The sequence below is a fragment of the Chelativorans sp. genome (genome assembly GCF_031180965.1).
GTDB lineage: Bacteria > Pseudomonadota > Alphaproteobacteria > Rhizobiales > Rhizobiaceae > Chelativorans.
In genome coordinates this window covers 1-56,434 of record NZ_JAPSLH010000016.1, presented here as the reverse complement: position 1 = coordinate 56,434, position 56,434 = coordinate 1, and the positions used below count along the sequence as shown (strand labels likewise).

49 protein-coding genes, 1 pseudogene and 1 riboswitch (1 of these 51 cut by a window edge) are annotated in these 56,434 nt (G+C 66.2%); of the genes and pseudogenes, 22 read left to right on the top strand and 28 right to left on the bottom strand.

The features are described 5' to 3' along the window. Both RIN79_RS13445 and RIN79_RS13440 read right to left on the bottom strand, forming a co-directional pair. Nucleotides 1–290, bottom strand: the 5' portion of a protein-coding gene (locus RIN79_RS13445; protein ID WP_309085177.1) for a DUF4892 domain-containing protein. 652 nt of this gene lie to the left of the window's left edge; the window shows 290 of its 942 coding nt (coding positions 1–290); it begins with the start codon at nt 288–290; the stop codon falls past the left edge of the window. Nucleotides 291–398: 108 nt separating this feature from the next. Beyond that, nucleotides 399–1,553: a fumarylacetoacetate hydrolase family protein gene (locus RIN79_RS13440; RefSeq protein WP_309085176.1), complete on the bottom strand. Its 1,155-nt coding sequence runs from the start codon at nt 1,551–1,553 to the stop codon at nt 399–401. 174 nt (nt 1,554–1,727) lie between these two features. On the opposite strand from RIN79_RS13440, the gene RIN79_RS13435 reads away from it, so the two are divergent. After that, nucleotides 1,728–2,849, top strand: a complete 1,122-nt coding sequence (locus RIN79_RS13435; RefSeq protein WP_309085175.1) for a 5-methyltetrahydropteroyltriglutamate--homocysteine S-methyltransferase — start codon at nt 1,728–1,730, stop codon at nt 2,847–2,849. Between the two features lie 130 nt (nt 2,850–2,979). On the opposite strand, the gene RIN79_RS13430 is transcribed toward RIN79_RS13435, so the two are convergent. Then, nucleotides 2,980–3,411 (bottom strand): 4-oxalocrotonate tautomerase family protein, encoded by a 432-nt coding sequence (locus RIN79_RS13430; protein WP_309085174.1) that lies wholly within the window; start codon nt 3,409–3,411, stop codon nt 2,980–2,982. Nucleotides 3,412–3,518: 107 nt separating this feature from the next. Here RIN79_RS13430 and RIN79_RS13425 point away from each other — a divergent pair, with 107 nt between their 5' ends. After that, nucleotides 3,519–4,370, top strand: coding sequence for a LysR substrate-binding domain-containing protein (locus RIN79_RS13425; protein ID WP_309085173.1), 852 nt, complete (start codon nt 3,519–3,521; stop codon nt 4,368–4,370). Between the two features lie 26 nt (nt 4,371–4,396). Here the strand turns inward: RIN79_RS13425 and RIN79_RS13420 are convergent, their stop codons facing one another. The 8 genes from RIN79_RS13420 to RIN79_RS13385 all read right to left on the bottom strand — a co-directional run bounded on the left by RIN79_RS13420 (nt 4,397) and on the right by RIN79_RS13385 (nt 12,689). After that, on the bottom strand, nt 4,397–5,611 hold the full coding sequence (locus RIN79_RS13420) for a mandelate racemase/muconate lactonizing enzyme family protein (protein WP_309085172.1): 1,215 nt from the start codon (nt 5,609–5,611) through the stop codon (nt 4,397–4,399). Between the two features lie 45 nt (nt 5,612–5,656). Then, a complete protein-coding gene (locus tag RIN79_RS13415) occupies nt 5,657–6,385 on the bottom strand; it encodes an ABC transporter ATP-binding protein (RefSeq protein ID WP_309085171.1) in 729 nt (242 codons plus the stop codon). Beyond that, nucleotides 6,382–7,128: an ABC transporter ATP-binding protein gene (locus tag RIN79_RS13410; RefSeq protein WP_309085170.1), complete on the bottom strand. Its 747-nt coding sequence runs from the start codon at nt 7,126–7,128 to the stop codon at nt 6,382–6,384. The genes RIN79_RS13415 and RIN79_RS13410 overlap by 4 nt, the downstream gene beginning before the upstream one ends. After that, nucleotides 7,125–8,195, bottom strand: a complete 1,071-nt coding sequence (locus tag RIN79_RS13405) for a branched-chain amino acid ABC transporter permease (RefSeq protein WP_309085169.1) — start codon at nt 8,193–8,195, stop codon at nt 7,125–7,127. Before RIN79_RS13405 ends, RIN79_RS13410 begins: the two co-directional genes overlap by 4 nt. Continuing rightward, nucleotides 8,192–9,052 (bottom strand): branched-chain amino acid ABC transporter permease, encoded by an 861-nt coding sequence (locus RIN79_RS13400; RefSeq protein WP_309085168.1) that lies wholly within the window; start codon nt 9,050–9,052, stop codon nt 8,192–8,194. The genes RIN79_RS13405 and RIN79_RS13400 overlap by 4 nt, the downstream gene beginning before the upstream one ends. Before the next feature lie 71 nt (nt 9,053–9,123). Continuing rightward, nucleotides 9,124–10,311, bottom strand: a complete 1,188-nt coding sequence (locus tag RIN79_RS13395) for an ABC transporter substrate-binding protein (RefSeq protein ID WP_309085167.1) — start codon at nt 10,309–10,311, stop codon at nt 9,124–9,126. A gap of 81 nt (nt 10,312–10,392) precedes the next feature. Next, complete coding sequence (locus RIN79_RS13390; protein WP_309085166.1) at nt 10,393–11,136, bottom strand: GntR family transcriptional regulator; 744 nt, start codon at nt 11,134–11,136, stop codon at nt 10,393–10,395. A gap of 149 nt (nt 11,137–11,285) precedes the next feature. After that, entirely contained in the window at nt 11,286–12,689 is a 1,404-nt protein-coding gene (locus RIN79_RS13385) for an aminomethyl transferase family protein (protein WP_309085210.1), read from the bottom strand. Nucleotides 12,690–13,415: 726 nt separating this feature from the next. Between RIN79_RS13385 and RIN79_RS13380 the strand changes: the two genes are divergently transcribed. Continuing rightward, nucleotides 13,416–14,165, top strand: coding sequence for a sulfite exporter TauE/SafE family protein (locus RIN79_RS13380; RefSeq protein WP_309085165.1), 750 nt, complete (start codon nt 13,416–13,418; stop codon nt 14,163–14,165). 8 nt (nt 14,166–14,173) lie between these two features. Here the strand turns inward: RIN79_RS13380 and RIN79_RS13375 are convergent, their stop codons facing one another. The 3 genes from RIN79_RS13375 to RIN79_RS13365 form a co-directional block, all read right to left on the bottom strand. Next, nucleotides 14,174–15,250, bottom strand: a complete 1,077-nt coding sequence (locus tag RIN79_RS13375; protein ID WP_309085164.1) for an ATP-dependent DNA ligase — start codon at nt 15,248–15,250, stop codon at nt 14,174–14,176. A 66-nt stretch (nt 15,251–15,316) separates the two neighbouring features. Further along, the gene (locus RIN79_RS13370; RefSeq protein ID WP_309085163.1) at nt 15,317–16,438 is read right to left on the bottom strand and encodes a ribonucleotide-diphosphate reductase subunit beta; all 1,122 of its coding nucleotides are present in this window, start codon (nt 16,436–16,438) and stop codon (nt 15,317–15,319) included. A gap of 206 nt (nt 16,439–16,644) precedes the next feature. After that, on the bottom strand, nt 16,645–19,506 hold the full coding sequence (locus RIN79_RS13365; protein WP_309085162.1) for a ribonucleoside-diphosphate reductase subunit alpha: 2,862 nt from the start codon (nt 19,504–19,506) through the stop codon (nt 16,645–16,647). Between the two features lie 102 nt (nt 19,507–19,608). After that, a riboswitch (cobalamin riboswitch) is annotated at nt 19,609–19,810 on the bottom strand. Nucleotides 19,811–19,962: 152 nt separating this feature from the next. Between RIN79_RS13365 and RIN79_RS13360 the strand changes: the two genes are divergently transcribed. Continuing rightward, nucleotides 19,963–21,246 carry an FAD-binding oxidoreductase gene (locus RIN79_RS13360; RefSeq protein WP_309085161.1) on the top strand — a complete coding sequence of 428 codons (1,284 nt, stop codon included), beginning with the start codon at nt 19,963–19,965 and terminating at the stop codon, nt 21,244–21,246. On the opposite strand, the gene RIN79_RS13355 is transcribed toward RIN79_RS13360, so the two are convergent. Further along, on the bottom strand, nt 21,243–22,100 hold the full coding sequence (locus RIN79_RS13355) for a BadF/BadG/BcrA/BcrD ATPase family protein (RefSeq protein WP_375165932.1): 858 nt from the start codon (nt 22,098–22,100) through the stop codon (nt 21,243–21,245). The two genes, RIN79_RS13360 and RIN79_RS13355, sit on opposite strands and share 4 nt — an antisense overlap. A 261-nt stretch (nt 22,101–22,361) precedes the next feature. Here RIN79_RS13355 and RIN79_RS13350 point away from each other — a divergent pair, with 261 nt between their 5' ends. The 6 genes from RIN79_RS13350 (at nt 22,362) to RIN79_RS13325 (ending at nt 27,971) form a co-directional block, all read left to right on the top strand. Beyond that, nucleotides 22,362–23,630 carry an ABC transporter substrate-binding protein gene (locus RIN79_RS13350; RefSeq protein WP_309085160.1) on the top strand — a complete coding sequence of 423 codons (1,269 nt, stop codon included), beginning with the start codon at nt 22,362–22,364 and terminating at the stop codon, nt 23,628–23,630. A gap of 61 nt (nt 23,631–23,691) precedes the next feature. Then, complete coding sequence (locus RIN79_RS13345) at nt 23,692–24,612, top strand: sugar ABC transporter permease (RefSeq protein ID WP_309085159.1); 921 nt, start codon at nt 23,692–23,694, stop codon at nt 24,610–24,612. Nucleotides 24,613–24,619: 7 nt separating this feature from the next. Beyond that, nucleotides 24,620–25,459: a carbohydrate ABC transporter permease gene (locus RIN79_RS13340; RefSeq protein ID WP_309085158.1), complete on the top strand. Its 840-nt coding sequence runs from the start codon at nt 24,620–24,622 to the stop codon at nt 25,457–25,459. Next, nucleotides 25,456–26,514, top strand: a complete 1,059-nt coding sequence (locus RIN79_RS13335; protein ID WP_309085157.1) for a Gfo/Idh/MocA family oxidoreductase — start codon at nt 25,456–25,458, stop codon at nt 26,512–26,514. The genes RIN79_RS13340 and RIN79_RS13335 overlap by 4 nt, the downstream gene beginning before the upstream one ends. Before the next feature lie 7 nt (nt 26,515–26,521). Continuing rightward, the gene (locus RIN79_RS13330) at nt 26,522–27,523 is read left to right on the top strand and encodes an ABC transporter ATP-binding protein (protein WP_309085156.1); all 1,002 of its coding nucleotides are present in this window, start codon (nt 26,522–26,524) and stop codon (nt 27,521–27,523) included. Nucleotides 27,524–27,689: 166 nt separating this feature from the next. Continuing rightward, nucleotides 27,690–27,971, top strand: coding sequence for an SCP2 sterol-binding domain-containing protein (locus RIN79_RS13325; RefSeq protein ID WP_309085155.1), 282 nt, complete (start codon nt 27,690–27,692; stop codon nt 27,969–27,971). A gap of 18 nt (nt 27,972–27,989) precedes the next feature. Here RIN79_RS13325 and RIN79_RS13320 read toward each other — a convergent pair whose 3' ends face one another. The 4 genes from RIN79_RS13320 to RIN79_RS13305 form a co-directional block, all read right to left on the bottom strand. Then, nucleotides 27,990–29,129 carry a nickel/cobalt transporter gene (locus RIN79_RS13320; RefSeq protein WP_309085154.1) on the bottom strand — a complete coding sequence of 380 codons (1,140 nt, stop codon included), beginning with the start codon at nt 29,127–29,129 and terminating at the stop codon, nt 27,990–27,992. A gap of 17 nt (nt 29,130–29,146) precedes the next feature. Continuing rightward, nucleotides 29,147–29,812, bottom strand: a complete 666-nt coding sequence (locus RIN79_RS13315) for a DUF1007 family protein (RefSeq protein ID WP_309085153.1) — start codon at nt 29,810–29,812, stop codon at nt 29,147–29,149. Between the two features lie 167 nt (nt 29,813–29,979). After that, nucleotides 29,980–30,894 carry a LysR family transcriptional regulator gene (locus tag RIN79_RS13310; RefSeq protein WP_309085152.1) on the bottom strand — a complete coding sequence of 305 codons (915 nt, stop codon included), beginning with the start codon at nt 30,892–30,894 and terminating at the stop codon, nt 29,980–29,982. 6 nt (nt 30,895–30,900) lie between these two features. After that, nucleotides 30,901–32,088 carry an amidase gene (locus RIN79_RS13305; RefSeq protein ID WP_309085151.1) on the bottom strand — a complete coding sequence of 396 codons (1,188 nt, stop codon included), beginning with the start codon at nt 32,086–32,088 and terminating at the stop codon, nt 30,901–30,903. 539 nt (nt 32,089–32,627) lie between these two features. Here RIN79_RS13305 and RIN79_RS13300 point away from each other — a divergent pair. Then, nucleotides 32,628–33,761 (top strand): type III PLP-dependent enzyme, encoded by a 1,134-nt coding sequence (locus RIN79_RS13300; protein WP_309085150.1) that lies wholly within the window; start codon nt 32,628–32,630, stop codon nt 33,759–33,761. Nucleotides 33,762–33,852: 91 nt separating this feature from the next. Then, nucleotides 33,853–34,434, top strand: a complete 582-nt coding sequence (locus tag RIN79_RS13295) for an N-acetyltransferase (RefSeq protein ID WP_309085149.1) — start codon at nt 33,853–33,855, stop codon at nt 34,432–34,434. 1 nt (nt 34,435) lies between these two features. Here RIN79_RS13295 and RIN79_RS13290 read toward each other — a convergent pair whose 3' ends face one another. Both RIN79_RS13290 and RIN79_RS13285 read right to left on the bottom strand, forming a co-directional pair. Beyond that, nucleotides 34,436–34,639, bottom strand: coding sequence for a hypothetical protein (locus RIN79_RS13290; protein ID WP_309085148.1), 204 nt, complete (start codon nt 34,637–34,639; stop codon nt 34,436–34,438). Nucleotides 34,640–34,696: 57 nt separating this feature from the next. Beyond that, nucleotides 34,697–35,389 carry a GNAT family protein gene (locus RIN79_RS13285; protein ID WP_309085147.1) on the bottom strand — a complete coding sequence of 231 codons (693 nt, stop codon included), beginning with the start codon at nt 35,387–35,389 and terminating at the stop codon, nt 34,697–34,699. Nucleotides 35,390–35,468: 79 nt separating this feature from the next. Here RIN79_RS13285 and RIN79_RS13280 point away from each other — a divergent pair, with 79 nt between their 5' ends. Then, nucleotides 35,469–36,647 carry a pyridoxal phosphate-dependent aminotransferase gene (locus RIN79_RS13280; protein WP_309085146.1) on the top strand — a complete coding sequence of 393 codons (1,179 nt, stop codon included), beginning with the start codon at nt 35,469–35,471 and terminating at the stop codon, nt 36,645–36,647. Between the two features lie 181 nt (nt 36,648–36,828). On the opposite strand, the gene modC is transcribed toward RIN79_RS13280, so the two are convergent. The 4 genes from modC to RIN79_RS13260 all read right to left on the bottom strand — a co-directional run bounded on the left by modC (nt 36,829) and on the right by RIN79_RS13260 (nt 40,358). Further along, complete coding sequence (gene modC / locus RIN79_RS13275) at nt 36,829–37,920, bottom strand: molybdenum ABC transporter ATP-binding protein (protein ID WP_309085145.1); 1,092 nt, start codon at nt 37,918–37,920, stop codon at nt 36,829–36,831. Beyond that, on the bottom strand, nt 37,907–38,599 hold the full coding sequence (modB, locus tag RIN79_RS13270) for a molybdate ABC transporter permease subunit (RefSeq protein WP_309085144.1): 693 nt from the start codon (nt 38,597–38,599) through the stop codon (nt 37,907–37,909). The genes modC and modB overlap by 14 nt, the downstream gene beginning before the upstream one ends. A gap of 132 nt (nt 38,600–38,731) precedes the next feature. Next, nucleotides 38,732–39,469 (bottom strand): molybdate ABC transporter substrate-binding protein, encoded by a 738-nt coding sequence (modA, locus tag RIN79_RS13265; RefSeq protein WP_309085143.1) that lies wholly within the window; start codon nt 39,467–39,469, stop codon nt 38,732–38,734. A gap of 190 nt (nt 39,470–39,659) precedes the next feature. Then, nucleotides 39,660–40,358 carry a tellurite resistance TerB family protein gene (locus tag RIN79_RS13260; RefSeq protein ID WP_309085142.1) on the bottom strand — a complete coding sequence of 233 codons (699 nt, stop codon included), beginning with the start codon at nt 40,356–40,358 and terminating at the stop codon, nt 39,660–39,662. A 256-nt stretch (nt 40,359–40,614) separates the two neighbouring features. On the opposite strand from RIN79_RS13260, the gene RIN79_RS13255 reads away from it, so the two are divergent. Next, entirely contained in the window at nt 40,615–41,505 is an 891-nt protein-coding gene (locus RIN79_RS13255; protein WP_309085141.1) for an N-acetylmuramidase domain-containing protein, read from the top strand. Nucleotides 41,506–41,511: 6 nt separating this feature from the next. On the opposite strand, the gene RIN79_RS13250 is transcribed toward RIN79_RS13255, so the two are convergent. Continuing rightward, on the bottom strand, nt 41,512–42,402 hold the full coding sequence (locus RIN79_RS13250; protein WP_309085140.1) for a DMT family transporter: 891 nt from the start codon (nt 42,400–42,402) through the stop codon (nt 41,512–41,514). A 161-nt stretch (nt 42,403–42,563) separates the two neighbouring features. Between RIN79_RS13250 and RIN79_RS13245 the strand changes: the two genes are divergently transcribed. Further along, nucleotides 42,564–43,208 carry a 2-dehydro-3-deoxy-phosphogluconate aldolase gene (locus RIN79_RS13245; protein ID WP_309085139.1) on the top strand — a complete coding sequence of 215 codons (645 nt, stop codon included), beginning with the start codon at nt 42,564–42,566 and terminating at the stop codon, nt 43,206–43,208. A 19-nt stretch (nt 43,209–43,227) separates the two neighbouring features. On the opposite strand, the gene RIN79_RS13240 is transcribed toward RIN79_RS13245, so the two are convergent. Continuing rightward, nucleotides 43,228–45,069 (bottom strand): DUF882 domain-containing protein, encoded by a 1,842-nt coding sequence (locus RIN79_RS13240; protein WP_309085138.1) that lies wholly within the window; start codon nt 45,067–45,069, stop codon nt 43,228–43,230. Between the two features lie 241 nt (nt 45,070–45,310). Further along, nucleotides 45,311–46,831, bottom strand: coding sequence for a sigma-54 dependent transcriptional regulator (locus tag RIN79_RS13235; protein WP_309085137.1), 1,521 nt, complete (start codon nt 46,829–46,831; stop codon nt 45,311–45,313). Nucleotides 46,832–47,003: 172 nt separating this feature from the next. Between RIN79_RS13235 and RIN79_RS13230 the strand changes: the two genes are divergently transcribed. The 7 genes and pseudogenes from RIN79_RS13230 to hemH all read left to right on the top strand — a co-directional run bounded on the left by RIN79_RS13230 (nt 47,004) and on the right by hemH (nt 56,261). Further along, nucleotides 47,004–48,836: a M3 family oligoendopeptidase gene (locus tag RIN79_RS13230; RefSeq protein ID WP_309085136.1), complete on the top strand. Its 1,833-nt coding sequence runs from the start codon at nt 47,004–47,006 to the stop codon at nt 48,834–48,836. A 162-nt stretch (nt 48,837–48,998) separates the two neighbouring features. Beyond that, entirely contained in the window at nt 48,999–50,228 is a 1,230-nt protein-coding gene (locus RIN79_RS13225; RefSeq protein WP_309085135.1) for an aminodeoxychorismate synthase component I, read from the top strand. A 189-nt stretch (nt 50,229–50,417) separates the two neighbouring features. After that, on the top strand, nt 50,418–51,863 hold the full coding sequence (locus RIN79_RS13220) for a homospermidine synthase (RefSeq protein ID WP_309085134.1): 1,446 nt from the start codon (nt 50,418–50,420) through the stop codon (nt 51,861–51,863). Between the two features lie 77 nt (nt 51,864–51,940). Further along, complete coding sequence (locus tag RIN79_RS13215) at nt 51,941–52,300, top strand: hypothetical protein (RefSeq protein WP_309085133.1); 360 nt, start codon at nt 51,941–51,943, stop codon at nt 52,298–52,300. A 274-nt stretch (nt 52,301–52,574) separates the two neighbouring features. Next, nucleotides 52,575–54,404 (top strand): annotated as a pseudogene (locus RIN79_RS13210) (bifunctional metallophosphatase/5'-nucleotidase); the annotation flags it as partial. A 135-nt stretch (nt 54,405–54,539) separates the two neighbouring features. Continuing rightward, entirely contained in the window at nt 54,540–55,079 is a 540-nt protein-coding gene (locus RIN79_RS21580; RefSeq protein ID WP_375165934.1) for a LysM peptidoglycan-binding domain-containing protein, read from the top strand. Nucleotides 55,080–55,199: 120 nt separating this feature from the next. Next, nucleotides 55,200–56,261, top strand: coding sequence for a ferrochelatase (hemH, locus tag RIN79_RS13205; protein WP_309085131.1), 1,062 nt, complete (start codon nt 55,200–55,202; stop codon nt 56,259–56,261). Nucleotides 56,262–56,434 lie beyond the last annotated feature (173 nt).

The window sequence follows — 56,434 nt, the reverse complement described above, 5'->3', positions numbered from 1 at the left end:
TTCTCATAGTTGCGGAAAACCTCCAGCACGGAGCGATCGGCCGGCCCGCGATAGGTGATCCGCGCCAGCTTGCCCTCGAGAATCGTGGTACCGGTGCTCGCCTCCTTGCCGGTGCGGAACTCGTAATCGGTGAAGGCTTCCGCTTCGTAGCCGACGATTTCCGAGCCCTCATAGCGGGGGATGAGCGGGTGGTCGGCACTGCCCTCAAGGTCTTGCGCCCAAGCCGGGCAACATAGGCCCGCCGCCAAGCCCGCCACCAGCGTGGCCACCGTGAAAACCCGCGAAAGCATCAAAGCCCCTCCCGCTCCAACACCGGCGCGACGCGTTGCATGGACGCGCCTGTCACCCTGAACCATGCCGCATCCCCGCCGCCTTGCCAAGCTGCCCGGCAGACAGGCCTAGAGGAGGCCTCGCGCGGCGAGGTTGCGCATCAGGGCGGCGGTGCCGAACGACCATTCGGGGCACTCGGTGGAAAGGCGCACGGTGTTCTTCAGCACGCCCAGCCTGTCGTTGGAGATGCTGACGATGTCGCCCGTCTTGTGCGTAAAGCCCTGCCCGGGTGCGTCCCGATCCTCAATGGGGGCGAAGAGCGTGCCGAGGAAAAGGACGAAGCCGTCCGGATACTGGTGGTGCCGGCCGAGGGTCTGCGCCACGAGGTCGAGCGGATCGCGGCTGATCTCCCGCATCGAGCTGCTCCCCCTGAGCACGAACGCGTCCTCCCCTTCCACCAGCAGCTGGAGCTCGGCATTGCGGACATCGTCCATGCCATAGCTGTCGTCGAACAGGCGGATGAAGGGGCCGATGGCGCAGGAGGCGTTGTTGTCCTTGGCCTTGCCGAGGAGCAGCGCCGATCGGCCCTCCACGTCCCGAAGATTGACGTCGTTTCCGAGGGTGGCGCCCTTGACGCGCCCGCGGCTGTCGACGGCGAGCACCACCTCCGGCTCCGGATTGTTCCACTGCGAGACTGGGTGGAGGCCCACAGCAGCGCCCCAGCCCACCGCCGACATGGGCTGGCTCTTGGTGAACACTTCCGCATCCGGGCCGATGCCGACCTCGAGATATTGCGACCAGACGCCCTCCTCGATCAGCGCCTGCTTGACATTGGCCGCCTCCGGCGAGCCCGGCACCAGGTTGCGCAGGCTCTCGCCGATGATGGCGCCCACGCGCTCGCGAACCGCCGCCGCTTTGGCTGCGTCGCCCGCCGCCTTCTCCTCGATGACCCGCTCGATCATGGAACGCGCGAAGGTGACCCCGCAGGCCTTCACCGCCTGCAGGTCGCATGGGGCGAGAAGATGCACGCGATCACCCGCGGCCCCTTCCGTGGAATTGGCCGCGATCTCCTCCAGTGATCCGAGATCCTCGCCGGCGGCACTGTCGGCCACGGAAACGGGATCGTCCTGCTCCAGAAGATCGCGCATGGTGGGCGTCTGGCGCGACGTGATGTCGAAGAGGCGGCCGTCGCGCATCGCGACCAGGGCTGGCCCCCGCACGTCCGGGCGCCAGACCCGGCCGACGAAATGCCCGCGCTTGGCCTCAACGGAATCAAGAATCATCGCCGCCTCCCGAACCAATCCCGAAAGCTGACGAGTAGCGCCCTTGGGACGCGAGGGAAAGACCCGCCGCCTGCGCAAATCGCCCGCCGGAATCCTTGCACCAGCCGCCAAACGGTTTAAACAGGAAAGCATTCCTGCGGACTCGTCCGCCCCTCAGCCTAGATCGAGGACACCATGACGACACCCACCCCGCCTTTCCGCGCCGACCATGTCGGCTCCCTGCTGCGGCCCGTTCCGGTCAAGGAGGCGCGCAAGAAGTTCTACGAGGACAAGTCGATCTCGGCGGAAGAGCTCAAAGAGGTCGAGGATGCCGCCGTCACGGACATCGTGAAGATGCAGCAGAATATCGGGTTCAACGTCGTCACCGACGGCGAGCTGCGCCGTTCCTTCTGGCACTATGACTTCATGGGCGCGCTGGACGGCTTCGAGCTCGTCGAGCGCGAGCCCGAGAAGGGCGTCCAGTTCAAGGGCGTCACCCTGCGCCCGGTCGTCCCGACGATCACCGGCCGCCTGGATTTTCCGGATGATCACCCGATGCTGGACCATTTCCGGTACCTCGCATCGGTGACGAGGGTCATGCCGAAGATCTCCATTCCGGGCCCGAGCTGCTGCCATTTCCGCACCGCGGCCGCCGACATCCACCCGAAGGAATACCAGGACCTGGAAGTGCTCTTCGCCGACCTTGCCCGCACTTATGCCAAGGCCGTGCGCAAGTTCTACGAGGCGGGCTGCCGCTACCTGCAGATGGACGACATCTTCTTCGCCTATCTCTGCGATCCGAAGATCCGCGAGCACAAGCGCGCCGAGGGCCTCGATCCGGACTGGCTGATCGAGAAATACGCATGGATGATGCAGGAATCCATCAAGGACCGGCCCGACGACCTGGTGATCGGCATGCATATGTGTCGCGGCAACTTCAAGTCCGCCTGGGTGGCGGAGGGCGCCTACGACCCCGCGGCCGATGCGATCTTCAACAAGATCGACGTCGACATCTACTTCATGGAGTATGACACGGAGCGGGCCGGCGGGCTCGAGCCGCTGCGCCTGTTGCCCAAGGGCAAGAAGCGCGTTCTGCCGGGCTTCATCACCACCAAGGTGCCGGACCTGGAATCGCTCGACGACCTCAAGCGGAAATTCGAGGCCGCGGGCAAATATGCCGATCTCGACCAGCTGGGCATCGCCCCGCAATGCGGCTTCGCCTCCACCGAGGAGGGCAACAAGATCACCGAGGATGACCAGAAGCGGAAGCTGGAACTGGTGATCAAGACCGCCGAGGCGATCTGGGGCGAGGTGTGACGCGGCGCTGAAGCAAAGCGCGTTAGGTGGCGCTCTGTCGTGCCCCCCGCTTCGCCTGCGGGCACCGGCAGGCGAAGAACCGCGAGAGGGTTGCGCGCTCTCCATGCTGCCCTTTTAGGCAAAGCGCTCCCTACCCCTCGAGCGCCGCCTTCCCCAACGCCTTCAGCCTGCCCGCTATGTAGCGCTCGTTCTGGGTGACGCCGCCATAGCCGTAGGCGTCGCCGCGCACCTCGTTCACATGGACATAGCTTTCGCCGTGAAGCGGACCGAGCAGCTCTTGCATCCTGGCGAAGGCGGCCGCCACGAACGCCGCCTTCTCCTCGCGTGTGTTGGTCCCCTCGACTATGCGGATGTCGATCCAGAAGCTCGCCAGACCGTGCTGCGCCAGCGTCCGGTCGGCGACGAACCAGTGGCTAGGTTTAACCTCCTCCGTAATGATCGCGGTCACGTTCGGGTCCTTGCGCAGGACCTCCGCGGAAAGCTGGTTGACTGCCTTGGCGATGGCTTCGGCCTTCGCCCGAGCGGGCTGCGGGGTGGCGTATTGAACGGTGATCAAGGGCATTGTGTGCTCCATCGGGTGAATGATGAGCCGGAGGCTACCCCCGATCAGCAATCTAGAAAACTTGTGGTTCTTGATTTCAGCCATAAAGAAATGTCATAGTCGGAGCTATGCAGACGCTCGACCTTGATGCCGTTCAGACATTCGCCCTCCTGGCGTCGCTGTTGAACTTCACGCGGGTGGCGGAGGCGACGGGCACGACACAGTCGGCGGTGAGCCTGAAGCTGAAAAGGCTGGAGGCCTCGCTCGGCCGGCGGCTGGTCGAGCGCACGCCCCGGTCGGTCCGCCTCACGGCGGAGGGCGAGGCATTCCTCGAACATGCGAGGGCGTTACTCGAGGCGAACGAGCGGGCGCTGTCGGGCGCACCGGGATCGGCAGCGCGGCTTCGCATTGGCATCAGCGACCACGTGCTCGGGAGCGAGTTGCCCATGCTGCTGGCGCGGCTCAGCCAGGCCGACCCGTCGCTCGCGCTGGACCTCAGCATCGGCTTTTCGCAGCAGCTCATCGAAGCCCACGATCAGGGAAGGTTCGACGGCGTGATCGTCCGCCAGGAGCGGAGCAGTCGCGACGGGGAAACTTTGGCGGAGGACGAACTGTCCTGGTTCGCCGCCGCCTCTTTTCACAAGCGCGCGGGCGAGCCCTTGCCTCTCGCCAATCTCGCATCGCCCTGCGGCATTAGGGCCATTGCGGTGCGCGCCCTGGAGGCTGCCGGCCAGCCGTGGCGCGAGGCTTTTGTCGGTGGCGGTGTGAGCGCGGTATCGGCCGCCGTTTCGGCGGGCCTTGCCGTGGGGGCCTTCGCCCGGCGCGTCGCCCCGCCCGGCTGTATCGACGTCGCGGCTAAGCTCAGCCTCCCGCCCCTGCCGCGCACCAAGGTGGTGCTCTATTCGCGCGTCAGCGAACCGCGCGCGGTCGAGGCTTTCCGGGTGCTTGCCGCCGGCTTCCGCAGTGCGGCGGGCCGGTAAGGCCGCAGCGCTCAGCGAGCGCTGGCCTAGAGCAGCGGGTCGGGCGCCATCTCCAGATGCAGCTTGTCTCCTTCCCAAGGATGGGCTTCCGCCACCGCTTCGTCGAGTTCGACCCCGAGCCCCGGCTCCTTGGACGGGATCACATAGCCGTCCTGCCACTCGATCTTCTTCTTCAAAAGCTTGGCGTGAAAGCCGTCCCAGGTCTTGATCGATTCCAGGATCAGGAAATTGGGCAGGGTGACGGCGAGCTGGATATTGGCCGCCGCGACGATCGGCCCGCAATAACAGTGCGGCGCGATCTGGACGTGATGCGCCTCGGCCATGGCGGCGATCTTCTTGGTCTCGAGAATGCCGCCGGAACGGCCGAGATTGGGCTGTAGGACCGCCGCCGCGCGATGATCGATGACGCGGGCGAACTCCCACTTCGTGGCGAGCCGCTCTCCGGTGGCGATGGGGATCGACGTGCCCCGCGCGACCTCGGCCATGACTTCGGGCATGTCGGGCGGCACCGGCTCCTCGAACCAGAGCGGATCATAGGGCTCGATTGCCTTTGCCATGCGCAGCGCGCCCGCCGCCGTGAACTGCCCGTGCGTTCCGAAAAGGATGTCCGCGGAGGTGCCGACCGCCTCGCGCACGGCCTTCACCATCCGGACCGAAAGGTCGATATCCTGGAGGCGCGGCTGATGCCCATCGAAGGCCGTATAAGGGCCGGCGGGATCGAACTTCACAGCCGTGAAGCCCTGGCGGACGCAGGCCGTGGCGGCAGCCGCCGCCAGATCGGGATCGTTATAGACGTTCCGCTCGGCGTTCTCCGCCTCGCCCGGATAGACGCTTCCGCTGTCCGGGTAAAGATAGGTGTAGGAGCGCAGCGCCTCGTGCACCTGCCCGCCCAGCAGCTTGTAGACCGGTTTTCCCGCTTCCTTGCCGATGATGTCCCAGCAGGCCGTTTCGAGCGCCGAGACACAGCCCATCATGGCAATGTCCGGACGCTGCGTGAAGCCGGAAGAGTATGCGCGGCGGAAGAAGCTCTCGATGTCGTGCGGATCGCGGCCGATCAGGTAGCGCTCGGCCACATCCTCGATCATGGCTGCAGTGACCTTCGGCCCGAAGCTCGCACTATAGGCCTCGCCATAGCCGACCACGCCGCCATTCGTCGTGAGCTTCACGAATATGAAGTAGCGCCCGCCGGCCTGCGGCGGCGGGTTTCCCACCACGAAGGTTCTTATGTCGGTGATCTTCATGCGGGCAGCTCCAATCTGGCAGGACGGCGCGACGGTGCGCGATCCTCAGCCGACGCGAAGGGCTTTTCCGCCGGCCACGCCAATATGCCGTTCGAGCAGGCCCGCGTCACTCAGCAGCGTGGCGCTCTCGCCCTCCCACACGATGGCGCCGCGATCCAGGATGACGGCGCGGTCGGTGAGCGGAAGCACCTTGCGCGCCTTCTGCTCGATGATGATAGCCGACATGCCCTCGTCCGACACGAGCCGGCGCAGAACGCCGAGGAGTTCGTCCACGATCACCGGCGCAAGACCCTCCAGAGGCTCGTCGAGCAGGAGGAGTTTCGGGTTGAGCATCAGCGCGCGGGCGATCGCCAGCATCTGCTGCTCGCCGCCGGAAAGCTGGCTGCCGAGATTTCCCCGCCTTTCCTTCAGCCGCGGGAACATTCCGTAGGCGCGCTCGATGTTCCACGGGCCCGGCCGGCTGATGGCGGTCAGGTTCTCCTCGACCGTCAGCGAACGAAAGATGTTGCGCTCCTGCGGCACCCAGCCGATGCCGGCCGCCGCGCGGCGTTCCGGACGCATGCGCGTGATATCAGTGCCGGCGAAGCGGATGGTGCCCGAGTGGAGCGTGGTCACGCCGGCGATGGTGTCGACCAGTGTGGTCTTGCCGGTGCCGTTGCGGCCGAGAAGGGCGAGCCACTGCCCCTCCCCCAGGGTGAAGTCGATTTCGGACAGCACCCGTGCCTCACCATAGCCCGCGACGAGTTTTTCGATGCGCAGGAGCTCCGCCGTCATGCGTCCTCCCCGAGATAGATGGCCTTCACGCGCGGGTCGGCGGCGATCTCGGCCACCGTGCCTTCCGTGAAGAGCGCGCCGGCGACGAGCACCGAGATGCGGTCGGCGAAGGAGAAGACCAAGTCCATATCGTGCTCGATGAGGATCACCGTCACCTCCGCCGGCAGGGCGCGGACGATGGCGAGCACCTCGTGGCGCTCTTCCTCCGGCACGCCGGCCGCCGGCTCGTCGAGGAGGAGGACGCGAGGCTTGGCCGCAAAGGCGAGCGCGATCTCGAGCAGCCGCTGCTTGCCATAGGGCAGGTGCGAGGTGCGCTCGCCCATGACGTCCGTCAGGCCGAATCTTTCAAGAAGCCCGGCTGCCTCGTCCACGGCCTCGGCGTGGGCGGCAAGCGGGGCCCAGGCGGAAGCGCCGAGCCTCTCACGCTCGTTGATGGCCAGCACCACCGATTCCAGCGGAGTGAAGTCGGGGAAGAGCTGGTTCACCTGGAAGGTGCGCGCAAGGCCGCGGCTCACGCGCCGATGGACGGGCAGGCCCGTAATGTCCTCCCCTTCCAGGACCACGCGGCCCGATGTCGGCTTGAGCGAGCCGGTGAGGAGATTGATCAGCGTTGTCTTGCCCGCGCCGTTCGGCCCGATCAGCGCGTGCCGCGCTCCGCGCTGCACGGTGAGCGAGACATTATCCGTCGCCACGAAGCCGCCGAAGCGCTTGACCAGGTTGCGTGTCTCAAGAACGGTGCTCATCCGCCGCCCCCGAGCTTCACGCCGGGCCGCCAGCTCGCGGCGCGCTTGAAAACGCGCTGCACCGGCGCGGGCAGGAACGTGTGCCAGCGGGCAAGGTTCTCGCGCCCGATGAGGACGATGACCACCAGCACGAGGCCGATCCAGAACATCCAGTATTGCGGCGTGATGACCGACAGCCAGTCGCGCAGCAGCGTGAAGACGATCGCGCCGATGATGCCGCCATAGAGGTAGCCGACGCCGCCGATCACGAGCACCAGGAGCACGTCGGCGGAGCGGTGGAAGGCAAGGACGTCCGGCGAGACAAAACTGGTCGTCTGGGTCAAGAGCGCGCCCGCAAAGCCGGCATAGACGGCGGCGATCGTGTAGATGACGACGATGCGGCTATTCGCCGGCACGCCCACCATGGCGGCGCGCACGCGATTGGCCTTGATGGCCTTGAGCGAGAGGCCGAAAGGCGCGTGGACCAGCCGCCGCGCGATCAGCATCGCCAGGAAGAGGACGGCAAGCGAATAGATATAGCCGGTCCGGCCCCACAGATCGAACTCGAACAGACCGAGGATCGGCCCGATGGTGAAGCCGCCGAGCCCGTCGGCGCCGCCGGTGAGCCAGGCCATCTGGTTGGCGAGCTCCGCCAGCATCAGGGCGATGCCGAGCGTCGTCATCAGGCGCGTGAGATCGGAGCCGCGCAGGACGAGGAAGCTCGCCGCAAAGCCGAAGATGCCGCTCGCAAGACCCGCCACGAGAAGCCCGGTGACGGGTTCGGTGAAGTAGTGCCGGGCAAAGAGGCCGGCCACATAGGCGCCAAGGCCGAAAAAGGCCCCGTGCCCGAGCGAGACGATGCCGGCATAGCCAAGGATGAGATCGAGTGAGACGGCAAAGAGCGCGACGATGGCGATCTCCGTCAGGAGCAGCGCCTTGGACGGCAGGAGGAAGATCAGCGCCACGGCGACGAGCCACAGCACCAGCTCATAGGCTCGCCATGCACTGCGCCGGCGAAGCTGTGCCGCGGCCAGATGCTCCGGAGCGGCCGCGGAGACCGCCTCCTGGCTTTCGCTGACCGCCGTCATCGCGCGCCCTCGCGCGAAAACAGCCCATGCGGGCGCAGGACCAGCATGATCACCATTACCCCATAGATGACGAAGGCGCCGATCTGCGGGAAATAGTATTTTCCGGCGACGTCAGCGATGCCGAGGAGAAGGGCGGCGAGGAAGGGGCCGGTCATTGACGAGGTGCCGCCCACCGTCACCACGATCAGGAAATAGACCATGAATTTGAGCGGGAAGTTGGGATCGAGGCCGAGGATCTCGGCGCCCATGGCGCCGCCCAGCCCGGCAAGGCCGGAGCCGAAGGCGAAAGTGAGCGCGAACACGGCGGAGACATTGATGCCGAGCCCGCGCGCGACCCGCCCGTCATCGACGGCGGCGCGCAGCTGGCTGCCGAAGCGGGTCTTCGCCAGCACGAGCTGGAGCGCGACCACGAGGACGGCGCAGACGGCGGTGATGAACAGCCGGTAGCGCCCGACGCCGATGCCGAAGATCTCCGTCCGGCCGTTTAGCTCCGGCGGCAGGTGGATGAGCTGCTGCTGGCCCCCCATCAGATAGTGCACCGCAGCGACCGACATGAAGACGAGCCCAACCGAGAAGAGCACCTGGTCGAGATGGGGAGCGGAATAGAGCCGGCGATAGAGCGTGCCCTCCAGAAGCGCGCCCAGCGCGGCGACGACCAGGAAGGCGATCGGCAGGCAAAGATAGAAGGAGACGCCGTAGCGGTTCATCAGCACGACGGTGATGTAGCCGCCGGCCATGGCGAAGGCGCCATGGGCGAGGTTGATGAAGTTCATCAGGCCGAGGGTGATGGCAAGGCCCACGGCGATGATGAACAGCAGCATTCCATAGGCGACGCCGTCGAACAGGATGGTCAGCATGAGACCGCTGGGTCCTTGCAATGGAAAGCGGCGGGAAGTTCCCTCCCCGCCGCCATTGATGGCACGGTTTGCTACTGGCCGGAAGCCTCGGCCTTCGCCGGATCCTTCACGGCCTCGTAGGTCGCGAACTCGACATTGTAGAGTTCGCCGTCGGCTTCCTTCACCTCGCGCATATAGATGTTCTGGACGATGTCGCGCGTCTGCGGATCAATGGTGATCGGGCCGCGCGGGCTGGTCCAGGACAGGCCCTTCATGGCTTCGATCAGAGCCTCGCCGGTGGCATCGCCCCCGGTCTTTTCTAGCGCGGCATAGATCAGATGCATGCCGTCATAGCCGCCGACCGACATGAAGTTGGGGCGCATGCCGTTATGGGCCGACTTGAAGGCCTCCACATAGGCCTTGTTCTCCGGACTGTCATGGGCGGCCGAATAGTGATGGCCGGTGATTGCGCCGAGCGCCGGCTGGCCCATATCGTTGAGAAGGTCGTCATCCGTGACGTCGCCGGTGGCGATCAGCTTGATGCCCGCCTCGGCGAGTCCCCGGTCGGCGAACTGTTTCATGAAGAGCGAGCCGACGCCCGACGGCAGGAAGACGAAGATGGCGTCCGGGTCGGCATCGCGAACGCGCTGCAGATAGGGCGCGAAATCCGGGTTCTGCAGCGGCACGCGCACCGCTTCCACGATCTCGCCGCCCTTGGCGGTGAATTCCTTCGTAAACCAGGTCTCGGCATCGATGCCGGGACCGTAGTCGCTCACCAGGGTGACGACGCGCTTGAGGCCGTTCTCCGCAGCCCAGGTCCCGACCGGGACGGAGGCCTGCGGCAGCGTGAAGCTCGAGCGGACATAATAGTCGGACTGCTCGGTGATCGACGAAGTGGCCGCGGCCATGACCACCGCTGGGATCTTCGCCTGGTTGATTACCGGCGCCACCGCGAGCGCAAGCGGCGTGAGGCCGAAGCCGCCCAGCACATTCACGCCCTCATTCACGACAAGCTCCTGCGCGATGCGGCGCGTCTGGTCGGCGGTGCTGGCATCATCGCGGACGACGAGCTCGATCTTCTTGCCCGCCACCGTGTCGCCATGCATGGCCATGTAGGTGCGGACGCCTGCTTCCACCTGCCGGCCGGTCGAGGCGAAGGGACCCGTCATGGGCAGGATGAGCCCGACCTTGACCGTCTCCTGCGCATGGCCCGGTATTGCGGCCAGTGCCGACATGGCAAGGCCGGCCGATGCGGCGACGAAGCTTCTTCTGGTGATCACGACTTCCTCCACTCAGGTTGCGGCGGCTCGCGCCGCCTCTTTTGCTTTGCTCCGGCTTTTGCTCCGGAGATGACAGATTATCTAGGCCGAGACCAGCGCTAGCCCCGGCACGCGGTGGATCAGGCTGCGGTCTTCATCCATGACGAACTCGATATTGTGGCGCGCCAGGCGGGCGTGCTCGCGCGCCAGCGATTCCGCCCTCGCCCCCTCGCGCATTTCGATGGCTGCGACGATTTCCCTGTGCTGGCGCTGAGCATGCACCAGCGACATGCGGAAAGCCAGCACGTCCTCCTGCTTTTCCAGGAACGCGCTGGGCGAGGCGAAGGGCAGCTTGGTGGCGCGCTCCACTTCGCGCCGCATCATCTCGCTGCCGGAAAGGCCGGCCAGCGCCGTATGGAATTCGGCATTGAGCTCGACATACTGGTCGAACAGCATGTCCTCCGGACGCTCGCGGAAGCATTTGTCGAGTTCGGCGATGAGCTGCTTGATGGATTTGAGCTTGGCCGGGGCCACGCCGCGCTCGGCGGCGAGCCTTGCTGCCGTTCCCTCCATGACGCCGCGTAGTTCGATCGCGTCGAACACATCGGCGACGGTGAAGCTGCGCACCGCATAGCCGCCGGAGGGGATCTGCTCCAGCAGCCCTTCCTGCTCCAGCCGCGCAAGGGCCGCCCGCAGCGGCGTGCGGGAAATGCCGAGCCGCTCGGCAAGGCTTGCCTCGGACAGCCTTTCGCCCGGCGAGACGCCGCCGCCGAGCACCAGGTCGCGCACGCCAAGGAGCGCCTTGAAGGTCTGGCTGTCCCGTTTCCTGTCCGCCACCCGTTTCATCGGCTCAAAGCCTTATCCCGGTTGCGAAAACTACCCCCGGCAGGCGTAGATGAGAATGCTGCCCGCATGCAACTGCCTTTTGCAAGGCGCCCCGGCGCCTCGCAGGAGAACGGGCCCGGGCTATGCCGCCCGGACCCTGTTCCCTGACCTTAGACGGTCTGCTTCGTGCGCCAGCTGTCCGCATAATTCTCGCGTGCATCGCGGGAATACGGCACGGGCGAGACCTTGACACGGATCTCCAGCTGCTTGTGCGATTCGACGGTGGTCTTCTTGGTGCCGCCATTCTCCTCGCCCCAGAGGAGGGTGAGGACGTCGCCGACCTGGATGTCCGGGTCGACCGTGCCGAGCGACAGCATCGAGCGCTCGTTGAAGCTGTAGCCGGAGAACATGGAGAAACCGACCACCTTGCCGTTCTTCATGACTGCGTCGTAGTTGGCCGAGGCGTAGTTGGAGAGCGGCAGGTCGATATATTTGTAGTTCTCGATGCCCGGCTCCATCATGGAGCGGAACACCTGCGCCACGTCGTCGGCGTTCCAGGCGAAGGTCACCTTCTTGCGGTGCGGCTTTCCAGCGATCTTCTCCAGCGCCTCGCGGCCGATGAAGTCGTGGTCGAACTTCACGAACGGCCCGTAGCCGATCTCGTAGGGCGTGACGTAATAGTCCTCGATCCTGTCGGAGACGAAGCTGCCGCCGATCGATCCCGTGGCCTCGTAGCTGTCGGGCCCGAGCCACTCGCGATAGGCCTTCATCTCCGGATCGGAGTAGACGGCCGGCAGGGGGGACGGGATCCAGCCCGATTCCAGCGTGTTGGTGGCGTAGGCGCGCGAGCCGACCGGCACGATGCCGAACTCGGCCCCGGCCTCCAGGATGGTCGAGCGGACCTCTTCGCCTTCTTCATACGGCCCCCAGAGCTCCAGGCCCGGCGCGCCGGACATGCCGTGGCGCAGGCAACGCACGCGGCGCTTGCCGATATTGATCTCGCTCATATTGAAGAACTTGACCTCGGGGATCGGCCCGCCATTGAGCTTCTCGAGGATCTGCCAGGCATTCGGCCCCTGCACCTGGTAGCGGTAGCGGCGGCGCACCACGGCCTTGCCCATCGTGCGTGCGGGCGAACGGTCGTCGCGGTCGAGCTTGACGTCATAGCCGCCCGTTTCGCCGTGGAACTGAACCCAGTTGATGGTCGGCGCGCGCCCCACGAGCAGGAACTGCTGCTCGGCGAGATGGAACAGGATGACGTCGCCGATGACATGGCCGCTATAGCTGACCGGCACGAACTGCTTGGCGCGGTTCACCGGGAAGTTGGCCACGCTGTTGATGCCGAGGCGGCTGATGAGCTTCAGCGCATCGGGCCCTTCCACCATCAGTTCGGCCATGTGATGCGACTGGTCGAAGAGCACCGCGGTCTTGCGCCAGGCGGCCTGCTCGTCGCGCCAGTTGGTGAACTCCGCCGGCACCACCGGGTAGACATAGGCGCCGATCTGCGAGTTGCGCAGCATCTGCACCACATTCCCCGCGCTTTGCATTTTCTCTTCGAGGTTCCTGGCAGTCATCATTTCCTCCCTTCCTGGGACGTTGGTCCTGCGATCAAGTTGATCTTCCCGGCAGCGCCGTGGCACCGGCTGGCGCCGGCGGTTTGGCCGTATGCGCCTGCGCACCGGCTGACGTGCTGCATTCAATCGGTATACAACTGCCACGCCCGACCGCCGGCTGTCAATCGTGTCGGGGCGGCTTTTGGGGTACCTACCTGGTGTGATCTGGAAACATCCCCTGCCAGATATAAGGGGAATTCGGCCTCTTTTTTTTACCAGAAGCAAGGGGAGCCCTCTGAAGAAGCGGCGGGAAAGCACAACCGTTCCCTCAGAGCGGAAAGTGTGCAACAGGGCCGATCGCGCAGATACGGTATACAGAAAATTCCCGTTCGGGTGCAGCATTGCGCTTCCCGTGACCATATTGAAGCCGGTTTCTCATTAAGTGATATTATCGCCTCGCGGGCGTTTCGCCAAAGGAGGAGACAACGGGCGCCCGCTCCCCGCGGCTACACTTGCCTCCCGCCAATACGTGCCTCGCACATGTGGGCTCCTACTGCTTTCCCCGCGCCGAAAGTAAGGTAAAAATCCCTTGCAATGAGATTGTTGATGCAGCATGGATTCGCACGGGATTTACAATGCACTTCCATCGCGCCATCCCACTGCGTGCGGGCGGCCGCGCCCGGCAGCGCGGAACGCCGTTTGCGCCGCCGATTCGCCTGAACCATTCGAACTGGAAACCGCCTCTCGATGTCCTTGGACCCGATCCAGCTCGCCATCATCTTCGCCTGCCTCGCGGGGGGCGGAATCCTGAAGGGCGCGACCGGTGCGGGCGCGCCGGTGCTCGCCGTGCCGGCGATCGCGATGATCGTCGACGTCAAATTCGCCGTGATCGTGATGCTGATGCCGAACCTGCTCACCAATCTCTGGCAGGGCTGGAATCTGCGCCGCCATCTTCTGCCCGCCCCCTTTGTGATAAGGCTCGCGGGAGCCGGCGCGGCCGGCGTCTTCGTCGGCACCCTGATGCTTGCCTTCCTATCGCCGGACCTGCTGTCGCTCATGGTGGCCGGCGCAGTCATCATCTATATCCTGCTGCGCCGCGCGCGCCCGAGCTGGCAGATCGCCTACCCTCTCGCCAGCCGCTTGAGCGTGCCCGCGGGCCTTGCCGCCGGCGTTCTACAGGGCGCCGCCGGCCTTTCCGCCCCCGTCTCCATCTCCTTCCTGAGCGCCATGCGACTGGAGCGGCATATCTTCATGGCGACGATCTCGATGCTCTTCGTCGCGATGACCGCGCTGCAGATCGTCACCCTCGTCTATCTCGGCATTTTTTCCGTAGAGGGCGCCCTGATCAGCCTCATGGCCATGGTGCCGATCCTGGCCTTTATGCCGGTCGGCGCGGCGCTCGGCCGGCGCCTGTCGCGCGAAGCCTTCGATCGGGCGATCCTGGTGCTCCTCGGCGTGCTGGCGGCGAAGATCGTCTACGACGCGCTGGCGGGCTGAGCAGCGCTTCAGCGCCGGATCACCTCTTCGATCAGCTTGCCGGGCCGTGCTTCCCGCTCGAGCTGGTCGAACGTGCATTGATGCGGCGCCTTGTCGGGGCGCCAGCGCAGGAGCCGCGTCCCATGGCGGAAGCGGTCGCCGGTCACCTGATCGTAGGACACTTCCACAACAAGCTCGTGCCGGAGCGGCTCCCACTGCCCGCTCCGTTCCGTCGACCAGCGGCTGGGCCCGCCAGGCGCGCGGCCGGTAAAGCCGGGCGGGCCTTTCAGCGCCTCCAGCTTTCGGGTCAGGGCCGGCCGCTCCTCATTGCTGATCATGGAGGTGAAGCCGACATGATCGAGCTTCCCTTCGCCGTTGAAAAGCCCCAGCAGCAGCGAGCCGACAAGCTTGCTGTCCTTGCCGTAACGGAAGCCGCCGACCACGCAGTCGGCCGAGCGGATGCGCTTCACCTTGAGCATGGCGCGCTCGCCGCTCTCGTAAGGGCCGTCGAGCCGCTTGGCGATCACGCCGTCGAGCGCACCGCCGGCCCGCGCCAGCCACGCCTCCGCTTCGCTGCGTTTGCGCGTATAGGGCGAAAGGCCCACGCCCGGGACGGTGGCGCCGGCAAGAAAGCTTTCCAACGCGGCGCGCCGCTCGGTCAGCGGCGCCTCCATCAGGTTCTCCCCGCCGGGCCTGACCGGCATATCGAAGAGGATGAGGACCGCAGGCGTTTCCCGCGCCAGCTTCCGGATGCGGCTCTCCGCCGGGTGCAGCCGCAGCTGCAGCGCGTCGAAGGACAGCGTCTCCCCTACGGGGATGACAAGTTCGCCGTCGACCACGAAACCCTCGCCGGGAAGCGAGCGCACGATCTCCACGACTTCCGGGAAGAAGCGGCCGAGCGGCTTGCCGGATTTCGCGAAAAGCTCGACGTCGTCACCAAAACGCGAGGCGATGCAGCGGAAGCCATCCCATTTCGGCTCGAACTCCCAGCCGGGTTCCTCAGGCAGGGCATCGACCGATTTCGCCTCCATGGGCGGAATCGGCAGCACGATATCTGCGGGCTTTTCACCTTTGCCTCGCGATGTCCTGGATGGGGCGGCGGCCATGATGCGTCCTGCTTTGCCGGGCAGAACGCACCTGCCGGTCGGGCGTTCCCGCGATCCTCCGCGAGGCTAGTCCCAGCTCAGCGCCCCACCGTTCTGGTATTCGATCACGCGGGTCTCGAAAAAGTTCTTCTCCTTCTTCAGATCCATCGCCTCGGACATCCAGGGGAATGGATTTTCGGTCTCGGCGAAGACCGGCGGAAGGCCGAGCTGTGCGCAGCGGCGGTTGGCGATGAAGTGCATGTATTTTTCGCACAGCGCGGCGTTGAGGCCGAGAAAGCCGCGCGGCATCGTATCCCGCCCATAGGCCGCCTCGATCTCCGCCCCTTCCTTCAGCATGTGCCGCACTTCGTCCTGGAAAGCGGGCGTCCACAGATGCGGATTCTCGTGCTTGATCTGGTTGATCACGTCGATGCCGAAATTCAAATGGATCGACTCGTCGCGCAGGATGTACTGGTACTGCTCGGCGATGCCCACCATCTTGTTGCGCCGGCCGAGCGACAGGATCTGCGCGAAGCCGGTATAGAACCACATCCCCTCGAAGACGACGTAGAAGGCGACGAGATCGCGCAGGAAAGCCTGATCGGCTTGCGGCGTGCCGGTGCGGAAATCCGGGTCGTCCAGGTGGCGCGTGTAGTCGAGCGCCCAGGCCGCCTTGTCGGTGATCGACGGCACTTCCCGGTACATGTTGAAGAGTTCTCCCTCGTCGAGCCCGAGGCTTTCCACGATGTATTGGAAGGTGTGCGTGTGCACCGCCTCCTCGAATGCCTGGCGCAGGAGGTACTGCCGGCATTCTGGATTGGTGAGGTGGCGGTAGATTGCGAGGACGATGTTGTTGGCCACCAGCGATTCGGAGGCGGCGAAGAAGCCGAGATTGCGCTTCACCATGCGCCGCTCGTCCTCCGTCAGGCCGTCCGTGGACTTCCACAGGGCGATGTCAGCCTGCATCGACACTTCGGTCGGCATCCAATGATTGTTGCAGGCCGACAGGTATTTCTCCCACGCCCAGCGGTATTTGAGCGGCAGGAGCTGATTCACGTCGGCGCGCGCATTGATCATGCGCTTGTCGTCGACGGAGACGCGCCCCGCCCCGCGCTCGATCGCGCCGAGGCCCGTGGCGTCGGCATTGCCGTTCACGGTCGGCGGGTTTGATGAAGAGAGTTCGGGATTGGACTCGTTCCAGTTCAGCATTTTTGGTCTCCTGATTTCGCGGATGGTCCCCCACTCCGTCCCGCTTCGCGGGCCAGCTCTCCCCGCAAGCGGGCGAGAGGAAGAGCGCCCGGCGTTGCGGCTGGGGTTTTCCTCTCCCTCACGGAGTGGGGGAGGTGGCGAGCGCAGCGAGCCGGAGGGGGGTTACGGTACTGTTCGCGGTCCCACGCCTGGTGAGGGCACGTGAACTATTGGCACGCCTCGCAATCGGGATCGTCGATCGCGCAGGCTTTCGCCTCCTCCAGCTCGAAGGGGGTCGGCTGCGGCGTGACGGCCACAGCATTCAGCTTGCCGTCCGAGCGTTTGAGCGTGGACTTCTCCACATGGGTCGCCGAGCGCGAGCGCAGATAGTAGGTCGTCTTCAGCCCCTTCCGCCAGGCGAGCCGGTAGAGCTCGTCGAGCTTCTTGCCCGAAGGATTGGCGATGTAGAGGTTGAGCGACTGTGCCTGATCAATCCACTTCTGCCTGCGCGAGGCGGCCTCGATCAGCCAGGCCGGATCGATCTCGAAGGCGGTCGCGTAGAGCGCCTTGAGGTCGTCGGGCACGCGGTCGATCTCACCCAGCGAGCCGTCGTAATATTTGAGGTCGGAGACCATCACCTCGTCCCACAGCCCGCGCGCCTTCAAATCGTGCACCAGCGCCGCGTTCACCACCGTGAAGTCGCCGGACATGTTCGATTTCACGAACAGGTTCTGGTAGTTGGGTTCGATCGACTGGGATACCCCGCAGATGTTGGAGATCGTCGCCGTCGGCGCGATCGCCATGCAGTTCGAGTTGCGCATCCCGTGCTCCACCACGCGCTTGCGCAGGCTCTCCCAATCGAGCGTAGCGCTGCGATCCATGCTTTCAAAGCCGCGGGATTCGGCGACATAGCCGACAGAGTCGATCGGCAGCACGCCCTTCGACCAGAGCGAGCCGGGAAAGCTCGCATAGGCGCCGCGCTCTTCGGCCAGCTCCGCGGAAGCGGCGATGGCGTGATAGGCGATCGCCTCCATGCTGCGGTCGGCAAATTCCACCGCCCCTTCCGAGGCGTAAGGCAGCCGCAGAGTCTGCAGCGCATCCTGGAAGCCCATCATGCCGAGGCCGACCGGCCGGTGCCGGAGGTTGGACCGGCGCGCCTCGGGGATGGTGTAGAAATTGATGTCGATGACATTGTCCAGCATGCGCATGGCGGTCGAGACAGTGCGAGCGAGCTTCTCCAGGTCGAGCCCCTTCTCGCTCACATGGGCAGCAAGATTGATGGAGCCGAGATTGCACACGGCCACCTCGTCCCGGGACGTGTTGAGCGTGATCTCGGTGCAGAGGTTGGAGGAGTGCACCACGCCGACATGGCGCTGCGGCGAACGCAGGTTGCAGGGGTCCTTGAAGGTGATCCAGGGATGGCCGGTCTCGAACAGCATGGTCAGCATGCGCCGCCAGAGCTCGACCGCACGCAGCTTCTTGATCACGCGGATCTCCCCGCGTGCCGCCTTCGCCTCATAGGCCTCATAAGCGGCCTTGAAGGCCGGGCCGTAGAGGTCGTGCAGGTCCGGCGCCTCGTCGGGCGAGAACAGCGTCCACTCCCCGTCCGTTTCCACGCGCTCCATGAAGAGATCCGGCACCCAGTTGGCCGTGTTCATGTCATGCGTCCGGCGGCGGTCGTCACCCGTGTTCTTCCGAAGATCAAGGAACTCTTCGATATCGATGTGCCAGGTCTCGAGATAGGCGCATACGGCGCCCTTGCGCTTGCCGCCCTGGTTGACGGCGATCGCCGTGTCGTTGGCCACCTTGAGGAAGGGCACGATTCCCTGGCTCTTGCCATTGGTGCCCTTGATGCGGGCGCCGAGCCCCCGCACCGGCGTCCAGTCATTGCCGAGCCCGCCGGAATATTTCGCCAGAAGCGCATTGTCCCGGACGGCCTTGAAGATGCCGTCGAGATCGTCTGAGACTGTGGTGAGAAAACAGGAGGAAAGCTGCGGGCGCAGCGTGCCGGCGTTGAACAGCGTCGGTGTGGAGCACATGAAATCGAAGGAGGAGAGGAGTTCGTAGAACGCGATCGCGCGCGTCTCACGGTCGATCTCGCGCACCGCAAGCCCCATGGCCACACGCATGAAGAAGGCCTGCGGCAGTTCGAAGCGCACCTCCTCCTTGTGCAGGAAATAGCGGTCGTAGAGCGTCTGCAGGCCGAGATACTGGAATTTGAGGTCGCGCTCGGCTTTCAGCGCCGCGCCCAGCTTTTTCAGGTCGAAGCGGGCAAGCTCGGGGTCGATCATCTCGGCGTTGATTCCCGCCTTGATGAACCGTTCGAAATAGACGGGGTACCGCTCGGCCATCTCGGCCTGGGTGGCCTGTTCGGGCCTGCCCTCCACGAAGGTGAGCGCCTCGCGGCGCAGCCTGTCGAGGAGCAGCCGCGCGCTGACCTCGGAATAGTTCGGCTCGGTCTCCACCAGTGTGCGCGCGGCCAGGATCGGCGCCAGCGAGAGCTCGTCGAGCGAAATCCCGTCATAGAGGTTGCGCCGCGCCTCCGTGAGAACGGCCTCGGCCGAAACCGCCTCCAGCCCGTCGCAGGCTTCCGCGACGATCGCAGCCAGCCGTGCCTCGTCCAGCGGCGCCTTGCTGCCATCCGCGAGCGTCACCTGCAGGGCCGGCTGCGCAGCCTCGACGGGCCGCGCCGCCTGCCGCTCGCGCGCCCGCGCCTCGCGGTAGAGCACATAGGCTCGGGCTATCCTGTGGTGCCCGCCGCGCATCAAGGCGAGTTCCACCTGGTCCTGTATCTCCTCGATATGGAAGGTGCGGCCCGCCTCTCCCCGGCGGGTCAGGGCGGCGACCACCTGCCCGGTCAGCTCTTCCACCACCTCGTGCACGCGGCGCGAGCCGGCAGCGACCGAGCCTTCCACCGCCAGAAATGCCTTGGTGAGCGCGATGGCGATCTTGCCCGGATCGAAGGGCGTGACCGAGCCGTTGCGGCGGATGACGCGCCAGCCGGGCTCGGCCGCGTGATCACGCCGCTCTGGCGCGGGAATGGGGACGCTGGCCGTCCCGTTCGGATAGTGAGAAGCAGTTGCCGACATGGAAAACCCCGTGTGTGAAGCGACGGGAATTCGGGATGCATGCCGGACGGCGGCGGAGAACCGCCGCAACCAAGCGCACCGCCGGGACACCCCGCCCGTGGACGTTCAAAAGCGCATCACGGCAGGTCTCCTGGCTCGCAGGTCATCGCCGCTGTCTGACCTTCCCAGCGCTCTTGCGCCAGTGGCGTTACGCGACAGCAACTCGCTGCTTACAGTTGCGGGGGCAGCGCCGGCCTTGCACCGGCTTCCCTCTTAGCTCTCGACCCGAACTCGACTCGACAGCACCGTGAATACCCAACATCTAGTATCCGGGCTGTCGCCCCTGTCAATAGGTGGAGATCACTTTTTTGCAGGTCCGGGCACCGCGCCGCGGGAAAACACCGGCGGGGACCGGCATTGGCATTTCCGCCCGGCCATGCCAAACAGCGGCGAATCTGAACCAGGCTCCTACGAACCATGCAAGACAGCACAGACGGGCAAGGTCTCTGGGCCGAAACCGCGTCGCCCGCGCCCTCGACGGCCGGGCTCGCCGGCCTCAGGACCGTCGACGTGGCCGTTGTCGGCGGCGGTTTCACCGGCCTTTCGGCCGCCCTGCACCTGGCGCAGGCGGGCGTGGAGACCGTCGTGCTGGACGGCGCGGAGATCGGCCATGGCGGTTCGGGCCGCAATGTGGGGCTTGTCAATGCCGGCATGTGGGTGCTGCCGGACGAACTGCCGCGCGCGCTGGGCGCAATCCATGGCGAAAGGCTCCTCCGGCTGCTGGGCGATGCGCCCCGCGCGGTCTTCGAGCTGATCGAACGGCATGGCATCGATTGTGAGGCCGAGCGCGCCGGCACACTGCATTGTGCCGTCGGCAAGGCCGGGCTTAGGGAACTGGAAATACGCGCCGAGCAATGGGCGAAAAGAGGCGCGCCCGTCCATCTGCTGTCCGCCGACGAGGCCACGCGAAAGACGGGCACCAGCGCCTATACGGGCGCCCTCCTCGACCTCAGGGCTGGAACGATCCAGCCGCTCGCCTATGCGCGCGGCCTGGCAGGGGCGGCGATCTCCGCCGGAGCACAGATCTTCACCCACACTCCGGCACTGTCCCTGGAGCGCGATGGGCCGCGTTGGCGGATCGCCACCCCCTCCGGAACCGTCATCGCCAACTGGGTGATCGCCGCCACCAACGCCTACACGGCCAATCTCTGGCCGGAGATCCGCAGCGAGTTCGTGCTCCTGCCCTATTTCAACTTCGCCACCGATCCGCTGGACGAGGCCACCCGCGAAAAGATCCTCCCCGAACGGCAGGGCGCCTGGGACACGGAGAAAGTGCTGACCTCCTTCCGGCTGGATCGGCAGGGCCGCCTCATCTTCGGCAGCGTCGGCGCGCTGCGCGGGACGGGCCGCGCCGTGCACGAAGCCTGGGCGCGGCGCACCGTGAAAAAACTTTTCCCCATGCTCGGCGAGGTTGCCTTCCGGCATTCCTGGTACGGCATGATCGGCATGACGGACAACAGCCTGCCGAAATTCCACCGCCTGGCGGAAAATGTCGTCGGCTTCAGCGGCTATAACGGCCGCGGCATTGCCCCCGGCACGGTCTTCGGCCGCCTGCTGGCGCAGCATGTCCTCGGCGAAATCTCGGAGGAGGACCTGCCCCTGCCGGTGACGCCGCCGAAGCCGGTTGCCCTGCGCGGCCTGCGCCAGGCCGGCATCGAATGGGGCGCGCAGGCGGTCCACCTCCTGCGCATCTTCATCTAGCCGAATTTTTCCACCGCGAGCGCCAGCGCGCCGTCCAATGCGGTGCCGCGAGCGGGCTGCAGGAGCGACCGGAAACGCTCGCCGAGATAAGGCGTATAGGGGGCTCCGAGCCCACCCAGTAGGCAGACGCGGTCACATCCCGGCGGCATCACGGCATCAAGCGAGGCCTCGATCCAACCGATCGCATCATCGATGATTTTTTTTCCCACCGCGTCGCCCCGCCCGGCATGGTCGAAGATCTCCGGCGCGAAGGCGGCGAACTCGGCCGGCCGGGAGCGCTGTCCGAAGACGACGATCTCGCGCGGATCATTGCCGAACCTGGCAAGCACGGCCTCCGTCAGAGCCGAGCCGGGAGTGATGTGGTCGAAGGCGAGCAGCGCCTCTTCCAGCAGCGCGCGCCCGAGCCTTGCACCGCTCGCCTGGTCGCCTAGCAGAAAGCCCCAGCCGCCGATGATGCGGATGGCCCCGCCGACCTGGGCGCCGAAGACCGATCCGGTGCCGATGATGCCGGCGGCCCCGTCATGGCCGCCCAGCGCGCCGCGCACGGCGGCCGTGGCGTCCGATTCGACGATGCTGTCGGCGAAGGGCAGCCGCCGCTGCAGCTCCTCCCCGTACCGGCCTACATTGGCGCCCGCCAGCGCCAGCACCGCCTTGCAGCCGGACAGCGCCGCGGGAGCGAGCCCCGCTGCTTGGGCGGCGCGCTCCACCGCCCCGATGATGTTGACGAGAGCGCCCTCGAGATCCGTCATCACATTGGCCGGCCCGCCCTCGGCGCGCCCGAGCATATGGCCTCCCGCATCGGCGACAATCGCCCGGCATCCCGTTCCGCCCCCGTCGACCGCCACGAGCCTCATCAGCCGATCGCCTTCCCTTCGCCGACTCCCCGCCGCAGGCGCCATGTTGCCCGCCCGCGCTGACGATTCAACCGTTTAATTTTCCTGCTGGAAAAGCGCCGCGGAATGTTCTTACATGGCCGCATCCGCGGGGGCACGATCGTGGGGTGATCAAGCACAGCGTTCATTGACATGCGCAGGCCGAGCACCGGAAGCCGGCTGCCCCACCTCTAAAACCTCCATCAATCAAGGGAACACGGCGTCAGCCGAAGGGAGAGAAAGATGACAAGCAGAAGCCTACTCGCATTCCTCAGCGCCACCAGCATGCTTGCGGGCAGCGCCGGGCTGGCGACGGCGCAGGATGTGACGCTGACGATCGAAAGCTGGCGCAACGACGATCTCGCCATCTGGCAGGAACAGCTCATTCCCGCCTTCGAGGCGGCCAATCCCGGCATCAAGGTGGTCTTCTCCCCCTCGGCGCCCACCGAGTACAATGCGGCGCTCAACGCCAAGCTCGATGCCGGCTCGGGTGGCGACCTCATCACCTGCCGCCCCTTCGACGCCTCTCTCGAGCTCTACAACAAGGGCCAGCTCGCGAATCTTTCCGACCTTCCGGGCATGGAGAATTTCTCCGATGTGGCGAAGTCCGCCTGGCAGACCGACGACGGCTCGGCCACCTTCTGCGTGCCCATGGCTTCGGTGATCCACGGCTTCATCTACAACAAGGATGCTTTCGAGGAACTGGGGCTCGAGGTGCCGACGACCGAGGACGAGTTCTTCGCCGTGCTCGACAAGATCAAGGAGGACGGCACCTACATCCCCATGGCCATGGGCACGAAGGACCTCTGGGAAGCCGCCACCATGGGCTACCAGAATATCGGCCCGAACTACTGGAAGGGTGAGGAAGGCCGCCAGGCGCTCATCAAGGGCGAGCAGAAGCTGACCGATCCGCAATGGGTGGACCCGTTCAAGACATTGGCGCGCTGGAAGGACTATTTCGGCGACGGCTTCGAGGCGCAGTCCTATCCTGATAGCCAGAACCTCTTCACGTTGGGCCGCGCGGCGATCTATCCTGCCGGCTCGTGGGAGATCTCGGTATTCAACACCCAGGCCGACTTCGAGATGGGCGCGTTCCCGCCGCCCGTGAAGGCCGCCGGCGACACCTGCTACATCTCCGACCACACGGACATCGCCATCGGCCTCAATGCCAAGAGCCCGAACGCGGAAGCCGGCAGGAAATTCCTGTCCTGGGTGGCGTCGGAGGAGTTCGCCAGGATCTATGCCAATGCGCTGCCGGGCTTCTTCAGCCTCTCGTCCAAGCCTGTCGAGATGCAGGACCCGCTGGCGCAGGAATTCGTCTCCTGGCGCGAGAAGTGCGAGCCCACCATCCGCTCCACCTATCAGATCCTGTCGCGCGGCACGCCCAATCTGGAAAACGAGACCTGGACCGCCTCCGCCAATGTGATCAACGGCACGGAGACGCCCGAAGCCGCCGCCCAGCGCCTGCAGGAGGGACTTGCAAGCTGGTACGAGCCGCAGAAGGGGAAGTGACGGAAGATTCAGCCGCGTTCGGGGCCGCCACTCCGGCGGCCTCTCTTTTTTGAGGTAGGGTATGGCGGCCGCAACCAAGCCGATCCGCTGGCACATCGTCTTGTTTCTGGCGCCGGCGGTGCTCGTCTACACGGTGGTGATGATCCTGCCGCTCTTCGGCACGCTGCAGCTTTCGCTGTTCCGCGGAACCCCCGACGGCCAGGTCTTCGTCGGGTTCGACAATTTCCGCACGCTGCTCGGCGACCCGCGCTGGTCCGCCAGCTTCTGGAACGCACTCTGGAACAATGTCTGGTTCTTCATCATCCACATGCTGGTGCAGAACCCGATCGGCATCCTTCTTGCCGCGCTGCTTTCCAATCCGCGGCTGCGCCTGCGCGGCTTCTACCGCACGGCGATCTTTATCCCCACCATCCTCTCTTTCGTCATCGTCGGCTTCGTCTGGAAGCTGATCCTGAGCCCGATCTGGGGCGTGGCGCCCGACCTGCTCGGGATGATCGGCCTCAAGGGGCTGTTCGCGCCCTGGCTCGGCAAGGAGGAATATGCGCTGACCACGCTGGGCCTCATCTCCGTCTGGCAGTTCGTGGGCATTCCGATGATGCTGATCTATGCCGCGCTTCTCGCCATTCCCGACGAGATCCTGGAAGCGGCCGAATGCGATGGCATCACCGGCATGGCCCAGTTCTGGAAGATAAAGCTGCCGCTCATCCTGCCCTCGATCGGCATCATCTCGGTGCTGACCTTCGTGGGCAATTTCAATGCGTTCGACCTGATCTATTCGAGCCAGGGCGCCATGGCCGGCCCCAACTTCTCTACCGACATTCTCGGCACGTTCCTTTATCGCACCTTTTTCGGCTTCCAGCTGCAGATCGGCGATTCCAACATGGGCGCGACGATCGCATCCATGATGTTCTTCATCATCCTCGCCGGCGTGTGCCTCTACCTCTTCGCCATCCAGACGCGTCTGCGTCGGTATCAGTTCTGAGGTCGGGATGAGCAAGGCCCGCACCTCCCCCTGGCGTAGCGCGGCGGCCCATGCGGTGCTGATCGCCTATACGGCCGTCGCGCTGTTCCCGGTGCTCGTCATCATCATCAATTCCTTCAAGACCCGCCAAGGCATCTTCCGCTCGCCGCTTTCCCTGCCCAACGCGGAGACCTTCAGCCTGATCGGCTATGAGACCGTGCTGGCGCAGGGCGATTTCTTCCTCTACTTCCAGAACAGCATGATCGTGACGGTTGTCTCGCTGTTCTGCGTGCTCTTGTTCGGCGCCATGGCGGCCTTTGCGCTTGCCGAATACCGCTTCCGCGGCAACTCGCTGATGGGGCTTTACCTCGCGCTCGGCATCATGATCCCGATCCGGCTCGGCACGGTGGCTATTCTGCAGTTGATGGTGGCGAGCGGACTGGTCAACACGCTGACGGCGCTGATCCTGGTCTATACGGCCCAGGGCCTGCCGCTTGCCGTCTTCATCCTCTCCGAATTCATGCGCCAGGTCTCCGACGACCTGAAGAATGCCGGCCGCATAGACGGGCTCTCGGAATACCGCATTTTCTTCCGCCTCGTCCTGCCGCTGGTGCGCCCCGCCATGGCGACGGTGGCCGTCTTCACCATGATCCCGATCTGGAACGACCTCTGGTTCCCACTGATCCTCGCGCCGGCCGAGGAGACCAAGACGATCACCCTCGGCGCGCAAGTCTTCATCGGGCAGTTCGTGACCAACTGGAACGCGGTGCTGGCGGCCCTGTCGCTGGCGATCCTGCCCGTCCTGATCCTCTACCTCATCTTCTCCCGTCAGCTCATCCGCGGGATCACAGCAGGAGCCGTCAAATGAGCGGGAAGCCCTTGAGCGTCCTTGTGGCCGGCCTTGGCAATATGGGCCGCAGCCATGCGCTGGCCTATCACCGCAATCCCGGTTTTGAGATCGCCGCCCTGGTCAACCGCTCTCCGGTAGACCTGGAGGAGGAGCTCGCCGGTTACACGGTCGAACGCTCCTTCGAGGAGGCGCTGCGGCGCGAGAAGCCGGACGTCGCCTCCATCAACACCTATTCCGACAGCCACGCCGACTACGCCGTCATGGCGCTGGAGGCCGGCTGCCATGTCTTCGTGGAAAAGCCTCTGGCGACGACGGTGGAGGACGCCGAGCGCGTGGTCGCCGCCGCCAGGGCGAATGGCCGCAAGCTGGTCATCGGCTATATCCTGCGCCACCATCCTTCCTGGCAAAGGCTGATCGCGGAGGCCCGCGCGCTGGGCGGGCCGTACGTCTTCCGCATGAACCTGAACCAGCAGTCGAGCGGCCCCACCTGGGAGACGCACCGGCGGCTGATGGAAACGACCTCCCCCATCGTCGATTGCGGCGTGCATTATGTAGACGTCATGTGCCAGATCACCGACGCATGGCCCCTGGAGGTGCGCGGCATGGGCGTGCGGCTATCCGACGAGATCAAGCCGGACATGTACAATTACGGGCATCTGCAGGTGCTGTTCGAGGACGGCTCGGTGGGCTGGTACGAGGCGGCGTGGGGGCCGATGATTTCGGAAACCGCTTTCTTCGTGAAAGACATCATGTCGCCCAAGGGTAGCGTCTCCATCGTCATGGACGAGGGCGCAAAATCCGACGACATCGACACGCATACCAAGACGGCCACCATCCGCATCCACCGCGCCGAGCGCCGCGCCGACGGCCGTTTCGCCGCGCCGGACGAGATCCTGCGCATGGAGGGCGAGCCCGGCCACCAGGAGCTCTGCGAGCGCGAGCAGGCGTTTCTGCTGAAGGCCATCCGCGAGGACGTCGACCTCTCCCGCCACATGGAGGATGCCGTGCAGTCCCTGAAGATTTGCCTGGCGGCGGACGAAAGCGTGCGCACCGGGCGTGCGGTGAGATTGTGAGGCAGAATTGGGTTCGCTGACTCTTCAGAATATCAGGAAATCCTTCGGCGCGACCGAGGTGCTGAAGGGCATCGATCTTTCCGTCGAGGACGGCGAGTTCGTGATCTTCGTCGGGCCTTCGGGCTGCGGAAAATCGACGCTACTGCGCGTCATCGCCGGCCTCGAGGACGCCACGTCGGGCCATGTTCTCATCGAGGGGCAGCCGGTCGACCATGTGCCGCCCGCCAAGCGCGGCATCGCCATGGTGTTTCAGAGCTACGCGCTCTATCCGCACTTGAATGTGCGCGACAATATGGGCCTTGGCCTGAAGCAGGCCGGGCGGCCGCGGGAGGAGATCCGTGAGCGCGTGGCCGCCGCCTCCCACATGCTCGGGCTGGACGACTATCTCGAGCGTCGCCCGGCCGAGCTTTCCGGCGGCCAGCGCCAGCGCGTCGCCATCGGGCGCGCCATCGTGCGCAATCCGAAGCTTTTCCTGTTCGACGAGCCGCTCTCCAATCTCGATGCGGCGCTGCGCGTGAACACCCGGCTGGAGCTCGCCAGGCTGCACCGCGATCTCACTGCAACCATGATCTATGTGACGCATGACCAGGTGGAGGCGATGACGCTGGGCGACCGCATCGTCATCCTCAATGCCGGGCGCATCGAGCAGGTCGGCACGCCCATGGAGCTCTACAACCGGCCGGCGAACCTCTTCGTCGCCGGCTTCATCGGCTCGCCCAAGATGAATTTCGTGGAAGCCGAGCGGCTCGGCCAGAATGGCGCCAAGACCCTGGGCGTGCGGCCCGAGCACATCACGGTCGATCCGCAATCGGGCGACTGGAAGGGCAGCGTGATCCATGTGGAACACCTCGGCGCCGACACGATCCTCTATCTCGACACGGAACAGGCGGGACTGGTCACGGTCCGGCTCTTCGGCGAGCACCGCTTCGCGCCGGACGATATCCTTTTCGTCACGCCTCAGCCGCAGCGCATCTACCGCTTCGATGCGGACGGCAGAGTGATGGGCTGACGGGCCCCAGCCGCTTCCCCAGCGCTCATTCGGGAGGGAGCCGCGCCTGCGGGATTCCGCCAGATTACCTTGACGTAAACGTCATTCGATCCTAATTCCTGGCTCTCTCGCCTGCGCGCAGAGGACGCGCCGCAGGCCCTCACCCTTTCACCCTAGGAGCAGCCAGATGAGCATGGATGATATCGCCGCAAGGATGCGCGACCGGGTTGCCGGCTCCGGCTTCGACCGGTCCGTGAAGTTCGATTGCGGCGCGGAGGGCGTGATCCTGATCGATGGCGGCACCGTCTCGACCAGTGACGGCCCGGCCGATTGCGTCATTGCGCTGGACAAGGACGACCTGGCCGCGATGGTCGCCGGCGAGCTCGATCCGACTGCCGCATTCATGCAGGGCAAGCTCAAGGTGGAGGGCGACATGTCGGTCGCCATGCAGCTCAGCCAGGTGATCTGAGCCGGGGCTCGCGGCAGGTCAGGCGGCGAGGCTCGCCGCCAGCATGATCAGCCCCATCAGCAGGATGAGGGCCGCGCCGGCGATCTCGATGCCGGAATGGATGCGCGCGCTCCAGGCGCCGCCGCCGGAAAGCGCCACCGCCCAGTTCTTCGCCGTGACCGCGAGGATCGCCAGGACCGAGACGGTGATAGCGGTTCCGAGCGCCATCGCGAAGACCGATACGATGCCGCCGAGCCAGAGCGCGTTGAGGAACGAGAAGGTCAGCACGATCAGCGCGCCCGAACAGGGGCGCATGCCGACCGCCGCCACCGCCGACCAGGCGCCGCGCCAGCCGAGCCGATCCTGGCCGAGGTGAGCCGGATCCGGCGCGTGCGAGTGCCCGCAGGACGGACACACTTCGCCCGCCGTCAAATCGTGGTGGTCGTGATGCGCATGCCCGTGACCATGGTGATGGTGGTGCTCACCCCCGCCAAGATGATGATGCCCATGCTCATCGTGGTGGTGATGGTGGTGGTCGTGGGCATGTTCCAGCGCCGGGGCAGCGGCCGAAAGGCTGCGCGCGGGCTGCCCCTGCCCGCGAAGGACGGGGGCGAGCTTGCGCCACAGGAGCCAGGCGCCGAAGGCGGCAATCAGCACGTAGCTCAGCAATTCCAGCACACGCGTGGCGTCCGTCATGGACACGGTCGTGCCGCGCAGGAGCAGAAACACCGCCCCCATGACGGCGATCGCAGTGATCGCCTGCAGGGCCGCGGAGGCGAAGGAAAGGACGATGCCGCGCCTCAGCGCCACTTCATTGGCGAGCATATAGGAGGAAATCACCGCCTTCCCGTGGCCCGGCCCCGCCGCATGGAACACGCCATAGGCGAAGGAGAGGCCGACGAGCAGCCACAGCTGCGAGCCGTCCTCACGCATCCCCTTAAGCGCGCCCGTGAGCGCGCGATAAAAGCTCTGCTGGTGCGCGTTCACCCATTGCATCAGTCCCGCGAACGGCCCGCCCGGGGCGATGGAAGGCTCGGCCGTGCCGATGCCGAGCGAGCTTTGCGCGTGCGCGGCGGGTAGGAGAATGATTGTCGTCAACGCGGCAAGGGCAACGACCTCCGTCAATTGGCCGATCGGCGTCTTGGCACGGTATAACAGAACGCCGTCATTCCCGCTCATAGCTCAGCCCCCGCTGCTTAACCGTTGCCGTTGCACGTAATCTCAAGCTTGGTGGCAAAGATCCTGCTGAGATCGTTGCCGCCCGGATCGCTGAAGAAAGCCTCCGTCAGCGTGTCCTGGTTCTGCGCGATCGCCTCGTCCGGATCGGGCCGGATGACGGCGCGCGAGCAGCCCTGCGGCATGTTCTCCACCGCCAGATACTCGTCCTCGGTGAAATCGATCGCCGTGTAGAAGGTCGGGTCATAGACGCCGAAATCCACCTTGCCCTGCAGCTCCAGCGCGTCCTTCGGGCGCGTTTCGAAGAGGATGATGAGCTGGTTGTCCGTGAAATCGGCCCTGAGCTCGGCCGGCGGTTGCATGGCCACCTCGCGCCCATTGGCGGTGACGATCTGGAAATAGTTGAACTCGGCCAGCGATTCGTGGACCACGCCGGCCACTTCCTTCAGCTCCGCATCGTCGAGCTTCAGGTCCTGATTTCCGTCGAATTCCACCAGCACCGTGCTTGAGAAGAGATCGTCGAAGCGCCAGACATGGCGCAGTGCCTGCACCTGCCGGTTCTGCCCGACGGCCACGTCAAGGCGCGCTTCGGCAAAGACATGAGGATGCGCCAGCGCCGGCCCAGCCATCGCGGCGAGCGCGGCCGCCGCGCCGGCCAGCCTTTTTCGTCCCGTCCCGCAAGGCATGCGAAAGCCCCATCGATTCCCGTGAAGCGGCCTTCTCTATCACGATCCCGGCAAAAATGGGACACGGGATCAGGGGAATAGGGCAATAGGGAAGTAGAACCCCCGGGGCGAGGGATCGAGTTGTCTAGACAATGCGACAACCTGGATTGCTCTCAATCCCTACTTCCCTAGTCCCTTCTTCCCCACTCCCCCGCACAATTCTCCTTGAGCCATTGAGCGAGGAAATCGACCAGCGCACGCACCTTGGCCGGCAGATAGCGCCGGTGCGGATAGACGGCGAAGATGCCCGCCCCGTCTGTGATGAAGTCGTCGAGGACCGTGACGAGGCGCCCGGCCTTCAGCTCGGGTGCGGCGATGAAGTCCGGCACGAAGGCGAAGCCCAGTCCGGCGACCGCGGCAGCCCGCACGGCGAGCGGGCTGTTGGCCTCGAGGCGCCCATTGACCGGAACGGTAATCGGCAAGCCCCGCTCCTGAAAGGGCCAGTTCTGGCGAAACCGGCTATTGGTATCGACAATGCAGGGCAGGTTCTGCAGCTCGCGCGGATGCCTTGGCCGCCCATGCTTGTCGATGAGGGCGGGCGAAGCGCAGAGCGGCACGCGGAAGGGTGCGAGGCGCCGGGCAATCAGCGAAGAGTCGTCGAGCCTGGTGATGCGGATCGCAAGATCGAAGCCTTCCTCGACCAGATCGACGAAGCGGTCGTCGAGCTGGATGTCCAGCACGATATCGGGATGTGCCGCGGCGAAGTCGATCAGCGACTGACCGATCGGCGCGTCCGCAAAGGTGCGCGGAGCGGACAGTTTTATGCGCCCGCGGATATCGCTCGAAGATTCGCGCACGGTTTCCGAGAGCGCGTCGATCTCACGCACAAGCTCCGTCGCCCTCTGGTAGTAGGTCTGGCCGGTTTCGGTGAGCGAGAATTTGCGGGTCGTGCGGTTGAGAAGCAGGGCGCCGAGCTCGTCCTCCAGCTCGCGCACATATTTCGACAGCAACGCCTTCGATCGCCCGGCCTTGCGGGCGGCGGCGGAAAAACCTTCCGCCTCCACGACCTGGATGAAGGCGCGCATGCGGGTGAGCGTGTCCATGGGGTGTCAGGACCCGGAGAGGATTTTCGCCGCGATGCGGATGAGCTGCCGGTCGCTGCCTGCGGGCCCGAGCAGGGAGATGCCGAAAGGCGCGCCATGCACCTCCCCGAGCGGAATGGAGATTTGCGGCCAGCCGAGCAGGCCGGCAAGGCAGGTGAGCGCCAGGCCGCGATGGCGGTAGCTCTCCTGCTCCTCCAGCGTCGCGATCTTGAGCGGCGCAGCCGATGGCTGCGTCGGCATGACGACCACCATGTCCGGCCGCATCAGCGCGGAAAAATCGCCCTGGAAATCGCGCCGCCTTTGCCGCGCTTCCTCCACCATTGCGCCCGTGATCGACCTGCCGAAGGCAAACCGCTCCTTGACGCCGGGACCGAGACCCCGATCCTTCTGGGACAGGAACGATGCCTGTGAGGCCCAGGCCTCATAGGCCTGGATCTGCCTGAACTTCTCGTAGAGATCCTCCAGCTCTCCTGGCAGGGCGAGGAAGGTTGCCGGCTTCTCGAACCGCTCGAGCACGCGGGCCAGCATTGCCCGATAGGCCTTTTGCTCCGCCTCGCCGAAGAACCGTGCCTCCAGTTCGGCGATCCGCACCGGCGTGCGAAGCTCTTCGCCATGGGAATCTTCGCCGAAAAGCACGTTGGCGACGGCTTCGTATGTCGCCGCATCGCGGGTGAACCAGCCAAGCGTGTCGAACGACGGCGCGAGCGGCATGGCGCCTTCCATCGTGATTCGGCCATGGGTGGTGCGCAGGCCGAGGAGCCCGCAGAAGGATGCCGGGATGCGCACGGAGCCGTTCGTATCGGACCCGATGGCGAAATCGGCCAGCCCGCCTGCGACGGCGGCGGCCGACCCCGAAGATGAGCCGCCGGTCACACGCTCGCGCGCCCGAGCATTCACCGGCGGCGGGAAATGGGCGTTGAGGCCCATCATGGAAAAGGCGAGCTCGTCCGTCTGGGTCTTCCCCGCAAAGGCGGCGCCAGCGTCGAGCAGGGCCTGGATCGCCGGCGCGGTGCTCGCCGCGGGCCCGGCTTCCGCCTCCTTCTGCGGATTGCCGCAGCCGGTCGGATAGCCGGCGACGTCATAGATGTCCTTCAGGCCGAAGGAGAGGCCCCTGAGCGGCCCCGTTTCTGCGGAACGCACCGGCTTGTCGGGATAGTCGACGAATGCGTTGAGCGGGTCGCGTGTGCCGGTCATGGAAACCTCTTCCGCAGCTTCGGCGGGACAATCGGCGCTTGCGGTGGATTTTTCAAGCCGGCGCGAATTTTGCGTTGATTGTGACAGCGAACGATCCTATATCGCGACTGCCCAAAGTCGCACGTGCCTGTGGGTGTCCGCCGGGCCTCGAAATGGCGAGGAAACCGGTACGGTACCTGGACCTAACCGCTCCAGTCGATCTAACGGCCAACCGAGAGATCGAGGACATCTTGAAGCAACGACGGTGCGGGCCTTTCTGGTGTCTGCCGGTTGTCCAAAGACCGGGGTTACTGAAGAGGCACACCTTCATTGCCGGCAGTGCGGAGGGGTTTCCCATCCAAAGCTGAGGCAGACAAAGCGAGCATTCGCCGCGAGGCGGGAGCTCATCGCTATGCGCAAGGCGCGTCAACGGTTCCGGTGATTTCCACCCTCCGGCCGTCGGAACGCCAAGGCGCATCCTTTGTCCACCGCGGGCGGCTTGCCGCTCGTAGAGCTTGAGCTTCTTTTGCGGCTTGAGGGCCGCAGCGATGGAGAAACCGATGGCGACTCAGCGCATCCTCGACTTTCTCGCCACCCGACGTCCCGAGGGCCCCTGCCTCGTCGTCGATCTCGACGTCGTGCGCGAGAACTATGTTGCTTTCGAGCGGGCGCTGCCCGATTCGAAGATCTTCTACGCGGTGAAGGCCAATCCCGCGCCGGAAATCCTGCGCCTTTTGACGGCGCTCGGCTCGTCCTTCGACACGGCTTCCGTGACCGAGATCGAGATGGCGCTCGACGCGGGGGCGACGCCCGACCGCATCTCCTTCGGCAACACGATAAAGAAGGAGCGCGACATAGCGCGCGCCTACGAGCTGGGCATCCGCCTCTACGCCGTGGATTGCGTGGAAGAGGTGGAGAAGATCGCGCGCGCTGCCCCCGGCTCCCGCGTGTTCTGCCGTGTGCTCACCGACGGGGCGGGCGCCGAATGGCCGCTGTCGCGCAAATTCGGCTGCGTGCCGGCCATGGCCGTCGATGTCCTGCGCCGGGCGAAGGCGCTTGGCCTTGACCCACACGGCGTCTCCTTCCATGTCGGCTCGCAGCAGACGGACCTTTCCGCCTGGGACCGCGCGCTGAACGACGCCCGCACGGTGTTCGAGGCGCTGGCCGAGGAGGGCATCGTCCTCAAGATGGTCAATATGGGCGGCGGCTTCCCGACGCGCTATCTGCGTGACGTGCCGCAGGCGCAGGCCTATGGCCAGGCGATCTTCTCCTCGCTGCGGAAGCATTTCGGCAACCGCATCCCCGAGACGATCATCGAGCCCGGCCGCGGCATGGTGGGCAATGCCGGCGTCATCAAGTCGGAAGTCGTGCTGATCTCCAGGAAGGCCGACAGCGACGATGTGCGCTGGGTCTATCTCGACATCGGCAAGTTCGGCGGCCTGGCGGAGACCATGGACGAGGCGATCCGCTACCCGCTCGTCACCCCGCGCGACGGCGACGAGACGGCTCCGTGCGTGCTTGCCGGCCCGACCTGCGACTCGGCCGACGTGCTCTACGAGAAGACGCCTTATCCGCTGCCGGTCTCGCTGACCATCGGCGACGAGGTGCTGATCGAGGGCACGGGCGCCTATACCACGACTTACGCCTCGGTCGCCTTCAACGGCTTCGAGCCGCTCCGATCCTACGTGATCTGAGAGGCGGAAGCCTCTCGGGTCACGGCCGGTGCGGGCGTCTCGCCCGCCCGGGTTCGCTTGTGGAACCACCGCTTGTGAAGGATCGGGAAGAATGTCCCAGCACGCCGTCGAAACCTTTCGCACCGACCGCCTCCCGGCAACGGGAAAGGCGCCGGCTTTCTCCATCGCCCACGAGGCGCCCGGCGACATACCGGCGCGCGAGGCGCTGCTCGACCGCGCGATGGGCACAAAGCGCCGGCGCAAGTCCTCCGAAAAGCTGCGCCGCGGCCGCCTGCCCGCCGAGGGCCTGGCCTTTGTCGCCCGCAACGAGAAAAGCGTACTGGTCGGTACTGTACGCCTGTGGGATGTCAGGCTCGGCAATAGCGGCGCGCCTGCCCTGCTCCTCGGACCGCTCGCGGTCGAGCCGGCGCTGAAGGGCGCGGGTATCGGCGCAGCCCTGATGCGGCACGCCATCGCCGAGGCTGCGCGCCTCGGCCACACCGCGATCCTGCTCGTGGGCGATGCGCCCTATTATACGCGCTTCGGCTTCTCGGCGGAAAGGACGGACCGCCTCGCCATGCCCGGCCCTTACGAGAAGGAGCGCTTTCTGGCGCTGGAGCTGTCCGCCGGCGCACTTGACGGCGCAGAGGGCGTCTTGCAGGCGGCCGGGCGGCGGGTGTCTTCCGCGGCCTGAGCTACTTTTCCTTCCGCTTCTGGCTGCGCGTCCTGAACCAGAAGACGAGGAAGAACGCCGCCACGAAAGCCGCCGCGAGCAGGCCTGCCGCGGCGGTGGAGAAATTGCCTACCCACAGCATCAGCCGCGGCATGAAATAACCCACGATGCCGAAGCCGAGCAGGATGAGGGCGGCGGCGATGATGGCTCCGCGGTTCTCCTTCATCTGCACCCGTCTGGACGGCCAGGCGCTCCTTCGCACCCCCCATCCGCACTCGTGAAGCTAACCCTGGTCGCCACGCGCTCTTTCCCTGAAGGTCTCGAGTCTTTGCAACTGCCGCCCGTTGCTATCGAAGTTTTCCGGCGCAAGCCAGAGTTCCATGGCCCTGCGGATCGCCGGCCACTCGTGATCGAGCATGGCATACCACGCCGTGTCGCGGTTTTCGCCTTTCACCACCATGTGCTGGCGGAAAATCCCCTCGAAGCGGAAGCCGAAGCGGAGCGCAGAGCGCTTGGAGGGCTCGTTGCGGTCGTTGCACTTCCATTCGAAGCGGCGATAGCCGAGATCGTCGAAGACATGCCTGGCGAACAGGAACAGGGCTTCAGTGGCGAGCGGGGTGCGGGCAATGCCCGGCCCCCAATAGATGTGGCCTATTTCGGCGACGCCATTGGCCGCGTCGATGCGCAGGAGGGCCTGCCGCCCGCCAATTTCGCCGCTGGCGGCGTCGATGACGGCGAAGAAGAGCGGGTCGGGGCTGGCAGCCGCCTTTTCGACCCAGGGCTGGAAGGCCTCGCGGGTCTCCGGCGGATAGTCGCTGAGGAAGCGGAAGCGCTGGCCGGCATCCGGCACGCTCGAGGCGGCAAAGAGCCCATCGCCGTGGCGCTTAGGGTCGAGCGGCTCCAGCCGCACATAGCGGCCCTCTAGCGGCGCGCGGGCGGGCTCGGGCCTGGCGGTCCAGTGCTTCAGGTCGGTCACGGCGCTTCCTCGTTGACGTTTTTCCTGCCAAGCGTCACAAAAGCGCCCGCACCGCAACAGCACCAGATGGAAACGCCCGATGCTCCAGACCGTAGCCGCTTTCGACCGTATCGGCGAGGAGAACGCCTTTGCCGTCCTGGCACGGGCGACGGAACTTGCCCATCAGGGGCGCGACATCATCAATCTCGGCATCGGCCAGCCGGATTTCCGCACGCCCGAGCACATCGTCGAGGCCGCCGTGAAGGCGCTGCGCGACGGCCATCACGGCTATACGCCGGCGACCGGCATCCTGCCTGCGCGCGAGGCCGTGGCGAGGCGGACGCTGGCCACCACCGGCGTGGAGGTCTCGCCGGACAACATCATGATCCTGCCGGGCGGCAAGCCGACCATGTATGCGGCCATCGTCATGTTCGGCGAGCCGGGCACGGAGATCCTCTACCCGGATCCGGGCTTCCCCATTTACCGGTCCATGATCGAGTTCACGGGGGCAAAGCCCGTGCCGGTGCCGATCCGCGAGGAGAACGGCTTTGCCTTCTCGGCCGGGGAGACGCTCTCCCTGATCACGCCGAAGACGCGGCTTCTGATCCTCAACTCGCCCGCCAATCCGACGGGCGGCGTTACCCCGCGCGAGGAGATTGCAAAGCTGGTCAAGGGGCTGGAGGGGTACCCCCAGGTCGCCATCCTCTCCGACGAGATCTACGACGTCATGACCTATGACGGCGAGAAGGCGACGTCGCTTCTGACCTTCCCGGAAATCCGCGACCGGTTGATCGTGCTGAACGGCTGGTCGAAGACCTGGGCGATGACCGGATGGCGGCTCGGCTGGTCGATCTGGCCGGACCGGCTCTACGGCCTCGTGCGGAAGCTGGCCGTCAATTGCTGGTCCTGCGTCAACGCGCCCGCGCAATATGCCGGCATCGCGGCGATAGACGGTCCGCAGGACGATGTGGAGCAGATGATGCGCGCCTTCGAATCGCGCCGCAAAGTGGTGGTCGAGGGGCTGAACGGCCTGCCCGGCTTCTCCTGCCTCACGCCCAAGGGCGCCTTCTACGCCTTCCCGAACATGCGGGGCACCGGCTGGAAAGCCAAGGAACTGGCTTCCGCGCTTCTGGAGGAGGCCGGCGTGGCGCTCATCGGCGGGCCGGATTTCGGCATTCTCGGCGAGGGCTATATCCGCCTCTCCTACGCCAATTCCGAGGAGAACATCCTGCGTGCCATCGACAGGATGGGCGAGTTCCTGGCCGGCGGGAGAAAGTAGAAGCTAAGAACTGGTCCGGAAAAGTTGGGGCGGCACTTGGGCCGCCCCGATGCGAATCTGCTTGGGAGGAGGAAAGCGGATTCGACATGCCTATTTATACTGTGTCTTCTCCTAAGAAGAAGTTAACAACGCAACCATCGCGCGAATTCGGAGATTCTTCCACAGGTTCTTCGGGAAGGCTTCAGCCGCCGCGGTACCTCGTGGGCAGCAGGCGGGTGCGCTCGATGGAGATCGCCTTGATGAGCGCCACCACGCGCAGCCCCGGCCGAAGCGACAGCGCGTCCGCGGATTTCGCGGTGATCCGCGCCGTGAGCCTCTCCTGGCCAAAGCCGAGAAGGACTTCCGCGGAATTGCCGCGCCGCTCCACCTTCTCCACCTCGCACCGGAGCTGATTGCGGATCGAGAGCCCTTCATGCGCCGCTGTGGCTATGGCGATGTCGCCCGCGCCGATGCGCAGCCTTATCCGGCTTCCCGCCGGCAGCTCGTTTGCGGAGAGCTCGACCGGTCCGCCGGCGGTCTCGACCAGGACGGTCCCATAGGCCGCATCGAAGGCCACGACCTCCCCGTCGAGAAATGAGATGGGGCCGTCTTCCTCCCCGCCCGCATGGCCGAGGATTTCGGCAGGCGTGCCGGCCGCAACTACCCTCCCCGCCTCGATCGCCACCACGCGGTCGGCGAGCCGTGCCACCTCGTCCGTATCGTGGCTGACATAGAGGATCGGAATGCGCGCCTCGTCGGCTACTGCTTCGAGATAGGGAAGGATTTCCGCCCGCCTTTCCCGATCGAGCGAGGAGAGCGGCTCGTCCATCAGCAGGATTTGCGGCTCGGCGAGGAGCGCCCGGCCGATAGCGACGCGCTGGCGCTCGCCGCCCGAGAGCGTTTCGGGATAGCGGTCGAGATAGGTTTTTAGGCCGAGCAGCGCCACCACCTCCTCCACAGCCCGCATGCCCGTGCGCCGTCCGGCCCAGCGGGCATAGGTGAGATTCCTGCGCACGGAAAGATGCGGGAACAGCCGGTCCTCCTGGAACACGAAGCCGATGCCGCGCGCCCTCGGCGGCAGGTTGCTTCCCGTCTCGCTGTCGAAGAGCACGCGTCCCCCGGCGGCGATTCGGCCCCGTTCCGGCCGCACCGTGCCGGCGATCATCTTCAGGATCGTGCTCTTGCCCGCGCCGGACCGGCCGAACAGCGCGGTCACGCCGGGCTCCGCGCGGAAGGCGGCGGCGACGGCGAAACTGCCGGCCCGCCCGGAAATGTCCACCTCAAGCGCCGCCATTGCCGCCCCTCCTTTGCAGGCGCCGCGCAACCCATTCGGAGAGGATCACGGCGGCGAGGGCAAGCACGATCGAGATGACGATCAGGCGCAGCGCCGCCGCGTCGCCGGCCGGGCTCTGCATCAGCGCATAGATGGCGAGCGAAAGCGTCTGCGTCTCCCCGGGAATGTTGGAGACGAAGGTGATGGTGGCGCCGAACTCGCCCAGCGCCTTGGCAAAGCCCAGCACCGTGCCCGCGAGCAGCCCCGGCAGGGCGAGCGGCAGGGTGACGGTGAGGAAGACGACGGGGCGACGGGCGCCGAGCGTGGCGGCGGCCTCCTCCAGCCCGCGGTCGACCGCTTCCAGCGAGAGGCGGATGGGACGGACGAGGAGCGGAAAGGCCATGACTCCGGCCGCAAGCGCCGCCCCCGTCCAGCGGAAGGCGAAGCTCAGGCCGAACACGCTTTCGAAGAAGCGCCCGAGCGGGCCCTGCGTACCGAAGAGCACGAGCAGCCCATAGCCGGTCACCACCGGCGGCAGCACGAGCGGCAGGGTGACCAGCGCCTGCAGCGCCGCCTTGCCGGGAAAGCGGCCGCGCGCGAGCAGCCACGCGATCGCAAATGCCGGCACGAGCGAGACGGCCATGGCGGCGAGCGCCACCCTTGCCGAAAGCAGGAGAATGCCGAGCTCGGCTTCGCTCATGCGGCCGTTTCCACTATGGCAGCAGGCGCATCAGCGCGCGAGTGAAACCATGCGGCCGGCGCCCCACCGTCCCTCGTGTGAGGAGGGTGGGCGCGAGCCACGTCGGAGAGGGGCGCGACGGAGCTCGGCATGTCAAAGCGGCGGCGGGGCAAAGCCGAGTTCGCGGAATATCTTCTGCCCTGCTTCGCCCAAGAGGAAGTCGAGGAACGCCTCCGCCGCCGGACCGGCCTTCGCGGTGAGGGCCGCAGGATACACGATCGGCGGGTGGCTCTCCGCTGCAAAGGTATAGACGCGGAAAAGCCCGGCGGCGCGCTGGTCTGTGCCGTAGACGATCGCGGCGGCCACCTCTCCCCGCTCGGCCAGTTCCAGGGCCACGCGCACATTTTCGCCGAAGACGGCGCGGTCCTTCACCGCCTCCCATAGGCCGAGCGTGGTCAGCGCCGCCTGTGCGTAGCGGCCGGCGGGCACATGCGTGGGATCGCCCATCGCGAACCGGCCCTGGCCGAGGATGGCTCCCGGCTCGGCGGCCTCGGACGTCCTGGCGGCGATGACCAAGTCATTGGCCGCGACGAGCCGGCGGCTCTCCTTGCGGGTGAGGTCGCGCTCGGCGAGCCAATCCAGCCATTCCTGGTCCGCGGAGATAAAGAGGTCGGCGGGCGCGCCGGCCTCGATCTGGCGCGCGAGCGCGGAGCTTGCCGCCAGCGAGACGACAACTGCTATGTCCGTTCTTTTGCGGAAGGCGGCGCCTGCGCGGTCCATCGCCTCCTTCAGGCTGGCGGCGGCGAAGACGGTGACGCGTTCCTGCGCGCGAAGCGCTCCCGGAAAACTGGCGGCGAGCGCAAGGAACAGCGCGAAGAGAATCCTGGGCACACATCCTCCATGGCAGGCGACGCCAAGCGCCGGTTGCAGCAACAGGACGTGATGGTGGGCAGGCGCGGCATCCGCGCCCCGGATGCCGCCATGACCTTGACGCAGAGGCGGCCAATCACTGCCGCCCGCACCGGCCATGAAGGCGGCGCTCCGATACCTTATGCCCGGCGCGCCGCTGTTGGCAAGAAGGTCAGGGGACGATGGTCTCGGCCACCGTGGCCTCGATGTGATCAACCAGCGCATCCGGCAGCTTGAGGCGTCCGGCGAGCAGGTCGAGATAGCCCCGCTCGGCGCGCCCGTCCGGCTCGATCGCCAGCCGCGATGCCGTATAGAGCTCCACCTTCTGCTCCTCGGTCCTGGCGGCGGCGATCAGCGCGTCAAGATCGACCGGGCGCTCCAGTTCCTCGACGAGGAAGCTCTCCACCTCCTCCCCGATCCCGCTCTCCCGCAGCCGGCCGGCGATCTTCCGGCGCTCCGCCTCGTCGATATGGCCGTCCGCGCGGGCGGCCGCGATCATGGCGCGCACCAGGGTGAGCGCGAACTCATCCTCGCCCTGCGGCGCCTGAGCGGGATGGAAGCCGGTATTCTCCGGCGGCGGCAGGAGGTTTCCCTCCTTCGCGCCCTGGCCCGGCGTCTTGCCGGCCTGGTAGTCCTGATAGGCCTTGTAGGCGAGGCCGGCGATCGCCGCCATTCCGCCCAGCTTCAGGGCATTCCTCGCGAGCCCGCGCCCGCGGCCGGAGCCCAGAAGCACCGCCGCGATCGCGCCGGTGGCAAGCGGATTGTTCTTGGCGAATTGCGTCAGGCGCTCGGCGTGGCCGCCCATCCCCGATTGGGTGCCGGGCGCCCCGGAGCCCAGGAATTGGTCGAGCAGCTTCTTCGGATCGATCATGGAGGGTCTCCTGCAACAATCACTCAAGAGGTAGGCAGCCGGGCGCCCAATGCAAATGAGATTCGCCGGCTCTCCACCAGCGGCGGGGATAGGATCGCACAAGCAGCAAGGGGAGAGCATATGTGGCGGAGGAGATTGCGCAAAATTTTCAAATGCTTCGCCTGCCTGCCGGCACAAAGCGAAAATAATTGCGGCAAAATCGATCCCCGTCCTCCGCGCACCAGTGAGAATGGCCGGGAAAAAAGGAGCCCGATCCATGTTCTCTCCCGAAACCACCCGCCTCATCACCCAAGCCGCCGAAGGCGCCGATCTCGAACCCGCCGTGCTGCTGGCCCTCGTCGACGTAGAGGCGGGCGGCCGCACGCATGCGCTCGTCGAGGGTCGGATGGAGCCGCTCATCCGCTTCGAAGGCCACTACTTCGATCGCAGGCTGTCGCCGCCCGACCGCGAGATCGCGCGCCGGGAGGGGCTTGCCTCACCCTCGGCCGGCGCCGTCAAGAATCCGCCCTCCCAGGCAGCGCGCTGGCGCATGCTGGCACGGGCGGCCGAGATCGACCGCCCCGCCGCCTACGAATCCACCTCCTGGGGCGTCGGCCAGGTGATGGGCGCCCATTGGGCATGGCTCGGCTATGCGAGTGTCGATGCGCTGGTGGACGAGGCGCGCAGCGGGCTTCAAGGCCAGCTCGGCCTCATGCTGCGCTACATCCTGAAATCCGGCCTGGCACAGCCTCTGCGTCGCCATGACTGGGCCGCCTTCGCGCGCGGCTATAACGGTCCGGGCTATCGGCGCAAGAGCTATCACCTGCGCCTGGCGCTCGCCTATCGCCGGCATTCTCACCGCCCCTCCGGCGCGCCCGAGAGCGAGATCCTGCGCCCGGGGAGCCGGGGCGAGAGCGTCCGCCGCCTGCAGGCGCTGCTTTCGGCCGCCGGTTATCCGGTGGCAGCGGACGGGATCTTCGGCCGAAGGACGCGCGAGGCGGTGCTCGCCTTTCAGCGGGAACACCGCCTTGTGGCCGACGGCATCGTCGGCCCGCGCACCAGGAACGCGCTGGAAACGCAGCCTCTCGGCGGCGCGGCGGAGTTCTGGCGCGTATTGGCGGAGCGGTTGCGGCACGTCCTGCGGATGCTTGTGACGGAGCCGAAATAGGCGCGCTCAGCCCGCCTGGTTCTGCGCCTTGGTCGTGACCAGCACGCCTACAGCCAGGACTGCCGCACCGATCCAGGTGAGCGCTGCATAGCGCTCGCCGAGGAACAGGATTCCCGAAAGCAGGCCGACGGCGGCGCCGATATAGCCGATCTGGCTGAGATAGACCGGGCCGCCGACCGCCTGCAGGCGGAAGAAGAACGCATACATCGTCGCCGCCGCCACCACCTGGCCGATGACAAGAAAGGGGAAGTCGGCCAGCCGCTCGAAGGCGCCGATCTCTCCGGTCAGAAAGGTGCCGATCAGCAGCATGCCCGCAGCGGCAAGATGGCTGCCCACGGCAAGCTCTATCGGGCCGGTGTCTCCCGGCCAGTCCATGGTGCGGTAGATGTTTCCGGCGGCAAGGCAGAGCGGGGTGAGGAGGCCGACGCCGATCCAGAACATCTCTGCCGGGCGGCCGACCTCGCCGCGCGTCGTCGCGACGATCACCGCACCCATGAAGCCGATGACGATGCCGGCCGCGCCCAAGAGATTCGGCCGGCGCACGCCGAGCAGCAGCGAGAGGATCAGCGTGTTCACCGGCGTCAGCGTGAACATGATGCCCGTGAAACCCGCCCCCAGATGAGGAACCGCCAGGAACATCAGCATGTTCGGGCCGGCAAAGGACACTGCCGCGACGACCAGGAAATAGCGCAGGCGGTGGGCATCGAGCTGCACCCCGCCGCCGCGCGCGGCGAGCGCGCAGAGGAGCACCGCGCCCGCGCCGAAGGAGATGACAAAGGACCACACCGCCGGCGGAATGCCGTTTTCACCTGCCACCTTGCCGAGCGGCGGAGTGAGGCCGAGCAGCGCGCCATTGACGAGCAGGAGCGCGAGGGGCGAGTGCCACAGTCGTTTCATTGGCCTTCCCGTGATGGGCGCGGAAGTGGGCGCCGAAGGACAGGGCTGGAACTTGCATATTCTTTCCGCTACGGCCAGTGGGAAGAGCGCCTTGTCCTTGCGACAAAGCTGTGCCCACGCCCCGACCAAATGGTCCAACCGACTGCAAGACGGAGCCGCCCGTGAAGAAGAAGACCGAAAAGCTCTTGGAAGTGCTCACCGCCCAGCCGGTGATCCCGGTGCTGAGGATCGACCGGCTCGCCGACGCCGTTCCGCTCGCGAGGGCCCTGGCCAAGGGCGGCCTGCCGGCGATCGAGATCACCTTGCGCACGCCGGACGCCCTGGAGGCGATCCGCCAGGTGGCGGAGGAGGTGCCCGAAGCGATCGTCGGCGCCGGCACGATCCTTTCGGCCAAGGATTTTTCAAGGGCAGAGGACGCCGGCGCCCGGTTCATCGTTTCGCCCGGCGCGACCGCGGACCTCCTGGAGAAGGCGGAGGATGCCCGCGTGCCCTTCCTGCCCGGCGCGGTGACGCCCAGTGAGGTCATGGCGCTGCGGGAAGCCGGCTACCGGGTGCTGAAATTCTTTCCTGCGGAGCAGGCGGGCGGCGCCGCCTTCCTGAAATCCCTGGCTGCGCCCTTGGCCGATATGCGCTTCTGCCCGACCGGCGGCATCTCCAGCAAGAACGCCACCGATTACCTGTCGCTGCCCAATGTGGTCTGCGTCGGCGGCTCCTGGGTCGCGCCGGAGGCGGAATTGAAGGCCGGGAACTGGGAAGCCGTCGAGAATCTGGCCCGCAAGGCCGCGGCGCTCGGCCGCGGCGCCTGAGCCTCTCCCCAGAGCTTACTTACTCGCCGTCGAACTTTGCGAGCGGTTCGAAGACCACGGCCTTGCCCGTGAAGCGGCGGGGATCGGCGACCTTGTTGTCCGGCTGGAAGCCGTGCGTATAGACGGCGCTCGGCGCGCTGGCCATCTCCTTGCTGAAGCCGGGCGTCTTGCCCACCGGCCGCCTGTTCAGGACCGACTCGGGGCTGAGCGCGAGCTTCGCAACCACGGTTTGCACGGGAACGACCTTCGGCTCCGGCGCGCCGACCATATCGGTCGGCCGCGGCCGCCGGGCCTTCGGCGTGCTCTTCGCGCCGCCCGAAAGGAGGGCGGACGGTGACACGCCCTTGTTCTCCAGCATGGCCACGCGGGGCGAGGCCTCGACCGGTTGTGCCGCCTTCAGCGCCGCCTCCTTGAGTGCCGCGATCGCGGCGGGCGACATCGGCTCAGAGCTGGTGTCGGCTGCAAGTGCGTTCGCCTTGGCGGCCACGCTTTCTGCCGCCATCTCGCCGATCGCCGCGACATTTTCGGCTTCCGCGGGAACGGCGGCGACGGTCATCCCGGCCTTGTCCCCGCCCGGCCGCGTGTTCGGGACCGGCAGATAGGCTGCGGCGATCACCGGCTGCTCCGGCTTCACCACCTGCTTTTCCTGCGCGAGGAGCTGGGCGATGGCGTCCGCTGATGCGGCCGGCTCGGGGCGCCGCGTCGGCGTATAGGCAACGGCCGCCGGCAGCGCGGTCTCCGTGGCCGCGGCGACCTGGACGGCTGCTTCGGGCGGCGTGTAGTCCGGCCGCCGGGTGGGCAGCGGTACGTTCAGCGCCGTCAGCGTCTCGGCCGGCTGCTGCGCCTTCTCTTCGGCTGCGGCGGGCGCGACATCGAACGGCAGGGGAGCGCCGGAGACCTGCGCGGCGGCCGCGACGGCGGTCGTCGCGCCAACATCGGCGCTTGGGCGGGGCGCGGCGCGCGGCACGGGTATCTCGCGCGCCGGCAGCGCCGCGATCAGCGTGCCCGGGCTTTCCGGCTGCCGCTGCTGTTCCGCCGGCTGAGGCTGGAGCACCTGCTGCGGCTGCGGCTGCTGCTGCGCCGCGGGCGCTTGCCTGCGGGCCGCCCGCGCCGGAGCCGGCGCTGCGGCGACCTCGATCTCGGCATTGTCCTCCGCCTCGTCGGCGCCGCCGCCGAAGAGCGCGGCGAGAAGCCCGCGGCCGCGGCCGGAATCGTTGGCGATCTGGATCGAGCCGCCGTTGCGCTTGCGCGATTCATAGGCCGCGAGCGCCTGCTTGTAGCCGGGCATGGGCTTGCCGTCCGACGGCACGTAAAGAGTCTTGCCGTCGGGGAACAGGGCAGCCAGCTCCCTGCGGCTCATGCGGGGCCAATAGCGCACGCTGCCAACGTCCAGATGCACGAAAGGCGAGCCCGAGCGCGGATAGTAGCCGACGCCGCCGGCCTGCTTCTTGAGGGCAGCGGCGCGCAGGGTCGAGAGCTTCACGCCGGGAATGTAGAAGTCCATCGCCTTGCCGAGCATATGCTGGCTCTTCTCGGCCACGCCGTTGGAGCGGCTGCGCAGCATCGCGTTGGTCGCCGGCGAACGGTAGGCGGAAACCACGTGGATATAGTCGCGCGCGCCGGAGGCGCGGTAGACCTCCCACACGAGGTCGAGCAGCCGGGGATCCATCTTGGCCGGCTCGTTGCGCCGCCAGTCGCGCAGGAATCGGTTGATCTGGTTGAGACCGCTCTGCAGATAGCGCCCATTGCGCTTATAGGTGATTTCGGCGCGCTCTTTCGTATGGATGAAGTAGAGCTTCAGCGTGCGCGTCTCTGCGCTTGCCACGGGCGCGGCGGCCATGAAGAAGCCCATTGCCAGCATCAGTCCGGCCAGGAGCCTTTTCGGGCCGAGTCCTCCCCGGCGGCATTCTCGGTGTCGAGCGTCGTCGTTTTTCAAACTACGGCCTGTCCGCTTGAATTGTCCCCACGCGCTCCGGATGCCTCCCGAAGCAGCCGGAGTGTTCACCCTAATGGTTAACCGGGCCTTATTGAAGCAGGATTGCGCACAGACCGTGGCAAGAAAATGTCCGACCTGGACGTTTCGTGAAGATAGTAAATAGATTTTAAGTGCCGGTCGGGCCGTCCTGGTCCTTGTCCGGCCGTCCTCCGGCGGGCTCGAGGCCCATCTCCTTGAGTTTCCGGTAGAGCGTCGAGCGGCCGATGCGCAGCCGCCGCGCCACCTCGCTCATCTGGCCGCCATAGAAGGTGATGGCAAGGCCGATGACCTCCCGCTCGACGGCTTCGAGGGGACGCACATGGCCGTCATCCCCGATGGCGCGCAGGAGCCCGGGATGGAGCGGCTGGCGCGCCGGGCCCGCTTCCGCCTTGGGCTCCACTGCCGTCGCAGCGGGGGCCGCGGCCTCCATCTGCTCGGCCGGCCCGCCCGACTCGATGCCTTCCACCTGGGCGCGGATCTGCGGGAATTCCTCGGCCGTCAGTACCTCTCCGTCGCACAGCACGACTGCGCGGAAGACGGCGTTTTCCAGCTGCCTGATATTGCCGGGCCAGTCATAGGCCGACAGGAGATCGAGTGCCTTGCTGGAAATCCCGGTGATTGTCCGGCCCGGCATGGTGCCGGCGAAGCGGGCGATGAAATGCTGCACCAGAAGGGGTATGTCCTCGCGCCGATCGCGCAACGGAGGGATGGTGATCGGAAAGACATTGAGGCGGTAGAACAGGTCCTCACGGAACCGCCCTTCCCGCACCTGCCCGAGGAGATCGCGGTTGGTCGCCGAGATCAGCCTTATGTCCACCTTGACCGTGCCGCGCGCGCCCACCGGGTCGACCTCGCCCTCCTGCACCGCTCGCAGGAGCTTGACCTGCACGTCGAGCGGCAATTCGCCGATCTCGTCGAGGAACAGCGTGCCGGTATTCGCCTCGACGAATTTGCCGGCGTGCTTTTCCGTGGCGCCGGTGAAAGCCCCCTTCTCGTGGCCGAAAAGGATGCTCTCGACGAGATTGTCGGGGATGGCGCCGCAATTGACGGTCACGAAAGGCTTTGTGCGGCGCGCGCTCTCGCGGCGGATCGCGCGGGCGATCAATTCCTTGCCGACGCCCGATTCGCCCTCGATGAGGATGGGTATGTCCGAGGCCGCCGCCTTGCGGGCAAGCTGGATGGCGCGCTGCATCGCCGGGCTGCGGGTCACCATGTCGCGGAAGCTGAACTCGCTCGCCGCCTTGCCGAGCTTGCGCCGCTGCTCGCCCTCGAGCGCCTCCACCTTCAGCGCGTTGCGGATCGCGGTGCCGAGCCGCTCCGGCGAGACCGGCTTCACCACGAAATCGAAGGCGCCGGCGCGCATGGCGGCCACCGCGGTCTCGATGCCGCCTTTGGCAGTCTGCACGATCACCGGCACGTCGATGCCGTGCCGGCGCATCCGCTGCATGACCTCGATGCCGTCCATGCCGGGCATCATCAGGTCGAGGATGACGGCGCGCAACTCGTCCGGCCGGGTGCTCTCGACGGCCTCCAGCGCCATCTCGCCGCCTTCAGCCAGAAGCGGGGCGTAGCCGAGCTTGCGGACCGTCGCGTCGAGGAGACGGCGCTGCACCGGGTCATCATCGACGATCAGGACGGTTTCAGACATGGATGCAGACAGCTCGACGAATCTTGGATGTGACTCCCTGTGGACTGGAACTATATGACAGGGGCTTCTAAACAGGCGTTCAAGAAACCCGGTGAACGAATCCTTGATCCGACCCGTCGGATCGCGCGGAAGGAGTAAGCCCATGGCCCATCATAGAGGAAGTGCGCGCCGCATGCTTTCGATGCCCGATAGGGGCGCCGCGAGCGGCACCCAGCCCGATTTGGGCGCGCTTCCCGAATGGAACCTTTCCGACCTCTATCCCGGTATGGACAGCCCGGAGCTCGCAGACGATCTTGCCCGCGTCGCGCGCGAGGCGGCGACATTCGAGGACAAGTGGAAGGGGCGTCTCGCGGCGGAAGCGGCCAAGGGGGCGAACGGCCGGCTGGGCGAGGCGGTGCGCGCCTTCGAGGCGCTCGACGAGCTGTTCGGCCGCATCGGCTCCTATGCAGGTCTGGTTTACGCCGCCAACACGTCCGATCCCAAGCGGGCGAAATTCTATGGCGACGTGCAGCAGAAGCTGACCGACGCCAGCACGCACCTGCTTTTCTTCACCCTCGAGCTCAACAAGATCGACGACGACCTCATCGACGCCGCCCTGCAGCAGGATGCCCGGTTCGGCCATTACCGCCCATGGGTGCTCGACATCCGCAAGGACCGACCGCACCAGCTCGAGGACCGCATCGAGCAGCTGTTCCACGAGACCTCGCTCACCGGACGCGGCGCCTGGAACCGGCTCTTTGATGAGACCATGACCAGTCTGCGCTTCAATGTCGACGGCGAGGAGCTGACGCTGGAGCCGACGCTGAACCTCTTGCAGGACCGGGACGGGGAGAAGCGGCGCAAGGCGGCCGAGGCCCTGGCGGTGACCTTGAAAGGCAACATCCGCCTCTTCACGCTGATCACCAACACGCTCGCCAAGGACAAGGAGATCGCCGACCGCTGGCGCAGGTTCGAGGACGTGGCCGACGCCCGCCACCTCGCCAACCGCGTTGAGCGCGAGGTGGTGGAGGCGCTGGCCGCCTCCGTTCGCGAGGCTTTCCCGCGCATATCGCACCGCTACTACGCGATGAAGGCGAAGTGGCTCGGCATGGACAAGCTCAACCACTGGGACCGTAACGCGCCCCTGCCCGAGACACCGCAGGCGATGATCGGCTGGGCCGAGGCCAGGGAAACCGTTCTTTCCGCCTACGGCGCCTTCGCGCCGGAAATGGCCGAGATCGCCAGCCGCTTCTTTGACCGCAACTGGATCGACGCGCCGGTGAGGCCCGGAAAATCCCCGGGCGCTTTCGCCCATCCGACGGTGCCTTCGGCCCACCCCTATGTGCTGCTGAACTATATGGGCAAGCCGCGCGATGTCATGACCCTTGCCCACGAGCTCGGTCACGGCGTGCACCAGGTGCTGGCTGCCGGCCAGGGCGCGCTGATGGCCTCCACGCCGCTGACCCTTGCCGAGACGGCCTCCGTCTTCGGCGAGATGCTGACCTTCCGCTCGCTGCTCGATCGCACCACCGACCGGCGCGAGCGCAAGGCCATGCTTGCGCAGAAGGTAGAGGACATGATCAACACGGTCGTGCGCCAGATCGCCTTCTACGAGTTCGAGCGCAAGGTGCATACGGAGCGCCGCGCTGGGGAACTGACTGCGGAGCGGATCGGCGAAATTTGGCTCGAGGTGCAGTCGGAGAGCCTGGGGCCGGCCATCGCCCTGCGGGAGGGCTACGAGACCTTCTGGGCCTATGTGCCCCATTTCATCCACTCGCCTTTCTATGTCTATGCCTATGCCTTCGGCGATTGCCTGGTGAACTCGCTCTTCGCGGTCTACCAGCAGGCGGAAAAAGGGTTTCAGGACAAGTATTTCGAGCTGCTGAAAGCGGGCGGCACGAAGCACCACAGGGAGCTTCTCGCTCCCTTCGGCCTCGATGCGTCGGACCCATCCTTCTGGAACAAGGGCCTCGCGGTGATCGAGAACCTGATCGCCGAGCTGGAAGCGCTGGAGGAAGGCCGCTAGGCCGGACCGGCGATGGCGCAATCGTCACGCCCCCCTCTGGGCTGCCGCCCATCTCCCCCACAAGGGGGGAGATCGGCTGCCAGCGCGGTCTACGCCAATCGCCAACGCGGCAATGGGAGCACCCGTAATGCGGCCGGCGGGATCTCCCCCCTTGTGGGGGAGATGTCCGGCAGGACCGAGGGGGGCGCGAAAGGGCGCGACGGGAAGTATGTTTTTGCATCTGGGAAAGGAGAGGCTAGATCTCGGCGCCCCGTTGCAACCCACCCGATCGCGCTCTTCCGCAACGACCTGCAGGACGAGACGCTCTGCTTTTCCGCGCCCGAGGAGATCCTTCTCGCCAAGGAGCCGGGAGAGTTCCTTCCCGCCCTCGCCCGCGCCGAGGCCCTCCGCCGCTCCGGCAAGTGGCTAGCGGGCTATATCTCGTACGAAGCCGGGTACCTCCTGGACGAGGCCCTGGTGCCGCACTTGCCGGAAGGCCGGCGCGCCCCTCTCCTTTGCCTCGGCGTCTTCGACGCGCCGGCGCCTGCCGGGGAGGAGCCTGGCCGTCAGGCCGAGCCTCCTCCTCGCCTCTTCGACACAAAAGCGGCCTGGAGCTTTGCGGACTACCGGACGCGCTTCGAGGAGTTGCACCGCCATCTGCGCCTCGGCGACTGCTATCAGGGCAACCTCACTTTTCCGGTCAGCGCCCGCTGGGAGGGCGATCCGCTGGCCCTCTTCCAAGCGCTGACCGCCCGCCAGCCGGTGCGCTATGCGAGCTTCATCGATCTTGGCGGGCCGGTGGTTCTGTCGCGTTCGCCAGAGCTCTTCTTCGAGGTCTCCGCCGAGGGCTGGATCGAGACGCTGCCGATGAAAGGCACGATGCCGCGCGGCAAGACGCCTTCCGAGGACGAGGCGATCAGGGAAGCCCTGCGCAACGATCCGAAGAACCAAGCGGAAAACCGCATGATCGTCGACCTCCTGCGCAACGACATCTCGCGCATCACCGAGGTCGGCACGCTCGCCGTGCCCGAATTATTCCATGTCGAGACCTATCCCACCGTGCACACCATGATCAGCCGGGTCCGCGGCAAGCTGCTTGGTGGCCTCAGCCTGACGGACATTCTCGCCGCGCTCTTTCCCTGCGGGTCGGTGACCGGCGCGCCGAAGATCAGCGCCATGAAGATCCTGCGCTCGCTCGAGGCCGGCCCCCGCGACGTCTATTGCGGCGCGATCGGCTGGGCTGCGCCGGACGGGCGCATGCGTTTCAATGTCGCGATCCGCACCATCTCGCTCTATCCGGGCGGCGAGGCTGTCTTCAATGTGGGCGGCGGCATCGTCTTTGATTCCAGGGCGCGCGACGAATACGACGAGGCGCTGCTCAAGACGCGCTTTGCCGTGGCGATGAGCGAATAGCTTCGGAAGGCGCTCTCCTACTCCCCTACTCCCCTACTCCCCTACTCCCCTACTCCCCTACTCCCCTACTCCCCTACTCCCCTACTCCCCTACTCCCCTACTCCCCTTTATTGTGACGGCGATCTGTGTTTTGACGCAGTCTGCCGCCCTTGAGGCGGCTTTCCGGAATGCAGAAGGAGTGCTCCCGAAATGGCAGAGAAAGAGTGGCCCATCCACGGCACGATCACCGGCCCAATCGTCATGATCGGCTTCGGCTCGATCGGACGGGGCACGCTGCCGCTTATCGAGCGCCACTTCCGTTTCGACAAGTCGCGCATGGTGGTGATCGATCCGGTGGACACGGATCGCAAGCTGCTCGACGAGCGCGGCATCCGCTTCATCCAGAAGCATGTGACCCGGGAGAACTACCGCGAGCTGCTCACCCCGCTCCTGACCGAGGGGCAGGGCCAGGGCTTTTGCGTGAATCTCTCCGTCGACACCTCTTCCCTCGATCTCATCAAGCTCTGCCGCGAATTAGGCGTGCTCTATGTCGACACGGTGGTGGAGCCCTGGGTGGGCTTCTATTTCGATCCCGGCCTGGGCAGCGCCGGGCGCACCAACTATGCCCTGCGCGAGACCGTGCGCGAGGAGAAGCGGAGGAATCCGGGCGGCACGACCGCGGTCTCCACCTGCGGCGCCAATCCCGGCATGGTGTCCTGGTTCGTCAAGCAGGCGGCGATCCATCTGGCGCAGGACTTGATGCTCGACATCGAGGAGCCGGGTCCAGACGACCGGGAGGGCTGGGCCAGGCTCATGCAGCGGCTGGGCGTCAAGGGCATCCACATCGCCGAGCGCGACACCCAGCGCTCCAGGAAACCGAAGCCGATGGACGTGTTCTGGAACACTTGGTCAGTCGAGGGCTTCGTCTCCGAGGGCATGCAGCCGGCCGAACTCGGCTGGGGTACGCATGAGAGGTGGATGCCGGAAAATGCCCGCGGGCACGAGAAGGGCTGCCGCGCGGCCATCTATCTGGAGCAGCCGGGCGCCAACACGCGCGTGCGTAGCTGGTGCCCGACGCCGGGTCCGCAATACGGCTTCCTCGTGACCCACAACGAATCGATCTCGATCGCCGACTTCTTCACCGTCCGCGACGAGAAGGGCGAACCGGTCTACCGGCCAACCTGCCACTATGCCTACCACCCCTGCAACGACGCCGTCCTGTCGCTGCACGAGATGTTCGGCGCGGGAGGCAAGCCGCAGCCCGAGCATCACGTGCTCGACGAGAACGAGCTGGTGGACGGCATGGACGAATTGGGCGTCCTGCTCTACGGCCATGCGCGCAACGCCTATTGGTACGGTTCGCAGCTGACGCTTGAGGAGGCGCGCGAGCTTGCGCCCTATCAGAACGCGACCGGTCTCCAGGTGAGCTCGGCCGTGCTTGCCGGCATGGTCTGGGCGCTCGAGAACCCGGAAGCGGGCATCGTCGAGGCCGACGAGATGGACTACCGGCGCTGCCTCGAGATCCAACTGCCCTATCTCGGCCCAGTCAAGGGCTACTATACGGACTGGACGCCGCTCGAGGGCCGTCCCGGCCTCTTCCCGGAGGACATCGACGAAAGCGACCCATGGCAATTCCGCAACATACTGGTGCGGTAATTCCTCCGGCCGACTCTGCGGCTTGCATTCGCGCGAAAAATCCGCCGAATGATGGCATTCTTCAGTGGAGGCTAGTCATGGTCACATTTCGCAGGTCAGCCGTAGCGGCGGGGTTGGGGTGCGCGCTCATTGTCTCCGGCTGCGCCGGGGGCATCCCGCGCGCGGCCGAGTCCGCGCTCGAGGGTCAGTGGGTGGACGCGCAGGGGGTCGGCGTCTCCACCTTCTCGGGCGGCCAGTTCGTCACCGTCGCCAGCGACACGGGAAACCGCGTCTCGCAGGGCACCTACCGCTTCAGCAACGGCCGCAATGTCGAGATCGACATGACCTCGCTCCTGCGGCAGACGCGGATGAATGTCAGCTGCACCATGGAAACGCGAAACCAGCTCAACTGCACCAATTCGCAGGGCACAAGCTTCGTCCTCACCCGCCGGGCCTGACGGTGCGGGCAGGGATTGGCGGCCGGGCAGGCGACTGCCCGGCTGCAGCCGGCTCCGCCGGACCTGTGGCCGCACGGATTCTCGCCACGCCCTGCGCGTCCTCCCGAACCCCCGATCCATCCTGCGCCGGCCGCGCCGTTCCGAGGCCGCAAGCCGGCAAGTTTCCCTTGCATCGCGCCCGAGCCCGGTGCCAACATGCCGGGCAATCAAGAACGTTGCGAAACCGACATGATCAGGCGGTAGAGCGGGAATACGGGACCTAGGGAGCACGACCATGAAGAGATTTGCAGTCCTTGCCTTGAGCGCATCGGCTCTGGCGCTTTCGGCGGCGCCGTCCTTCGCGGACTTTACCCTCAACATCCTCCACATCAACGATTGGCACAGCCGTATCCAGTCCATCAACGCCTTCGATTCCACCTGCTCTGAGGAGGACGAGACGGCCGGCGAGTGTTTTGGTGGGGCGGCGCGCCTTGTGACCGCGCTGAGCGACCGCCGCGCGGCGCTTGAGGGGCAGAACGTGCTCTTCCTCAATGCGGGCGACAATTTCCAGGGCTCGCTCTTCTACACGACCTACAAGGGCGACGCGGAAGCCGAGTTCCTGAACCTGATGAAGCCCGACGCGATGGCTGTCGGCAATCATGAATTCGACGACGGCGAGGAGGGCCTTGCCGCCTTCCTCGACAAGGTCCAGTTCCCGGTGCTCGGGGCGAATGTAGAGACGACCGAGGCTTCCAGGCTCGGCGACCGGGTGAAGGACCATGTCATCCTCGATGTCGGCGGGCAGAAGATCGGCATCGTCAGCGTGGTGGCGAACGACACGGCCGAGCTTGCCTCGCCCGGCGAGAACGTCTCCATCACCAATGATGTCGAGGCGCTCACCGCCGCCGTCAAGGCCGTGCAGGACCAGGGCGTCAACAAGATCCTCGCGCTCACCCATGTCGGCTACCCGCGCGACGTGGAGGCTCTCGCCAAGATACCCGGCGTCGACGTGGTGGTGGGCGGCCACAGCCACACGCTGCTTTCCAACACGGCCGAGGGCGCCGCGGGCCCCTACCCGACCATGGTGGACAATCCCGAGGGCTACAAGGTGCCTGTCGTCCAGGCCGGCGCCTATTCGAAATATCTCGGCGACCTGAAGCTCGTCTTCGACGACAATGGGGTGGTCAAGGAAGCCACGGGCGATGTGCATCTGATCGACGCCAAGGTAGAGCCGGATGCTACCGTTGCCGCCCGCGTGAAGGAGCTCGCCGGCCCGATCGAGGAGCTGAAGGCGCAGGTGGTCTCCGAGACCTCCGCGGCCATCGACGGCAGCCGCGAAACCTGCCGCGCCGGAGAATGCCAGATGGGCAATCTCGTCACCGACGCCATGCTGGCGCGCACCAAGGACCAGGGCGTGCAGTTCGCCATCACCAATGGCGGCGGCCTGCGCGCCTCCATCGACCAGGGCGAAGTGACCATGGGCGAGGTGCTGGAAGTCCTGCCCTTCCAGAACACGCTCGCCACCTTCCAGCTCAAGGGCTCGGACGTGGTGGCCTCGCTCGAAAGCGGCGTCGGCCAGATCGAGGAGGGCGCCGGCCGCTTCCCGCAGGTCTCCGGCCTGCGCTACACCTTCGACAAGTCCGTGGCTGCCGGCCAGGGCCGGATAAAGCAGGTCGAGGTGCAGGCCGAGGGCGGGTGGGAGCCGATCGACCCCAACGCCACCTACACCATCGCCACCAACAATTTCATGCGCAATGGCGGCGACGGCTATGCCCTGTTCGCCCAAAACGGCCAGAACGCCTATGATTTCGGCCCCGGCCTCGAACAGGTCGTGGCCGACTATCTGGCGGCCAACAACCCGTACAAGCCCTATACGGACGGGCGCATCACCGAGGTTTCGGCCCCGGCAGAGCAGCAAGCCGCCGCTCCGGCAGAGCAGCCTGCCAGCACCGCACCCGCGACGGCGGCAGGCGAGCAGGCTCCGGCGACGACGCAACCTGCCGCTGAAACAGCTGCCGGCGCTGAGGCTACGGACGGAGCCGCCGCGCCGGACGTGCCCGCTGCCCAAACCACGGAACAAGCGCCTGCAGCCGCCACTGAAAGCGCTGCGACGGAAGCGGGCGAAGGCGGCCCGGCCGCGATATCCGAAGCGCCCGCGGCAGGGTCGGCAGGTCAGGCGCCGACGCCGACAGAGCGGCCGTCCAACGACACGGCGGCACCGGACCCGACCCCCACGCAGCGGCCGGCCGGCGGAGCGGCCGTGACGGGGAACCAGGCGCCTGCGGCCGGCACGGAAGCCGCGCAGACCGGCCAGAGCGGCACCACGGCGACGGCTGAGACACCCGCGGCGACCACCGGCGACCAGGCTCCGCCCGCGACGCAGCCCGCGGGCGAAACGGCAACTGCGGGCGCGGAGGCCACGGCCGGAGCGGCCGGAAGCGACACGCCCGCTGCCCAAACCGCGGAGCAGGCGCCTGCGGCCGGCGCCGAGGGGACCGGGGCCGGCCAAAGCGGCACCGCGACAACGGCCGAGGCACCTGCAGCGACCACCGGCGAGCAAACACCCGCGGCGGGCACCTCCACCGAAACGGCGGCTGCCGAGCCGCGGGCCGGCACGGAGCCTGCTCAGGCCTCGCCCGTCACGACGCATGTGATCGCCGCCGGCGACACCTATTGGGATCTTGCCGAGGAGTTTTACGGCGATCCGACCAAGTGGCGGACGTTGGCCGAGGCGAACCCGCAGCTCCGCGCCGGACGGCTGATCGTCGGGTCGACCATCACGGTACCTCGGGCGGAGTAGGCTGCGATCGGCGGACTTCCCAATGCCCCGCTCCGGCGGGGCATTTTGTTCCTGCGGCCACAAGTGGCATTGCCTTCCGGCTGAAATCGGCTACCTCCGCTTTCAAACGGAAGCGCAAGAATGACCATTGAGACCACACGCCGAATAGAACCGGAAAGCGCCGCCTTCCCGGCCCCGCCTGCGGCGCTGCCGCTGGCCGGCAAGGTGGGTGTGCTGCTCGTCAATCTAGGCACGCCCGATGGCACGGACTACTGGCCCATGCGCCGCTATCTCGGCGAATTCCTGTCGGACCGGCGCGTCATCGAGTGGCCGCGCGCCGTTTGGTACCCGGTGCTCTACGGCATCGTGCTCTCCCGCCGGCCGAAGAAGTCCGGCGCGCTCTATGCGAAGATCTGGAACCGCGAGCGCAACGAGTCGCCGCTGCGCACCTTCACCCGGGCGCAAGGCGAGAAGCTGGCCGCAGCCCTGGCTGGCCATGACAATGTGATCGTCGACTGGGCGATGCGCTACGGCAACCCCTCCATCGAAACGGTGACCAACAGCCTGATGGAGCGCGGCTGCGACCGGGTGGTGGTCTTCCCGCTCTACCCGCAATATTCGGCGACCACGACCGCGACCGTGAACGACAAATTCTTCGAGGCGCTGATGAAGCTGCGCTTCCAGCCGGCAATCCGCACGGTGCCGCCCTACCCCGGCGAGCCGGTCTATATCGACGCACTGGCCCGGTCCATCGAGCGCCATCTCGCAGGCCTTGATTTCGCGCCGGAGGTGGTGATCGCCTCCTATCACGGCATCCCGAAGAGTTATTCCGAGCGGGGCGATCCCTATTACGAGCACTGCCTTGCCACCACGCGGCTGCTGCGCCAACGGCTCGGCTGGGACGAGAAGAAGCTGGTCACCTGTTTCCAGTCCCGCTTCGGCCCGGAGGAATGGCTGCAGCCCTACACCGACCAGACCGTGGAGCGGCTTGCCCGCGAGGGCGTGAAATCGCTCGCCGTGTTCAACCCCGGCTTCGTCTCCGATTGCCTGGAGACGCTGGAGGAGATCGCGGTCGAGGCTGAAAAGACGTTTCGCGCCGCCGGCGGCGTGAATTTCACCCATATCCCCTGCCTCAACGACAGCGAGGACGGGATGCGGGTGATCGAGGAGCTTGTCCGGCGCGAGCTTTCCGGCTGGCTCTGACGTCGCGGTGGGGCCGATGCTCTTTATGGGGAGGGTGAAGGCGCGTTTCATCGCTGCCACGCCCGGCTTTCGCCGTCTGGCCATTGAAGAAGGTGGGAAGCGGGGCGCGTGATCCGTGCCTCTCTGTTAGTTTACGTGGCGCGTTCCACGCGCCCCGCCGGCCGCTGTCCCGA

Excerpts from the sequence above, each read along its gene's own strand:
- RIN79_RS13310 (WP_309085152.1), bottom strand. The coding sequence starts at position 30,894 with ATGGACACGCTCACCCGCATGCGCGCCTTCATCCAGGTCGTGGAGGCG.
- RIN79_RS13320 (WP_309085154.1), bottom strand. The coding sequence starts at position 29,129 with ATGAGCGGGAATGACGGCGTTCTGTTATACCGTGCCAAGACGCCGATC.
- RIN79_RS13225 (WP_309085135.1), top strand. The coding sequence starts at position 48,999 with ATGTCCGGCAGGACCGAGGGGGGCGCGAAAGGGCGCGACGGGAAGTAT.
- RIN79_RS13230 (WP_309085136.1), top strand. The coding sequence starts at position 47,004 with ATGCTTTCGATGCCCGATAGGGGCGCCGCGAGCGGCACCCAGCCCGAT.
- RIN79_RS13315 (WP_309085153.1), bottom strand. The coding sequence starts at position 29,812 with ATGCCTTGCGGGACGGGACGAAAAAGGCTGGCCGGCGCGGCGGCCGCG.
- RIN79_RS13295 (WP_309085149.1), top strand. The coding sequence starts at position 33,853 with ATGTCCCAGCACGCCGTCGAAACCTTTCGCACCGACCGCCTCCCGGCA.
- RIN79_RS13360 (WP_309085161.1), top strand. The coding sequence starts at position 19,963 with ATGCAAGACAGCACAGACGGGCAAGGTCTCTGGGCCGAAACCGCGTCG.
- RIN79_RS13355 (WP_375165932.1), bottom strand. The coding sequence starts at position 22,100 with ATGAGGCTCGTGGCGGTCGACGGGGGCGGAACGGGATGCCGGGCGATT.
- hemH (WP_309085131.1), top strand. The coding sequence starts at position 55,200 with ATGACCATTGAGACCACACGCCGAATAGAACCGGAAAGCGCCGCCTTC.
- RIN79_RS13435 (WP_309085175.1), top strand. The coding sequence starts at position 1,728 with ATGACGACACCCACCCCGCCTTTCCGCGCCGACCATGTCGGCTCCCTG.
- RIN79_RS13340 (WP_309085158.1), top strand. The coding sequence starts at position 24,620 with ATGAGCAAGGCCCGCACCTCCCCCTGGCGTAGCGCGGCGGCCCATGCG.
- RIN79_RS13425 (WP_309085173.1), top strand. The coding sequence starts at position 3,519 with ATGCAGACGCTCGACCTTGATGCCGTTCAGACATTCGCCCTCCTGGCG.
- RIN79_RS13420 (WP_309085172.1), bottom strand. The coding sequence starts at position 5,611 with ATGAAGATCACCGACATAAGAACCTTCGTGGTGGGAAACCCGCCGCCG.
- RIN79_RS13410 (WP_309085170.1), bottom strand. The coding sequence starts at position 7,128 with ATGAGCACCGTTCTTGAGACACGCAACCTGGTCAAGCGCTTCGGCGGC.
- RIN79_RS13260 (WP_309085142.1), bottom strand. The coding sequence starts at position 40,358 with ATGATCGATCCGAAGAAGCTGCTCGACCAATTCCTGGGCTCCGGGGCG.
- RIN79_RS13240 (WP_309085138.1), bottom strand. The coding sequence starts at position 45,069 with ATGCTGGCAATGGGCTTCTTCATGGCCGCCGCGCCCGTGGCAAGCGCA.
- modC (WP_309085145.1), bottom strand. The coding sequence starts at position 37,920 with ATGGCGGCGCTTGAGGTGGACATTTCCGGGCGGGCCGGCAGTTTCGCC.
- RIN79_RS13440 (WP_309085176.1), bottom strand. The coding sequence starts at position 1,553 with ATGATTCTTGATTCCGTTGAGGCCAAGCGCGGGCATTTCGTCGGCCGG.
- RIN79_RS13350 (WP_309085160.1), top strand. The coding sequence starts at position 22,362 with ATGACAAGCAGAAGCCTACTCGCATTCCTCAGCGCCACCAGCATGCTT.
- RIN79_RS13255 (WP_309085141.1), top strand. The coding sequence starts at position 40,615 with ATGTTCTCTCCCGAAACCACCCGCCTCATCACCCAAGCCGCCGAAGGC.
- RIN79_RS13250 (WP_309085140.1), bottom strand. The coding sequence starts at position 42,402 with ATGAAACGACTGTGGCACTCGCCCCTCGCGCTCCTGCTCGTCAATGGC.
- modB (WP_309085144.1), bottom strand. The coding sequence starts at position 38,599 with ATGAGCGAAGCCGAGCTCGGCATTCTCCTGCTTTCGGCAAGGGTGGCG.
- RIN79_RS13375 (WP_309085164.1), bottom strand. The coding sequence starts at position 15,250 with ATGGCCGCCGCCCCATCCAGGACATCGCGAGGCAAAGGTGAAAAGCCC.
- RIN79_RS13290 (WP_309085148.1), bottom strand. The coding sequence starts at position 34,639 with ATGAAGGAGAACCGCGGAGCCATCATCGCCGCCGCCCTCATCCTGCTC.
- RIN79_RS13380 (WP_309085165.1), top strand. The coding sequence starts at position 13,416 with ATGTCCTTGGACCCGATCCAGCTCGCCATCATCTTCGCCTGCCTCGCG.
- RIN79_RS13365 (WP_309085162.1), bottom strand. The coding sequence starts at position 19,506 with ATGTCGGCAACTGCTTCTCACTATCCGAACGGGACGGCCAGCGTCCCC.
- RIN79_RS13400 (WP_309085168.1), bottom strand. The coding sequence starts at position 9,052 with ATGCTGACCATCCTGTTCGACGGCGTCGCCTATGGAATGCTGCTGTTC.
- RIN79_RS13305 (WP_309085151.1), bottom strand. The coding sequence starts at position 32,088 with ATGACCGGCACACGCGACCCGCTCAACGCATTCGTCGACTATCCCGAC.
- RIN79_RS13335 (WP_309085157.1), top strand. The coding sequence starts at position 25,456 with ATGAGCGGGAAGCCCTTGAGCGTCCTTGTGGCCGGCCTTGGCAATATG.
- RIN79_RS13215 (WP_309085133.1), top strand. The coding sequence starts at position 51,941 with ATGGTCACATTTCGCAGGTCAGCCGTAGCGGCGGGGTTGGGGTGCGCG.
- RIN79_RS13390 (WP_309085166.1), bottom strand. The coding sequence starts at position 11,136 with ATGAAACGGGTGGCGGACAGGAAACGGGACAGCCAGACCTTCAAGGCG.
- RIN79_RS13415 (WP_309085171.1), bottom strand. The coding sequence starts at position 6,385 with ATGACGGCGGAGCTCCTGCGCATCGAAAAACTCGTCGCGGGCTATGGT.
- RIN79_RS13405 (WP_309085169.1), bottom strand. The coding sequence starts at position 8,195 with ATGACGGCGGTCAGCGAAAGCCAGGAGGCGGTCTCCGCGGCCGCTCCG.
- RIN79_RS13300 (WP_309085150.1), top strand. The coding sequence starts at position 32,628 with ATGGCGACTCAGCGCATCCTCGACTTTCTCGCCACCCGACGTCCCGAG.
- RIN79_RS13345 (WP_309085159.1), top strand. The coding sequence starts at position 23,692 with ATGGCGGCCGCAACCAAGCCGATCCGCTGGCACATCGTCTTGTTTCTG.
- RIN79_RS13370 (WP_309085163.1), bottom strand. The coding sequence starts at position 16,438 with ATGCTGAACTGGAACGAGTCCAATCCCGAACTCTCTTCATCAAACCCG.
- RIN79_RS13325 (WP_309085155.1), top strand. The coding sequence starts at position 27,690 with ATGAGCATGGATGATATCGCCGCAAGGATGCGCGACCGGGTTGCCGGC.
- RIN79_RS13385 (WP_309085210.1), bottom strand. The coding sequence starts at position 12,689 with ATGACTGCCAGGAACCTCGAAGAGAAAATGCAAAGCGCGGGGAATGTG.
- RIN79_RS13430 (WP_309085174.1), bottom strand. The coding sequence starts at position 3,411 with ATGCCCTTGATCACCGTTCAATACGCCACCCCGCAGCCCGCTCGGGCG.
- RIN79_RS13220 (WP_309085134.1), top strand. The coding sequence starts at position 50,418 with ATGGCAGAGAAAGAGTGGCCCATCCACGGCACGATCACCGGCCCAATC.
- RIN79_RS13280 (WP_309085146.1), top strand. The coding sequence starts at position 35,469 with ATGCTCCAGACCGTAGCCGCTTTCGACCGTATCGGCGAGGAGAACGCC.
- RIN79_RS13235 (WP_309085137.1), bottom strand. The coding sequence starts at position 46,831 with ATGTCTGAAACCGTCCTGATCGTCGATGATGACCCGGTGCAGCGCCGT.